Below are 57,528 nucleotides of genomic sequence, written 5' to 3' on the forward strand. Positions count from 1 at the left end.
TCAATGGGTGGGCTACTTTTGCTTTTCACGTAATAACACAATCAACGTTATACTCCATCATTCATGTCAGGCATCGTTAAGGTAATAAAAAAGGCTCCTAAAGCTAGAGCATGGGCCAGTTTCCGCCCTTACGAAAAAATCGACAAATTCAGGTTCTAACTGCAAGGCCTTTGGGCCTTTTTTCTTTTGCCATTGTTGACTTTTCAAAACCCTAAATAGTCAACAAAATAATTTGAGTGCTTTTTCAGGGCATATTGATCCAGACTACTAGATGCATAATGTGGTACTTTAAGTGAACGAAAAGCAAATCTTTTTATCACACAGTGCTCATCAGTATATACCGTATTGCTCTATAACTTTGTAGTTTCAGTTATAAGAATCGGGCATGGAAAAAAGCACCTTCTCAGATGCTTTACTAAAATATTCTTCAATTTACTTATTTTCAATGACTTGCAAAATACACTTCTTCAACGGTTGTAAATCTTTGTTAACAGCAATTATTGTAGCTTCTAATAAAGTTTCTTTCTCAATTAAAGACCAGTTGATTATGTAATTACAGTTCATAGCTAATTCTCGAATAAACTCTCGAATGCTTCGACCGTTACCTTCTCTAAATGGATGTATCATATTTTTAGTTCAGACATATAATAAGCTACCTTCTGAGAAAATTCCTCCGGATTCAAACTTACTAAATATCTGTCCTTTGCTAGGTTGCTAAATGTAGAATTTAAGTTTTCCTCAATAAACTGGCTTTTACAGAAAAATGTAGAACCCTTCTCAATATTCTCAGTCCTTAATTTGCCAGCAAAAGGATAGATGTCTTGAAAGATATACCCATGTATTCTTTTTAAGTGGGTGCTTCCAAATCTACCTTTCACCATCTGTTCTTTTTCAAGCTGGTATTGCCGAAGCATTGTCATATCAGCTTCATATTCAGCTAAGGCATTTGCATCCTTAATGTTTTCTTTATTAATCAATACATCAAAATCTTTATAGTAATAGACAGACCGGCTAATTTCTGTAGAATCGTACTTTGAAAAGCCACTGCCACTTTTCATTTTAGCGTCCAAATTTAGAAGCGTGCCTAGCCTTTATGCCTGCGACAGCTTCCCTACTGCTAATCTTATCTTCGAGGTACCGTTTTCCGATTGCCTGCGCATGTGTACTTGCCTTTAATCCTTCAAAAGCCATCGATGCCCTTACACCAGAAATCACCCGATTATTCGTTGCCGCTCTTGGAGTTTTCCTTGCCAATACAATCACCTCTTGATACTATTATATTCATTTTTAAGCTCAAAGACAATTTAGTCGGAATACTTTCTATAGATATTCAGACCAATCTTTATCGACTGCCCCATAGCCTATAGCTACTTAATTCCCTTGACGATTTTTGTTACGGCGTTCAAAATCTTCATCAATCTCCTCTTTCCAACTATCAGCAATTGGTCTGTTGGCCCGGATTTCGCTGACTACTACCACCCTAGTACTATCTTCTCATGTCTGAGTTTTTATCTTTTTAAGTAAGATTAGATTGTTTCTCACAGAATTTGTTCTACCAGTTGTTGCCCAAACCCTTCAATAAAATATTTATCCCTCTCACTTACACGGCAAATATATATGCAAACATTGGATATTATGGTATTGTATGTGTAAAATATTAATTAAGGAGGTTAGATAGCTTGAAACTTTACTCTAACAGGCCATATTTTAAGACAATAATACTTACTTGGGTGTTTTTACTCTCTATGACTGGGGTAGCATTCGCCCAAAGCAGTGAAAAGCTTGACTATGTTGCGTTAGGTGATTCTCTTGTTGCAGGGTATGCACCAAATGGCACAATAGATAAAAGTTATACAGATTTTATTGCCGTGAAATTAGATGGCGAAGGAGTTTTAGGAGACTACCGGAACTTTGGAGTACCCGGCTACACCACGGATAAGGTTTTCGCTGATATTAATCCTGATAATCCAGTTAACGCAAATAGAATAGTAGCTATTTCCAATGCAGAAATAATCACATTAGACGTAGGAGCAAATGACTTACTTGGTATGATACGAGACCCATTATTCGATCCGACTCAAGCACCAGCTGCTATCAAAAATGTTGCAGGAAATATCTTTAAAATCACTTCTACACTTAAAGGTCTAAATCCTAATGCTAAGATTTATTTAATGGGTTATTATAATGCATTCCCCTATTTACCCGAAGAACAACAAGCGCAGCTTATTCCTCTGATAAAAGGGTTTAACCAAACTGTTAAAGGCGTAGCTGATTTAAAAGATTCGACGGGTTCAACAATAGCTACCTATGTTGATACTTATACAACTATGGATAAACATTTAGCAAAATATCTCCCTGAAGATAATATCCATCCAGATATCTCGGGATACAGGGCAATCGCTAAGGATTTTTGGGATATTATTAAAGTTGATTTCCTAAGAGGAGTTAATTAATAAGAGATTTGATAGGATCTTAAACAATCTTAAAACATACAAAATCAGATAGCATCAGATAGCGCTTTAGGGTCGTATCAACCCCGGAAGTGCTATCTTTTTGCCTAAAATGTTTCCGCTGATTGATGGCCTTCTCCACCAAGATGTTTTCTCGGTTATTGCACTTTCAAGTAAAACCTCAGCTTTCAGATCCGTTTCTTGTTCTTGCTTTTTATTGACCGATTTTGTTTTACTAATTAATTCTTCGGAGGTGTTCATCTGCTGTTGTAGTTCAGTTTTCTGCTCGCCCTGTTGCTAATCGATCTTTCATCACTGGTATCTACCGTGTTGAGAATGCTAATAATCCTCATGAGGTTTTATCTTCTTCAAATTGTAATTTGATTTGACTGTATTTTCTTCGTTGTTATTTAGCGTCTTTCACCGCACTGAGTAATTATAGGTATCACAGTAGCTACTACTAGAATTACTAATATCATAATTGCCATACCGTTAGAAGCAGCGAAGCCGCTTGGCTCACTTCCTTTTATAACACCCAATACTTGAAGTATTATACCGATAAGTCCTATTATAGAGCCGCCAGCAACTAGTCCAGAAGATAAGCTTATTCCATTAGATACTTTAACTTCTTTTTCCTTTTCAGATGTGGAAGTTCTTTCTACGATGGAACGAATTAAGGCACCTACTAAAATTATAGAAGTTGTAGAAATTGGTAAGTAGAATCCTATAGCAACTGTCATTATAGGAAGGTTTAGAAAGAATAAAACGATTCCCATAACAGCACCAAAAATAATCATGACCCAAGGTAATTTTCCTGAGATTATACCAGCAGTTAATGTTGCCATTAAGTTAGCTTGAGGCAGGGCAAATGGAACGTTATCACCAGTCATTGCAAGTTGATTGGAAAGTAATAATATAGTACCAGTTACTACTACAACACCAACTATACCGGCTATTGCGAAGTGTTTTTGCATTTCGTTTTTGTCTCCGCCTATTATGAAAGCAACTTTTTGTGATTGGCAGTAACCACCAGCTGTTGCTATAGCGGTAACTATAAATGTACCAAATAGAAGTAAAGATCTATTGCTTTCAGGATTTGTCCATCTCATTACAACGAATAAAAATGTTACAAGAACTAAAGAAGCTATAGTCATACCAGATACAGGAAGGTTCGAAGTTCCTATAGTACCAGTTAAACGGCCAGAAACTATAACAAATAGTAATGATAAGAATAATGATAAAACAGAAGCAGTTATTGCCATTAATATGTTACCACCAGATACCAAGAAACCTGCAATAAGACCTACTATTATACCACAAAGTAGTATTAAGTTTGTGACAGATGAACTATCACCATTATTTGACGACTTAGAGTTGAGAGTTTCTTTAATAGAAAATATTATAGTAGGTATTAGCTTTATAGCACCAATTAAACCACCGGAAAGCATCATGCCTGCGCCAATATATTTTACATAACTACCAGCTATATCACCAACTTTCATAGCGTTTATAGCAACACCAGGATTATTCCATATGGTTACACCACTTTTTGCAAGATCAGAGAAGTAACCTATTAGAGGCAAAATACCGAAGTTAGATAAAATAGAACCAGCAAACATAGTTAAAGAAACTTCTATACCAACTATGAATCCTATGCCTAATAATAATGGATTAACTTCAACTTGAAATCTCCACTTGTAAAAAGATTCGTTTACGTAGCTTATAACGTTGTTAGCCACATTTAAAAATGAACCCGTTATAATAATTATTACACCACTTATTCCGAACCCTATTCCCATGTACTTAAGAGATTCTCCAGCGGCTTCTGAAGCCACAAGTGTTTCAGATATAGCCATTGACTCAGGGTACATTAATTCACCGTGTTCTTCAACGATTAAGTAATTATAAACAAGGGAAGCTATTGCTATACCGAATAAGACGCCACCTACACCAACAACAAAACCTTCTAAAAAAGAAGCTTTTGAACCTATTAAAAGAATTGCTGGTAAAACGAATATCATACCACTGGCAATTGATTCTCCGCCACTTGACATACCTTGAATTAGGTTTTTCCCAAGAATACCTTTTTGTTTAGCAAATGCAGCTATAAGTGCAGAGCCTATTATAGAACCTGGTATACCAGCTGCAACTGTAAGACCCGATTTCATACCTGAATAGGCAGTAGAAGCTGCAAACAAAGCAGCCAAAACAATACCTATTGCTAATACTGCGGCGTTTCCACCAGATTTAGAGCCGCCGGAAATGAAAGGTACATAGTCTTTTCCAGCTACGCCACCATATGCATCTTTAGATAATTTTTTATCCATAATATACCTCACAATATATTCTTATTTATAGTATTGTCGCTTAATTTCAAAAATATATATTTTTATGATAAATATAGTTGGGTAATTTTCCTTCTTGAGTATAATACCTTGTTTTTTGTCACAAGAGCTTCCCCTTTCAACAAAAGTGAGAACAAACTCAGCGGATGCTGATTATGTGTCTCGTCGTAAAATTGATGCAAAATCTCTATGATATGCCAAACTCAAAGCGTACCGTTAGTCGATTCAAACCAGTCGGCAAAACACAACACCCTCTGGCGGTAAGCGCGGAGGATGTTTCGCTTTTGTTTTGCATGAGCAGAGTCTTTTTTTAGTACCTGTAAGTATCGTCCGAATTATCCCTTGTCCGGGTTAAAGATTTAACGCAAGCAAGAACCTGGGTTTCAAGTAGTCAATCGAAATTAACACTACTCTTTAACTAAGCCTTTATACTAAAACTAAACATACTACTTTATTTTCAACTAAGGCCTGTAAACGGGTGGTCTAATTAGATAATTCTTGATTTTGCCATATTCGAGGTACTTATCATATATCTTCATCTCTTCATCCATAAACGACATAAACAAGTCCCTGAGTTTCGGCGAAGTGCTGTGAATAAAGGCCATAGTATGAACTGGTAGAAAGGCCTGAATGCCTCTTAGTATCCGTCTGTAAATGTGCCTATCCGATATTAGCTCGAAATCCACCGTTTCTTGAGTTTGTTTTGGCGGCCTAAGAGGTAAAGGAATGCCATAGTTCAAAAGCTCTTTTTCTAATAACTTGGTATGCTTAGTAAGAGTCTTGTTGCCAGAATCAAGGACTAACTTTAAATCATTATCTTTAACGAAGCTATTTAAAAGACTGGTAACAAATATGACGTTATATCTTTGCATCAAATGATTCCAGAGATGGTAAACCTCGCTTACGTTTATGGTTATTTGTTTTTCGCTGAGAGACTTGTTCATTTCAGAGATTTCTCCAATGTACTTTAATATCTCCATGATATCACCTCAAATTATATTTTTTTATGGTCGATAGACAGGTGGTTGATTTAAAAAGCCTTTTAATTTACCGTATTCAACCAGCATTTCCTGTAATTCCATAGTCAATAGTAAATGATTTTTTAAGCCTTTTCTGACGTCAGGGGTGGTACTTTGCATAAAACCGATGCCAAGAATAGGAAAAAATGCAGCAATAACTTCATAGAACATTTGAAAAATGTCTCTGTCGCTAATAGCCTCTATATGAACTATCGAACTTACGTCTGCAGGCGGCCTCATAGGAAAAGGCAAATCATACTCACGCATTAATGCTTCCATATCATCAATTCCTTCAAGTAGCCCTTCTTTGACCTTATTTTTTATAATTGCTAAATCATTATCTTTAATCATATGTTCAAAAATCTGGACGGTTTCTAAGGCATCCAATTTGGTGACTAAAACATCCCAAATATAAAAAACTTCTACTACATTAATAATTCTTTGTTTTTCTCTGATTGACTTCCCAGTATCAGTTAGCTTCTGCAATTTATCCATTATATCTACCATATTTTTTCTCCTTTGCGTTTATACTTTTATACTTCCTCCTCTACTTTTCTTTATACGCATAAACGGATTTATTAAGTTAATCATTTTAAATATATTAGTACGTTACCTAAGCTCCTACTTTAGATTTCTATTGGAACAACTCTGCTCTTCTTCGCCAGGCTCATCTTTAAGTGTCTGAGTAACTTGTAAATACTGTCTTTTCCGTAACCTAGTAAGTCTTAAAGTCCTTGTCCAGATTGACGGCGAAAGAGCGAACTTAGGACATAAAAAATGCCCTACTTTTCATAATGTAGGGCATGGTAGATTTCTATACTCAGGAAGAGTATAAAGATGATTGAGCAGTATATATATCATAGATATTCTTAAGCTTTGGAGGCCTATACAGATATGAGCAAAGATGTTACCAAATAGTAAGAATTCTGCTGATTCTAGGTAGTTTGAACAAAATTTCTAACAATTTGTTCATGATCAACTACTTGTCCAATAGATGAGGATTTTCCTTTCTCATAACCAATTAAATATACCTTTGGACGCCCTGCTCGCGTAAAAAGGCCCAGCTCATTTTTGTAAACTGGGCCAAACTGGGCTTATATTTTGCCCTCTAAAGAAAGTGTTTTAGAGTTCTAATTCCTGAGTTAGCGACTTTAAGGCTTTTTTCATTATTTGTTTTTCTAAATATTTCGTTCCTACTGCAATTCCGCCGATTACTCCTAAGAAAGTGATGATCACACCTGTGGAATTCGCATTCCCACCTTTTCCATCTTCATGGCCAGGACTTCTCCCGTCTTTGCCTGTTGGAATATTCTTATCGAACTGACCAGTAAGTCCGTCTGGTTGAATTTGTTCTGAGTTCGCACTAAGATTCGTTGTTATTAGGGCTATATTCGAACTAAATTGTGTTGAAAGAACTTGAACCCCCCCCAACAATAGTATCAACGTTAAAGCAATTTTGGCTACCACACTAACCGTACTAGATGATTTAACTTTGAATACCTTTTTCATAAGACCCGCTATCCATTGCCAATGAAGCCCAACGTGAACGCCCACAAGTGCAAGACTTAAATAAGAAACACTGCTATGCAGCCCACGGAATGCTCGTCCATTTACGCCACCAAAGCCTGGGAATAACACTTTTGAGATCATCAATCCGCTCATAATTGTAAACGCCATTGAGAATAAAAGTAAAATATTAAGGAAGTAACCGAAACGAGTTTTACCCGGCAAACTGTGGTCAAATAACCTCTGCGTTACTTTGATAACCCATTGCGAGTTAAGTAGGATATGCACTATGAATAGAGCGCCTATCCCCAAACCTGCGATTTCATGAAAGGCTAACCCTCCAAAAACTCTTACATTATAAAGCAATGTGAAGAGTAAAACGATAAAGATATCAAATGTCAGTTTTATAAAATTTTTGTTTTTCAATTAAATATCCTCCATATCATAATGATGTTTTCATTATGATTATATAGGCATTTCCTGAGTTTGAACTGAGTGCTCCCTGAAAGTTTGCTTAACGTTTAAAGTTACTGGCGTAATCCTAAAGAGCACTCTAAAATACTTCTGAGAAAGTCAATGCAAGAATGAACACCTACACCATCCCCAATGACCATAATATGCAATTATCGACTATAAAATAGGCCTGAAGAAGGACCTATTCATTGTTAACTAATTCATCAATCGAAATGCATAGCCCGGTAGCCAATTGTACGAGTTCGTTTATACGAGGTATTCTTAATCCAGTTTCTATATCGATAAGACGTTTGAGCTTGATTCCTACATTAGAGGCCAGCTCTTCCCTTGTTAAATTACGCTTATCTCTGTAGTGAGCTATTCGTCTGCAGACAGTCTCATTAATTATGATCAAGGGAAAAACCCGCTTTCTTTCACACAATTCTGATAATTTAAGTCCTTGAACCTAATTTACTTGTTTAGACTCGATCTGTCAACGACAAAAAACACCCCCACCGTTTTCGATGAGGGCGAGTAGGATGAACATACATTATATGCTATGACCCGGGATACAATCATTATGCTTACATTTTCCACGAACAGGTTTAACTTGAAAACCCAAGGAATGAAGGAAACCTTAATAGTCCTGCCTTTGTTAAGGTTCGGTATTTAACCTTGCACTTAAGCGAATCATCTGGCAAATAGACATAGTCGTTTGTTTATTTACCCCTTACCATTTTCGCAAACTCATATACGGCCTTCCACGTATCAATCGGTACCCCCAGTTCAACCACTCCTGCTGGTTTTTCGTCTGGAAACCTAAGTAACCAAACTAATTCAGATTTTCTAAATTCAACGATCGAAACCGTCATGTATTTATTTGAATCTTTCTTTTTAAAGACAATCCCCTCAAGGTCTTGTTGATCACCAAACAGACAAAACCTACCAGCTTACAGACTCACTGCTTGGATATAATTGAATAAGAATGGTAGATGAGACTTCTTGGGGAAATATAGCCACTAACTTCAAGGAGATCCACCACCATATAGGCAATAAAAAAGGAGAGTAGATATAAGTAGATAAGCTCTCCTTTTACATTTCATCGCTAACGCAGTGGACTCTTTCTATTCCTCAATCCTCATCTTCATGCGTCGTTTCATTAGCATCTCTTGGTACTTGTCTAAAACAACATCCAACTCTCGACTTGCAGCTACGATTTCCGGATCTGTATAAGATCTTCCCTCTTTTTTCTTAATCATGTTCAAGCGCAATTCTTCGATGCGCTTTATTAGTTCTTCGAGTTCAGACACATTATCCCTCCGTTTATTTTTTTAGGGGATAGTGTGCCCAAAAAAGTAAGCCCCGGCAAAACCGAGGACTTACTGCTAATATTTGTATGATTGAGAGACACTTCGAGAGAACTAAAAAAGTAGTGTGTTTAAATATCCCCCTTTCGATACATTATATTAAAATTCTTGATTACTTCCCTCAAGCTACATTTATTAAATCATTTTAGTGCTACACTATCCCCAGTAACCATAATATACCATATTCCGATTGTAAAATAGGCCTGACGAAGGCCCGATTGATTGTTAACTAATTCATCGATCGATACACCAAGCCCGGCAGCCAGTACCTCGCCTCCCGCCTCACGCACCTGATAGTCTATTCGTTGCAACTAATTTACTGGTTTGGGCTTGATCTGTCAATGACAAAAAAGAGCTCCCGCCGTCACCAATGGGAGCCAAGTGAATAGGACAACTGCTCATTCAGAGAATATTAAAAGGAGAGCTTAGCGGCTCTCCTTTTACATTACCTCCATCTACCTTTAACTCACTAGTAGTATTCGTTCAAATGTTACGACGAATCTCACCATTTCCATTAATATCCATATATTATACCAAGCTTTCATTAATCAGAACTTAATAACTATTAGGAGGTGAGCTGGTGTATTCGAGAACAGATCTTAACCATGTACACGGTTTTTGTTTTATAACATCCGTCGATGTGCAACACACTCACACTATGGCTGGAACGACTAGTTGCGGAATACCTTACGGTGCTAATCATGTTCACCGTTATAAGGGGGTCACCTCATGTGACAGAGGGCATGTCCATTGCTATTTTGGGATGACAGGCCCTGCACTTTATCTAGCAGATGGTTCTCATGTGCATTGTCACAGTGGCATAACTTCACTGACGCATAACCATATTCACCATTATTGTGGTTTAGGTTATCCGTCTTATTAATCACATCTAAAAAGGGGAGCAACTAAACTCTCCTTTTTAGAGTCTTCCACCGAGACCACTTACAGGCCCCGATTTCATACTTAATCTCAAACGACCGCAGCTCTCCCTTGATCTCGCTCTGGCATCGGAAGATCAACATACGATTGCCAGCCAGCTTTCTCCGCGGTGACTGAGACTAGACTACCTGCTCGATCTTAAGTTCTTGGTCGTTGAGTTTGAGGCGGATGGGATGGGTGTGCCGTCTAGTTCGAAGTGGGCTATAACGGACATCCTGAGTTAACTGGTCAATATTACATAATTGTTGGGCAGCGTGGACTCCTGCTAGGGCAACTTTAATTACTACATCGACAATAGCTTCCACCGGGGCCGGAAGGCACTTACCGAAAGTGTCATTGGCGGTTGGATTTATTCCACCATTGTATTTTGGACAAAATTAAAAGCAGGTTGTTCCTGCTTTGACCCTAACTGAGATATCCGCTTATTCAAATTGGCAAGCTCTTGGCAATTTGCAAAATCTGCAAATTGCTTTGTTATGACATCAATTTCGGTAGCACCTTTTAGGATAGTTTCCCTGAAGTATAAGCCTTTGCAACTTCATTTACTGTATCCAGAGCCTTATCTCCAGACATGTAAACTTCATTAGTCCAACCAAGTTTCGGTCCACCAACATTGAACACCTTAGTAGCTTTTTTTGCATCAGGGTGAACATTCGCACTTCCATTACGGCAGAACATAGCACATCCCCCATGCAGATCCGCAATACTCATTGCAACCGAATAATCTTTAGCCGTGAAATAAACCACTGCATAATCAAACACTTCACTATCCCCTTTCACTTCCCATAGTCCGGCATTATCATTAACGTAGTCTCGGTCAACCGCGACCCCGGCTAGTTTTACATCATTGCTATACTGGTAAATGTGATTTGGTGCCTTCTTTCCTCCGGACCACGCATAGGTCTGAAAGTATCTATCGGCCTTTATGTTTTGCATAACGATGTAGGATCCATAAACACCCATGAGATATTTGCCGCCTAGCCCATCACGAACACCTTGGAAATAATCCGTTATAGCTGCCATGTCCCCCGTTTGAACATCATAGTCTACGGTAAAGTAGATGGCCAACCCATCGGGGGCCCCGAGGTATTGAGCCTCAACGATGGCAGCTGCCGCGTCAGATACCCCTTTGGTATAAGTAAAGTAGGCTTTCTTCGTAGGCGCCAGTTCCCATATGAGGAATAAGGACATGCCTGCGTTCTGAATAGCCTTTACCTCATCAAGAGTTAACCCCTTCCATGAGTTTCTACCAAGATAACGACCTACGGATAATATCCCGGCTTTTTTAAGTGCTTGTGCGCTCGATGCGGTTAACTTAGCTGCGCAATCAATCCCTTCCATTCTTGTCCTCCTCTTTTTCCTGCAGTTAGTTAATATCTTACTCAATCCTGGCGGCAACGGTACCCCGAGAATCCCCAAGTTTTCAGATATGGGCCACCCTTCGCAGACTGCATAAAAAGAAACAGCCATCGTGCGGAAGATCGGCTCGTTGTTTCCCACTAAGCCGTCCAACATGACAGAATGGACACGAACGCAAGAATAGCTCCTTTCGGGATGCCACCCAAAACATGGTCTCACTGATTACCTTTTTGTTTTTGATAGCACCCAATAACCCAAATACGCAATCTAAGATCATGCAATACACGAGCGCCTGTAATCCCCCTATCCCACCCAAGCAAGCGCTTACAACCGTCCCCAATGTGATATGACGGACCTTAGGGGCGAACAATTATTTGCCGGTCCACATATCGGTCACATACTTAGCAAAATAGCTATACGGTAGATAAAAATACCCCTTATCTCCCCATCCTTCACCCCATGAATTTCGACAAGCAACGTAACCTGTAGTTTTCCCGGAGTCTATATAACCGACAGCTAATACAGCATGGCCCCCTAGAAGTTTCTCTCCACGCTTTGGCAAGGGAATAATTCCGGTCTGAGCCACTTGCTCGGATTCAAAGCTCTCGTACACACTAATGCCCAGCACTACCGGATAGCCTTCAGCCAAAGCGGCTTTCAAAGTGGTTAAGCTTAACACCCTATGATATTCGGAAATTTTAAACGGGACAGCGTCCATTGTGGCTTGTGGTGGAGGAGTTAAGGTAAACTTCGTAATGTCGTAAGGCCAATCTACTTCAGGGGCGCATCCCATTTGCTGCAGGACTTTCATGCCATCTCGGATCATTGCCCCGGAGTCTTCATTCACAGTGCCCTCTAGGTTGCGTTCTTCCCAATACAACCATAGGCGGCTTAACAGTGTGAGGCTACCGGCTTGTTTCTCCCAATATTCACGTAAACCGCTGGCAATAGCGTTGGCAGTGCAGCTTCCTAGCTCTCCCTGGTCAACGATCGGGGAGCAACCGAATCTGAGGTCCACACTCTTCGGAAGGACTGTTTTGGTTGTAAATCGCGTGGATCTGAAAACTTTATCGCGTAAGTCCTCGGTGTCTGGTTTTAGTTTGTATACTCTTTTTGTCATGTTGCTTACCTCCAAATTCTTCTGAGAACCTTTAACTCAGTTCAGTTTATGCTCCAGATTGGACAAGTGTTCGCCAGATGTCCATTTCAGCCTTCCTCTTGGGCTACAAAACGGTTAATAATGGTTTTTATTTGCAGTATACTAATGACATAAGGGTTTTCTATTTTACCAGCAAGGAGAGAAAAGATATGAACATCTATAATTACAAGGCGAATCAAAACAAGTTTAAGCGTGTAGCAGAAAGCATGAGGAATATCATTTTTAAACATAACGATGTGAGCCAAGCGATAGATCATTTTAACGAGGACGTTAACAAAGCCGTCCGTAGTATTATTCTAGAACTAGAAAATGAAAAGAATTAGCGCTAACTTTAAAAACCGAACTTCCAATCGGTACAATAAAAGCACAAGCAGACAATCCCCTAATGAGTGGGTTGGATGCTTGTGCTTATTTAATCCCTCGCGACTGTTCCAGACACCCTCTTTAAAGTGCCCATTAGTCAATCTCTTCTTAAATATATGGCTGCATAATTGTAGGCAAGCATTAGTGCCAAGCAGATCAGATAGAGAGTAATATACTTCATGCTAACTAAACGTCCTTTCTTTGCTAATTATGGCACACATTTCAGTAGGGCTTTGCTCTATATTTCAACCGCAAATTACAGAGTTAAGTACTGTATTGATCTTAAACCCTATTTGTTACTTTTCAATGACCTTTGTATGTAGAATATGTTAAACCTTATAATGGTATCTGCTATAAAACACCAGAAAATCCTCCCACCATTTAAGGCAAGAGAACAATACAAAAGCAAGCAAGCATTAGTAACTAATAAGCTCATCACACAAAAGGAGATGAGCTAAATGAACGAACTTATAGGCTCTAAGAGTAGCTTTGTCGCTGAAACAAGTATTATGATCATTTATAACGGCGGAGCCAAAAATCCCACTTGCATCGCAAACGGGATAGCTTTAATGACACAGACTTGGATAATTCATCCTCATCATTTCTGAGATCGGAATTTAGTTCAATTCCGTCTATGAGCCATATCTCATATTAACGACCAAGTAAACAATCAATCCCAAATAGTCTCAAAACAATCAATATTGTTGAAAAGCAGGGAATTCAGAATTATTAGCGAACTTTCTATTTATTGAAAGAAGTAGGAAATGAATGTCGCAAAATGCGGTTAAGAAAAAGAAATGTAAATCCTTCGGCAGCGAGATGTAAAACTTGCTAAGATTCCATTACATATTCACCTAAAAAGGAGAGAAGCTTATGAGCGGAAGATATTATGTAATTGATAACCGAAACCAAAAATCAAATGGGAATTTCAAGGCTGCCGCTAGAGAAACTGCTACTATCTTCTATTTAAGGACATCGAACGACTATTCTGCTGCAAAAGAAGAGCAAGAAGATCCAAAAAGAGCGATTATTTCGATGAGTATAATCATCGCATTCTTATTCTTCTATACTATTATTGTTATGGTTTCAAACTATATTAAATAAAACTTTGGGAATAGCAAGGCAGGTCCCATCCTCAATAAAGATTTTATGTGGTCGAAACGGCGGAAGGATTACACTACCGCGACGATAAAGTAACCGAATCCAAAAAAACAGAATTAAATAATTGCTCAGAGTTGGTCCTTACGGTGTACGCAGTCGGGTTTGATGATTTGTACATCTTGCACGATGGACATCACGTGCGCGAAGCTGCAATAAAGCTTGGCATACCTGTTATCTACAAGTGCATTGATCACCCAGAAGGTCTAACCGGTGAAGATCTATTAGAACAAAGTTGGAAAGACGGTGATTGGTATTACATCGCTACTGGCGATTTCGTTTGGCGATAAGGTAAGTTCCTCAATCATTATGGAATAACTAAAGGACAAACGCCTTGTGACTACACAGTCGAAAGGGGTGTAGTGTGCTTAAGAAAATCTTCAACTCAGCCATAACCTGGTTAGTTATATCATTTCTTCTTATAATTGTATGTACAAAAATATTTATGATAGCTACGGAGCCAAAAGATATTCATTATCATTACGATGGGATAAAGTACAGTATTGAGGACACTTCGTTATTTGAGAAGACTGAAATTTATATCGATGGAAAATTTAAAAGTAGCTTATTAGGTAAACCAAATGAATTCCTTGGGAAAATAAAAATTAGAGACAAGGAATTCGATTATTCTGCCTATCCAATAAAATTCAGTAATGAGAATTTAGCTCCTCTAGAACATCAGATCATTACGGAATGATCTACATCGATAATAGGTTTCAACGATTAACTGTTGACATTCATAAAAGAGTTGGTAATGGGAGTTACATTTCAAGTGGTTGGATGATATCAGCCTCATGTAACAATATCACTGAGGCAGTAAAAATAAATACTGAGCTAATCCCTGATACAATCAGAAAATTATATAGTTCTACTTGACCAACGTTAGGCTTCGGCTTCAAGAAAGAATTTTAAAAAACCGTCTATTGTAACTTGAGTTCCTCTCTCACTTAGCTTTTTTAAGGTAGTTATCTAAGGCCTTCTGAGTCAGCTGTGCAGTTTTGTAATCCCCCACACCATTCTGGATTCTCACAGCCAGTTCCAAGAAATCAGCACATGTTTGAAAGTATCCACCGAGTTTAGCATAGATTCCCACGATAGTTACGATATCTGGTAATTTTTTTGCTAACTCCTCAAAGTCAACAAAGTCTTCAGCGTTATCCACTTGGAGTTTTAGCTGTGTGAGCATTGCACCAGTCTGTTCTTCCAATTCTTTAACAGCATCTCCACTCGTCCCAAGGACAACATGAGCAACACCCTTCATATAGGTGATGACTTTTTCTCTATCCTCGACTTTGAACTTTTTACCAAAATATTGAGTCATTTTTTTCTTGACGTTTTTAGTCGTTCCTTGATCTTTGAGCAAGGCCAAAAACATCTTTACTGTATATGGACTGCCTTCCAGTTCAAACAGGACAGTATCCATGTTGATGCAGTTGTCAAGTAATAACTGTTTCACTTAATTCCCTCCTTGATAACTTAGTTGTGGTCACCGGTCCACACTCCAAATACTCCTGAGTCCCTCATAACCTAGCTCTCATTAAGTAAACCCTAGGCCAAACCTAGAGTTCTCAGCAATCAATCGTTATTCTATGACATTATATATTCAACATTTATCGGCATTACCCTGCAAATAATGAGGAACTTACAATGGTTAAATAGGACCCTAAAAAGATGCCCGTTAATCGGACATCCACTAGATAACATACTAGGAATATTCCCCCGAGATAAGCAGAAAGGCTCCCACCGCGTCCGTTGAGAGCCAAGTTAAGGAGATATTCACTACAGAGGTATCTTACCCCAAGTCTGGTTAATAATACGTGAAGTAGCGCAGGCTTGTGTATACATAATAAAAAAATGCTCCCACCGTTTCCGATGAGAGCGAGTAGGATGAACATACATTATATATTATGCTTAAGTCCACACCATTTATGAAAATGAATAGAAAAGAGAAATACGCCCATCTTATAGATGGAGTGTCAAAAAAACCCCCTCACTAGGAGGGGGAGCGGAGGAGGACCAAGAATGAGAAAACTTTATGTTAACCGTTAGATTAACGGGTAATCGTCTGATTATATCTACTTAGACTTTTGTTAGTCTGCGCACTCATCAACATCTGGCAAAGTCCTAAATATAGTGGGAATCATACCGATGACCACTAATATAATAATCAATTTCATTTTATGTGCAACTCCTTTCTTGCATATTTTCCCAAGCTTGTTCTTTGTATTTATTATAAATCATAATTGCTTCTTTTGCATGAACTTTGTGTGAAGAATATGTGAAGACTTATATTGGAAACCTGCCAAATAAAGGAGTTAGACCCTGCATTGCACTTAGGTCTAACTCCTTTCTAGGTCGTCATCTTGACATGTATCTGATCTCTAAAAAAAGAAAAAGAGTCCCCTGGCGCAACTGCCAAAGACTTTTCCCTCTACTCTGCTCACTCTTATAAAAGTTAGTAAGATCATTAGCTTATAACTTTCACGATTATAAGGATCTTTTTATTAGTGAAAATTTAATCATTCTCCTCATGATTCTATGGTTAGGTGATAGATCTTGATCGGTGGTAACTTCACCATTTGGCCCTACAGACCATTCTTTGTCTTTAATTAGATAAAAACCAGGAAACATCATTTCCTCTGGTGTAAGTGCTACTGCACCGGGGATCGGCTTATTTGGTGAGTATACAATACCTAATTCTTCATGCCACGTCCATCCAAGCTCGTCTCCAGACAGATATTCCCACAGTTTAACATGCTGCCAAGCTCCTGGAGCTGATGGTGGGTTTCCTTGAACCATAGGATCAAAGCTCTTGCTCCATTTTCTTTCGATAAATACGGTATCTTTTTGTTTCCAGCTAAAAGTGGTTGGTGGCGTACCCTCTAGAAAGGCTTCCCAATTATCTAATGTTCCTTTAAATGTACGTGCATGTGCGTCATATCCGTATTGATCAGTTTGGGCAAAAGCAGTACTCGGGAAAACAACCACCATAGATAAGATCAAAACAATGAAAAGAAATTTACTTTTGATTTTCACTTGTTACCCTCCTTTCTATATTTATAAAATATGGCAATTCCTGCGTACAATCAATCATTATGCTGGATTACCACGGGAACGGCTTGAGATGGGGCAATGTATGCGCAGGATGCATATTTCGATTTACCAGCACCCAAATCGAGTAACCTCGATTCAAGGCCGCAAAGACGTAAGTGCCTAATGATCTTTAATTATAGGCTTCAATCGTCTCACTCAAAAACTTGAGTTGACCGTTACTTACGGTCCACACTGATTTGGCATTGGCAACCCTCTGGGTTCAGTAGTCCATAGCCGTCAATCAGTACGAAGGGATCCAATTGTAGCCATATACCCAGTGTTTTTATCACTAACCTTCAGCATAAACCCGGGAAGTTATTTGTCCATCTTTATAACTCATAAGGCTGAACTGACTCACTCCTCCACAATTCATCCCTCATTTCTTTACTCTGATCTTAGGTATTAGTAAAATCCGTTGTTCAAAAGGTAGTTTGACCACTTTACTCGCGTAGACCTTGAATTTTTACAGGAATTTTGTTTGTTATGTAGAAGTGTAATATATATTGTGCTTTGGATAAATACTTTTGAGTATCTATATAAATAACTAAGGAGGCCCTAATGGAACAAGAAAAATTCGCTCACAACAACGGTTTTGAATCCTACACCTCGATGGTAACAGCAAGCATAGTAATTTTCCGAAACAATGGCTGTGAATGGCTTATCACACCCACCAATCTTGGATATCTGGCCTGGATAGATAAATTCTTAGATAAGCCTTTGGGCTATTTTGATACAGTACGAGAAGCTAGAGATGAAATTTGGGATTCCCATCCTTCCTAAAAGACACACCCAAGCACAATTTCTTCTATACCTTTCCCTTTGGTATCAAACTTACCCAACCCCATTTTCCACATTTAGGACACTTGACATATTTCCTGCCCATTATAGGAATAGACAAAATGGCTTTTAAAATTGGTAGATCAAATTTCCCTTCACACTTTCCGCATTGATATTCAAAATATCTCGTTAACCAATTTTGAATCATAAAGGAAACAACTAAAAGTAAAATTGCTAGAACGTATCTTATCATAAACCCATCTTCTTTCTATAGTTTATCTTCTTCGTTGTATTCTACAGCAACCATTTTCCTATGCTTTAAACCCTTACTCATCTTCGTACCCATATTACCTAGCATTCAACGCGTTTTCCAACTATTCCTCCCATAAAATAATATTTCATGCAGAAACATTATTCACCGAACGCTTTTTTAGTAAAAGTGTTCGGTGAATAATGTTCATCTTCAAAAAGATTACCATGAAAATGTCAGAATTCATCAAGATGAACAAATAGTTCATTGCCTAGGAAAAGTAAGAGTGACTCTATTTTATAAAATTTAAAGAAGTAGGACACTAAAACAATCCCCTCTCAATGAGAGGGGATTGTTAATAGTGCTTGCGAAGCGTAAGCATGCCATGAAGAGGCTCTCTGAGCAATTCACATTCTGCTTACACGAATTACTCCTCTTCTGATCGGAACGATAATCCCAATTCTTTAAGTTTGTATTCCACCTCTTCAAACGACTTGCGCCCAAGGTTACGCACTTTGATCATGTCTTCTTCTGTCTTTTGGGTCAAATCTTCAACTCTGTTGATTCCCGCCCGTTTCAAGCAATTATATGAACGAACAGACAGGTTAAGGTCCTCAATCAACATGTTCAAAACTTTATCCTTGGATTTCTCCTCATTTTCCACCATAGTTTCAACATTTTCAGGTTCGTCAGTGAATCCCATGAAAAGACTTAGGTGATCATTCAGGATTCTGGCTGCCGTACTGATTGCTTCCTCAGGCAAGATACTGCCATTAGACCATGCTTCAAGAGTTAATTTGTCATAGTCGATAACTTGACCAACCCGTGTAGCTTCTACCAAGTAATTCACCTTATAAATCGGAGTATAAATGGAGTCAATGGGAATAACTCCGCTGACATCCTCTGGCGTCTTATTTTTGTCCGCTGAAATATAACCCTTGCCGCGTTTTACCGTTATATCCATAAATAAGCTTCCATCTTTATCCAAGGTGGCTATTTTCATGTCTGGGTTCAAAATCTCAATATCTGGATCAGTTATGATGTCTGCGGCCTTAACTTCCCCTTCCCCCTGAGCTTCTAGGCGCATAACCCGAGTTTCATCCGTATAGCCTTTTAGGGCAAGAGACTTTAAATTAAGAATTATGTCAGTAATGTCTTCTAGTACACCTGGAATCTTTGTGGACTGAGTGAGTACCCCTTCGATTTTGACCGATGTCACAGCTGATCCAGGTAGAGAAGATAACAAGATGCGCCTTAGAGAATTCCCCAAGGTAATCCCATATCCCCTTTCAAGTGGCTCAACAACGAATTTTGCATAGCAATTGTCTTCAGAACGTTCAACACACTCGATTCTTGGCTTCTCGATTTCTAACAGCAGAATGCACCTTCTTTTCCCTATTTCTAATTACTTAAAAAAATTATATTTTATAAGAGACTGAATTACGGCAATCCGCGAGAGAAGCGTATTAACCCCTTCCCAGATTAGCACAATCCCTTCTTCTTAAAATTATATCCTAAAACTTAAATTCTTAAAAGATAACCTGACCAAGCTATCATTTTTCCCACGCCAAACGCCTCAAAAGACAGGTTAATTCACTGTTTATTAATTTCTTAGCGACAACTTCTCCACGACCTTCGCTTTATCCTGCTCACCATCTCTAAAGTCCTATTGAGTTTAATCCCAGGGTTGATATCTACCAACATAGAAGACCAGTGATTTCCTTGGTATATTTTACAATACTTCTACGAATACTGAGTAAAATCCTTTAAACATAGCCTTATAGAACTTATAACCTAAAAAATTATGGATCACTCTTGAGAACAACGGGTTCACTTGAGAGATGCAAACTAGCAATTCACGCATCTTAAAGTAATCTTATTATCAAAGTAGCATCTTCACCAAACATATTAATTTGTATCTTCGGAAATACTGATTAGGAAAATATTAAGGAGGCGGTCTTTTTGAGTAATAAAGATGAAGCTAAAAAAAGTGTTTCAGCCAGTGAATTAGAACAAATTAAAGATAAATTCCCCGAGATGGTCAAGAAATTTGACGATGTCAAAAAACAGGCTTATGAACCTCAAATCCAAGGACTAGGGCAAAATCATGGACAGCAGGCTCATCAACAAGGACAAGGACAAACGAGTTAATTAGTTCCATACCATAATCATACCTAAAGGAGAGCTTATCGGCTCTCCTTTTTCTTGTAAACGCTAAGAAAAGCCCACACCGTTTCCGATGAGAGCCAATAAGGAGGTTAAAGAGGAGAATAAAAATTCATGTCGAGGGATGTTATGCCTCAAATTCAATAATCATGCTAATGTTTTCTTAGCATTTGGCCCCTTGCTCTGTGCGTTCCGATTAATCACTGTTGGGTGAGCCAAATGGGTTTTTTTTGTGTGTTCCTCTAATTCATTATCATCTCTACTTAAGACATCAGACAACAATCTGTGATCATGAAGTAGGTTGATTAAGATGCGCTCATCTTTTGTCTGGGTAGTTCGGGCATTGGTGAGAATACTTAGAGGCCGATAAATTGGTAAATCCTCAATTTTTAAGATTTTAAATGTTTTCTGCTCGCATTCTCGACTGACCGTTAAAGAGGAGATAATTGTTATGCCAAGTCCTGCCGAAACCAGTTGTTTAATCGCCTGAGTACTTCCCAATTCCATCGTTATATTCAATTCATTCGGATCTAGCCCTCTCTCTTTAAGGGCCATCTCCATTACCTTGCGAGTGCCAGAACCATCCTCACGTGTTACCAGTCGCTCATGGGGAAGTTCAGCTAAGTTAATGCTATCTCTTGACGCCCAGTGGTGAAAATGGGGAATTGCAACTACCAACTCGTCTTTCCAGAAACTCTCTACATTAAGGTCTTTGTGCGAGGTAACTGGCCCTTCGATTAGACCAATATGTATTTTTTTCTCTAATACATCCTGAGAAATTGATTCAGTATTAGCGATCTTTACTTTAAAGTCCACGTTTGGATGAGTCTTGTGCAGATAAGCAAGGATGTTGGGAAGAACATATTCTCCAATCGTTAAAGTTGCACCGAGATAGATCAGTCCTCTTTGGTTTTTGGTAAGGGCACCAATCTGTTCTTTGGCATTCGAAAGAAGGTCTAAGACACTTCGAACATGGGTATAAAAAACTTGTCCTTCTTTAGTCAACGTAACCCCCTTATTAGAGCGATCGAAAAAACGAGCACCATACTCGTTCTCCAGATTCTGAATCTGTAAGCTAATACTGGGCTGGCTCATGTGAAGCTTCTTAGCCGATAAAGTAATATTTTTGGTTTCTACAACATCTTTAAACACGAGAAAGTGTTGTTCCATGATGCATCTCCCCTCCTAGATCCTCTATATCAAAAATAGCACTCTCCAATTCGCACGTATGCTTCGCCTTCCTAAATAGTTATAAACAATCCAAGAAAATTTTAAAAAAGTTAGCGCATAAAAACGTGTCCCCAGTAAAAACAAAATATTGTTTGAATAGTCTAATAATATTATATTTTTGGATTATTTTCTATATTCTATTGCTGCAATATTTTACATTTCATGTAAAATATATTTAAGTATTAAAATTACTCTTAATCAAAATGATTTCAGGTTCGCAATATTGTCAAATATTTTAGGTTCCCGTTTAAATTTTAGCTATTCAGAATCCACAGAATTATCTTGCAATTACTATGCCAACTCGTTGTAATTTAGATTCTAGATCTTCTCTCTTCTCCTGTGCCGGATGTTGTAGGCCTTTTTAACCTTATAAATCCCCTAAGAATGATAATTCTTTAAATGTACACGTTTATTTACACTTTTAGCCTGCAGAACTCGCAACCCACTTTAGCCCTGACTTCGCAATTATGTCAACGAATGGATACATGTGCTAATTAGTTTGCAGCTTAACAACTCCCTATCATGAATGAATTAAGCCACAACAACACTAAATCACAGCCCTATTCCATCCTCATAGGCTTTTCGATTCATACTTTTCTTCTACATAAGTATTTACTTCTTTTAGACATAGAAAAGCTCCCCTCCTAGTAAACAGATTTTTATCATTTAACCTGTCTACCTTTAGGGGAGCATATCATTTCCGGTGAGAGCTCAAGATCTGTTTAACCCAAGGCTTGAATGATATCCTGAAATACCTTATCAATGGGTTGATCTCCATTAATCCGCTTAACTAATCCTTTTTCTTCATAGAAAGCAATCAAAGGTTCTGTTTGCTTATTATAAACGCTTAAACGATTCTCGGCTGTTTCGATCGTGTCATCGGAACGCTGATAAAGCTCTCCACCACATTGGCAAACTCCTTCTTTTGCAGGCTTGTTAAAGACCATGTGATAGGATGCTCCACATGTTCGACATATCCGTCGCCCAGTTAAGCGAGGTATTAACACCTCATGCGCGACTTCGATGTTGATAACACCATCGAGCTTGATGCCAAGACGATCTAAAATCTCCGCTAAAGCACTACCTTGCGCTAGTGTACGTGGGAATCCATCAAGAAGAAAGCCAGCCGCACAATCCGGTTGAGCTAAGCGCTCCTCAACAATCCCAATGGTCACTTCATCAGGAACCAAACCTCCAGCGTCCATAAACGACTTAGCCTTTAGGCCCATTGCCGTTCCCTCTTTTATAGCTGCTCTAAACATATCACCCGTAGAAATGTGCGGAATTTTAAAACGTTCGACAAGTGGATTAGCCTGTGTTCCTTTTCCTGCTCCAGGGCCACCCATTAATATTATTCTCATATCGTTTCCTCCTTCATTTTCCTTAATCCTCGCTGCCTTCAGCCGGATTACGCTAGTTGATAGTTTATTTCTAGCTTTGATCGCAGTCCTGCTGACACTAGTTTTTGAACTCACTGCACTCAAGAACATCTATTTAGCTGGAACATCACTTCTAAATTGTAGTTCCTACTTCATATCCTCCCTTCTGTCTATTTTCTTCGACAAGAGGAAGGATATTCCTGCATCTATTCCAATCTCACACGCTTGTTTTGCTGTACCATGTGATTAATTGATCAAGCCCCCTGAACTCAACGCCACCTTGCACTGCTCTAATTATTTTGCAAAAAAAATCCCTCACAAGGAGGGGAGTGAAGGAAAAAAGAATGAAAAAAAGCTATATATTAACCGCTGAAGTAGCGGGTAATCATTTGTTGTGTTTATAATAACCTAGTCCTGTTACCGTTTTGTGACCTATATATGTAGAATATGTGAAGGGTTTATAAATGAAATTCGCCCAAATCAGGCGTAAAAATATTAAGCCACAGCGCAGTTATCTGTATTCACTTAAAACGAGTCATGAGTTTGATCAAGCACCACTCCATTATGTGCAATAGTAATAAGCTACTAATAGTGCCCTTGGCGTTGCTGAGGGTTTCATGTGACTGTGAGGCGCACAAAAAACCCCCTCGCTAGGAGGGGGAATGAAGGAGGATGATTGAAGAAAAAAAGTAAGATTTATGTTAACCGCTAAATTAACGGGTAATTGTCTATGATAACTGATTATGCCGATTATTCACTGTAAAACCACATTCTTGATAAGGATGGCAGAATACCGATCAACAATAGAGGAATAATTAATTTAACCCTTATGCCCATCCCTTTGTAAAAATTTTTTCACAAAAAACATTTACTAGCAAGTTTTATTCTACTTTTTATATCATAAACCATATTTGTTACCCTTCCATGAACTTTATGTAAAGAATATGTTAAACCTTATAATGGGAAAGAGCTTAAGTAAATAGTTACAAAATCCCTACTGCGCCCGGGTTGTAAGGTTCTTGCTCCAGTCGTATGAATTAGCCTTATTCACATGATATACATATAGATTCTCATATCTCTCAGCTGCGACCAAATCATTTCGATCAAGAGCTTGAAGTAACTTACCTAGCGCCTCCTGTGATTTATGGTAATTCCAATATATTCTTATCAAAACCGCCAACTTATTCAAGGTTGTTCTCCTTCCTTCCACTTAAATACTTTAATAACCGAACAAAAGAGGTTTCAGCTGCGTCGCAGGAACAATCAGCAACAATGTGTATCGGTGGGCCAGTCCGCAGATGCCATATATTGCATAGATTTATTTGGAGGATATTTGTGTATTGTGTCGAATTTCTACTTACAAGAGTAAATTATGCACAATAAAGCTGAATCTAGGTTCACCTAGAGCGGGGGACTTTTTTTTGTGGGGTGAATCACACGTATCAACGCGTAGGGCTTACACCTTATCGCCCGAACCCGTCAACTAACCTCGTAAGCTAAGAAAGGTGAAAACAAAATGCCAATTTCTCCAGGACTATGGAGGTTATCTGGAGTAACTCTTGCCGGAATTTTCTTGGCAGGTAGTATCTTAGTGCAATCAACTTCTCAATCCTCAGTTGTCCAGCCTGTGATGAAACAAGTGGTATTAGCGTCCGACATTTCGTTTACTAACATTACTCCGTTCCTGCATCAACAAACTGTTCAGACTGTAACAAACTCTTCAGTCAATAGCTCTCAACCAATACATATCCAGGTGGTGGTAGCGAGAAAAACTCAGTCTGCGAAAAAACAAGTCTCGCGCGGAAACAGTGAATCTTCAACCATTGTGGAGCATGCTCTTAGTTTGTTAGGAACAACCTACGTTTTTGGCGGAACAACTAAAAAGGGATTCGATTGTTCAGGATTTACCCAGTATATCTATGGCGCGTCTGGTATATCCCTTCCTCGTACATCCTATAAACAATTTACATCCGGAGTTAGTGTCAGCAAGAATGAGCTTCAGTTAGGCGATTTAGTATTTTTCTCCACATATACTAAAGGAGCCTCTCATGTGGGCATTTACATCGGTGGAGGACGTTTTGTTCATGCTGATAACCCCCGTCTTGGCGTCACGATAACAGACCTTAGCAATAGCTATTATGCTGCCCGTTATCTTGGAGCCCGCCGGTATAATTAGCGGTCAAAACCCCGAAAGAAAGAGCAACAGCGTTCCACTAAATCATGTTGAATACATTGTAAAAGCAATAGTAACATGTAATCACTCATAATAAGAATGTTTATCTCAACAAAGGAATATAATAATGCTGTAGTCCATTCCTATTGGATCAGGAATGGACTACTATTTTTTTCCAAAGTTATAGCACAAAGTTTTGGGAGAAAGAGTCTAACATTAGCTACAAGGTACTAGAATCATGTTGGATGTCGTAAAAACACTAAGAATGTCGAGTGGCAGGAAATACTGCTCAAAGTATGGAAAACTAATGTTATCTAAATATAAGAAGAGCTAAATGGAGGATAGGAAAAAGTCGGGCCTAAACGTATTTATTGTGTAATAGAGAGGTTTTAATATGGTTTATATCCTTTGGTTATTTGTGATGGCCTTAGCAGGAACAGCCTTGGCTAAAAAAATGAAGTTTCCCTATCCAATTGCACTGGTTCTGCTAGGAACCAGTGTTGGGACTTTTTCCATATTTAATGAACTCAAACTTCATTTCATGGATGAGGATGTATTTCGCAATATTGTCATAGACATCTTCTTGCCAGCTCTCATCGGCGAAGCATCCCTCAAGCTTTCGTTTCGAAAAATAAGAGCAAACTCTCGCGCTATTTTGTCCTTAGCTATAGGTGGAACTTTAATTTCGTACCTTACCACTGGGTTATTAATCGCTTATCTCCTGCACTGGCCTTTACAAGTAGCTTTGGTGTTCGGTGCATTGATGTCGGCGACTGATCCTGTTAGTATCGTCTCAATTTTTAAAAGCCTCGGGGTAAACAAAGATCTTGAGATTACTATGGAAGGTGAGAGCCTTGCTAATGACGGCGTTGCCATTGTTTTATTTAAGCTAACTGTCTTTTCGTATGCCATGATCACTTCTTCTGGATGGATGGGAATCGGGTTTGGGATATTTGAGTTTCTCAAAGTATCTTTAGGTGGAGCATTAGTTGGAAGTGTTTTTGGGTTTATCGCTTCGAGAGTAGTAAGTCACTTTGATGACTATCCTCTGGAAAATAGTTTTTCAATTGCATTATTCTATGGTACATACTTTTTATCTGAATCACTTCATTTTTCAGGAGTGATTGCTATTGTTGCAGCAGGATTAGTATTGGGTAATTACGGAAGAAGCATTGGAATGAGTGAAAAGACCCAACAGAGCATAGAAGTTTTTTGGGATACAATAGCGTTTATAGGGAACTCCCTGATTTTTTATTTAGTAGGGCTGGAGATTCAACAGATCAGTATTAGTCAATATTGGGGCTATATTATAATTGCTATCGGGGTAGCGATTATATCCCGGAGTATCGCAGTATATCTCTCGACCATGGGAACTACGTTGCCGACTAGTTGGAAACATATCCTTAACTGGGGAGGGCTAAAGGGATCTCTATCCATTGCCCTTGCCATGAGTCTACCATCAAACTTCCCGCAACGAGAGGCTATTGTAGGCTTGATCTTCGGAGTAGTGTTTTTCTCTCTTGTTGGACAAGGACTTACAATTGGGCCACTTATCAAACGCATGCCGAATGTTGGTATTCAAAAGGTCAAGTAATAGCGTATAATTAAAACAAGGTAGCCATGTCGACTACCTTGTTACTCGCCTATTTATTTTCGAATGTTGTACAGGCTGTGCCATCGCTTGTATTGGCAATACCATCACCCATTGCATTCACTTCTAAAGCTTCTGCATGGCAAGACTGGTTTTTGTTATAAGAACAGTTCTCGACACCACATTTAACCTTCATACTTGGTGATTCCATACTTTTCGCCCCCTTTCACTATGTATTATGTCCCTTACTAAATACATATATCACGAACCGGCGGCTTCCAATTGTTGGGTCCAGGTTTTATTCTACCGTAAAACGCACTTCAACTTCATTCTTGGCTTCAATTATAAAGGACACATTTTCCTCAATCGGTTTATAATTGACGGCGATAATATCGTTCAAATTAATCCAAAACACTTTCATATCAGCGCCCCATAAAGAAACCTTATCATCTGCTACATCAATATATTCTATAACTCCAAAATCCATAGAGCATTCTACAACACAATTAACTTCTATGCATTTCAAGTTTTTGCCCATGAATTTCTCGTTGAGAAATTTCACAAATTCGATTTTCGCTGTTAAGGTTAACATTAATATTCTCTCCTGTCATTCTAATTCTAAGATGTTTTATTATAACATACATGACGACACTGTGATTATACATGATGTCGTGTATAATTGTATCAAGTGAAAATTTGATAGGAACTAAAATGCATAAGTAAGCTAGAGGCTAGCCGAAGCCCTGGTACCGACAATGAAGGAGGAATCCCTAATGCAGTGTACTCTCGAACAACAAGAACGAGTAAACCAAATGAAAGCCAAGGCTCAAGCAAACATGAAGCAAATTATGGACTTTGTGCTCAGTTATCCTAAAGTATGGTTTTTCATAGTCACAGACGATAACCTTCGTGTATCAATTGAAAATGTTTCTGTTAAGCCCAATGGTCTTAGGGCAGTTATTTTTACAGATACCTTTAATGCTGAACTTAAGCTACACAAATTAGAATTGAATCAAGAGGAACTTGATTCAGATACGCACAGTTTAAGCTTCATTGATGCATATACAAAAAAATCCATTGGTTCATTAACTGGATTCTTAAAATGAGAATAAAATGATTTTATTCTCCTCTTGCAGGGTTTTCAAATTCTCTCTCGAATCTCTATTTTTAGAGGTGATATAATTTGAATAATCAATATCTTGTAATTCCGATTTCGGATGAAAAGCGTCAACGCCTTAACTATGTGTGTAATATATTAGATATTACAATCGAAAAATTCTTTGACACCGCACTGCTTGAAGCACAAATGGAAATAATCAGCATGGAAGCATTTAAGCCTGGCGGCGCTTTTTGGAACGGTGGAGAACAAACGTTTAAGCAAGACGTCGATTAAGAAATTCATAGTTCAAGATGATCATTTCTGTGAATCTTGGACTTTTTCTTTCCTTGTACGTTATGGTTTTGACAGTTCTTTGTACCCTTAAAGGCTTAAGCAATGGCAAGGTTAGACCATTTTTAACTTTATCTCTTCTCAAAAGCCATTTCTAAAAAAGCCTTATTCGAGTTTTCCACATGTCTTTTAGCTGCGACATCAGCTCCGGAGCTATCATGGTTTCGTAGCGCCTCAATGATCGTTTTATGCTCCTCCCAAGCTTCTTCAGGCCGACCAGGCTTGGAATAAGCAACTTGAGTGAATTTAGTAATATATTCCCTCAGAGTATCAAGAAAATCATATAAACGTGGGCTTTCAGCAGCTCTATAGATTATCTCATGAAACTTATCGTTTAATTGGTTAGACTTTTTAAAGTTTCCTTTTCTATGTTCATCGAAAATCTGCATAGCTAGCAAATCTAAACGTTCTAACTCTCGGGGTTTAATCTTTGTGGCTGCAATATTGCAAATGAGTGCTTCCAACGATGTCCTAATGAGCAGTATCTCGACGATATCTGCCTTAGTAAAGCCGGAGACAACGACCCCTTTACGTGGGATATGAGTTACCAATCTCTCCAATTCGAGCTTACGAATCGCTTCGCGTACTGGAGTCCTGCTAACCCCTAGTTGTTCTGCAATATTGCGTTCCACGAGTCTCTGCCCCGGTTCCAGTTTTTTGTCCAGAATAGCATTTCTCAGTATCGAAAATACTGAATCTCGAATATGACCCATGTCATCAAACTTAATAGGTGAAAACTGATGTGTCACTTTCTTGCTCCTTTTAAAACTCTTATTGATATTAATCTCATCGCAATTATAATTCTTCAATGAGTTAAAGGCAAGAAAATATGGTATACCGTATTCCAAGAAATTGATAAGACCTCTAGGAATTATAAACCATAGCAGCTTTTTATGTGTAGTTGAAAACCCTTTAAGCAAATAATGGCTACACGGCGCACTGAACAAAAGAAGGCACTCATTCTGATCAATGAGCACCTTCCAATTATATTGAAGTTCACACTGTATAGAGATTCTCAAACCGATTACTACAAGGGTTTAAACATATTTTTGTTAGCTCCGCATAATGGACATCTCCAAGTATCCGGCAACTCTTCAAAGGGGACATCTTTAGGTATTTTACTCTTCTTACAACCTTTATCAGAATTATAGATGTACCCACAATTCACCATTTGGCATTGCCACATCTTATGTTCTTCGCTCATCTCTATGCACCTCCTATTTAATTTTATCATTAATTAATAAAAACTTCAAATTGAAAATGAGTGAGATTAAAAAGAGAGCTCGTCATCGAGCTCTCTTTCCCCTACTTATTAGCAACCTCCACCACAACTTGAGCAGCAGCCATCGCCGCAACTTCCGCCATTATCGGCCTTTGGTGTACGTATTTCGAAACCACCACCATTTTCTGACTCAACATAGTCAATGACAGCGCCTTCTAAATAATTTGTTAGTTTTTTATCAATAATCACCGAAACACCATGTTCTTGATCAAGAATATCTTCATCTGTTTTTGACTCATCCAAAGTCATACCGAAATTTGGTCCACCGCAGCCAACCCCTGCGAGATAGAGACGAAGCAATGCATCTTCTTTATTTTGAGCTTTAAGCACTTCTTTGATTTTTTGGGCTGCAAATTCTGTAATTTTGATCATTCTACTAATCACTCCTTTTCTTTGGGTATTGTTTAAGTTTAGTACACTTTTTTCCTTTTAGCAAGGCTATTAGCTGTTGCCTAGGAAATGATTAGGGTGCACAACTCGAGACAGTCTCTATTCGACGCTTATCTGTCAAATAGCACCTCACTATATAATGAGCCTTGCGAATTTGCCAATGCCTGATAGACCGCTGACACAACGATGTTGCTTTCCTTCAAAAGGGCATTTGACGCAATATAGTCGACTACTCGGAGCGCGATGCCGCACCCGGCTTTGATGCTGGACGGCAATGGCATCACCCCTACGGAATGTCCTCCCTGCAACAGTGCCTTTTCGGCAAAAATGGCCTCATGTGTGTTGGCGAAAGTAAGAATATAAGACACAAAAAGCCTCCTAAATATTGATAAGCCGCTTCGCACCAGCCATAGCTGTAACGATGCCATACATGTTAGCGATCTCACCGACTCCAAGCTTCTCCGTAATTTCGTAATAATTAGTGCAGGTGCCACAGGTCAGGATAACTGTTCCAGCTGCTTCCAGAGCACGCAGATCTTCTAAGCTGTTAGAATCACTACTGGTAAGTTGTGACCCCGAATTGAAGAACAAAACATGCGTGGGCGGCGGCACAAGCTCCTGCAGGGCATAGATAAAACCTTTGATCAGAATATGTCCAAGCTCCGGGCTGCCTTCCCCCATAGTATCCCGGCCGATAGCAACGACCAACCCTGAACTATCCTCTGGCGTTTGACTTACTACAGCGCAGCCTCCGCCTGCAACGATTGTTACTTCGATAACACCGTTTTCTTTTTGCATATATTCACTTTGATAACCCAGACCCGTTGCCATCTTTTGCAGATTTTGCCGTGAAATATCGCTGTCGACTAAGACAACGATAACCCCGCCTTCTTCCCCTAAGGCCTCGAGAGCCTTTTTGGCACGGATAACAGGTATGGGACAAGCAAGTCCAAGCGCATCAACTTGAGTCATATCCATTCCTCCTTATCGTAATAAAATCGGTAAGTCTTGCGCTAAAAGCACTTCGCCAACTATTGCAGCCTGCGGTTCGACTTCCTGAATGGTAGTTAGCAGCTCTTGAGCATAAGCTTTGGGCACGCTAAGAAACAACCCACCGGATGTCTGTGGATCCAACATCAGTTCTTGCAAAGCAAAAGGAGTATCGCCAAACTCTACAAAGCCCTGCATATAATTGCGGTTGCGTTGTGCAGCTGCAGTCAAGAGATAATCCCCGGCATACGCATAAGCTTGCGAAATATACGGCAACTCGGAAGGATATAGGAGCAACGATGTAGTGTCTCCAGCCATTTCCCTGGCATGTGCCAAGAGCCCAAATCCTGTGATGTCAGTACAGGCACTGATAGGAAAGCTGTGCATTTTCTCCGCTGCGTATTTGTTAAGTCTCTGCATGGAAGACAGTGCCGCCTGCACTGCCTGTTCATCGGCCATTTCTCCACGCAACGCCGCCATAACAATGCCCACGCCAAGCGGTTTAGTGAGGATCAGTTGATCCCCCGGTACCGGTGTATTGTTACGCCAAATCCGTTTGGGATCGAGGCGTCCAGTGACAGCCAACCCGTATTTCGTCTCTTTGTCATAGATGGAATGTCCACCACAAAGTACTGCCCCCGCCTCTTGTATCTTTTCCGCGCCACCTGATAATATTTCGCCCAAGGCTTCCAATTCCATGTGCTCCGGATAACAAACAAGATTCAAGGCGAAAAGCGGTGTACCACCCATAGCGTAGACATCGCTCAAGGCATTGGCAGCTGCGATGCGACCAAACAAGCGGGAATCATTCACCATCGGCGAAAAGAAATCGACAGTAGAAACAATGGCAGTATCTGCATCAATTTGATAGACAGCAGCATCATCGGAGGCATCGAAGCCAACCAATAGCTTGGGATCGCTGAAAGCAGGTAGGACGGACAACACCTTGGATAATTCGCCTGGGCCAATCTTAGCTCCGCAGCCGCCCGACGTACAGTTTGACAATAAGCTTATCATACGAATCACTTCCTTAACCGAGGTATTTACATTATACTAAGTATTAAATATTACCACTGCCTACAGATTGGAGAAAAAAATTAAAATGATTTATTTGGATAACGCCGCTACAACCCTAAAAAAACCGCTTTGCGTCAAAGAAGCTGTTTTACAGGCCATGGATACGTTTGGCAACGCTTCACGTGGTGCGCATGCACCGGCCCTTGACGCCCTTCGAATGATGATGGAAGCGCGGATAGCATTGGCCTCGCTTTTCGGACTTAGTGGTGACCCTATGCGCGTTGTATTTACACCTAATGCCACTGCAGCTCTAAACATCGCCATTACCGGTATCAAGGGACATATCGTCACGACCGCTGCCGAGCACAACTCTGTACTGCGACCTATATATCGGCGGGAGAATTATACTATTGTTCCTTGTGACAATTTGGGATGCATTTCGATAGAGGCAATTTCCTCTGCCATCCGACCAGATACTGGTGCTGTGGTACTCGCCCATGCTTCCAATGTCACAGGCAACGTATTAGATATTCAGTCAATCGGTGAGTTATGTGTAGCGCGTGGTGTGCACTTTATTGTCGATGCCGCCCAAAGTGCTGGACTTTTGCCTATCAATATGAAAAACATCTCCGCGCTTTGTTTTACAGGCCATAAATCTCTCTTTGGGCCGCAAGGGACCGGCGGGCTTTGTTTAGGAGCTGATTATAGGCCCCTACCTATGTATGTGGGGGGAAGTGGCCATCATTCCTTTGACCACAAACATCCTCAGGAATTGCCTGATGCGTTGGAAGCTGGTACGCAAAATGCACACGGGATTGCCGGGCTGTTGGCCGGCGTCCAATATATACAATCCACTGGACTGTCAGCAATCCACAACCAGGCAGACACGTTAGGGCGCCTGTTTGCGCATTCGCTTGCCGATACTCCTGGCGTTACGCTATACGGTGATCTGGCTGCGCCGCTCCGTACCCCCATAGTCTCTCTCAATATTGAAGGATATGACTCCGCTCAAGCAGCCAGTCTACTTTTTGAGAAGTACGACATTGCCGTGCGCGCAGGGGCCCATTGTGCACCGTTAATGCATGATTCGCTCAGCTTATCCGGCTCTGTCCGATTTTCCTTCTCGCATCTAAACACACGAGAAGAGACGCAATTTGCTGTTGAAGCCGTGCGCGCTTTAGCTAGTGGTAATGGAGTGTAAAACAATTAGTATCTTACCATTTCTTATATAGTGTTTCAATTAACCAAAACACTATATATCCTCATTCGTTTCGGATTATGTATTTATTATAGAATAAAGTATAGTCTTTTTAAAACTGGTAAGCTAGTCATTTTCAATGTTTTTCAGAATAAATTGTATATAATAGCAGTTGCTAATTGAAAGCAAGTGCTATTATCAGTTTTTAGGCTAGTAATGCCGCGCCAAGAGCAGCTGTCATTTCAGGCTCTGGCGGAATCACGACTTTCTCTTTCAACTCCTGTTCGAGAAAACGGACAAGGAGACTGTAATGTGCGCCTCCTCCAGTAAATATCAAACACTCTGGATGTCCAACGGATTCAACAAAATTAGCAAGTCGTTTTGCTGTACTATTGAAGAGACCTGCAATCACCTCAGGTTTAGGAGTTCCTTTAGCAAGCATGGTGATGACTTCAGATTCGGCAAAAACTGTACACATGGAATTAATAGGGATTGGCTTAGCTACTGCGGCTAAATCCAGCTCCTCGGAGGTTAGATCTAATCCCTTGAGGATAACATCTAAAAAACGCCCGGTTCCGGCAGCGCACTTATCATTCATAATAAACTGTACAACTTTTCCAGCTGGATTTTTTTTAATTACCTTAGCATCTTGTCCCCCTAAGTCTAGAATATACATTTGCTCTGGAAAATACGCGTGACACCCCCGGCCTTGACAGGAGATTTCTGTAATCACTCGCCCCTCAGGAAAGTTTACTCGACCATAGCCAGTAACTACAAGTTTTTCCGGTTTTTCTCCATGTTTTTCTACATAAGAATTTATAAGAGTTATCCCTGCTTGGACAGAGTCAAAACGAGAAGGTATGACTTGACTGTATACTCGCTCTCCGTTTTCAAGTACAACTAACTTGGTATTAACCGAGCCTAGATCTAACCCAGCCTGCTTCATGCACGAATCATCTCTAATAGAGCCTCAATGCGAGTTAAGAGTTGCCCTTGATCTTCTGCGGAAAAATCACTTTCTAAGCGCAAAAAGGGAATTGATTTCTTCTCCATTTCTTTACTCACAAAATAGCTTTCTACACCATAAGGCTGACAGAACTGCAAGGAGAAATCAATCACGGCATCGGCTTTTAAATTCTCAGCCATGAACGTGATATCTTCCATGCGCCCTTGGTTAGGAGTAAAGCAAGCACAATTCACCTTTAATGGACGTTTAGCGATATTGGTGAGCATATCCGAGACATTATCCGCAGGCTCTGTGACATCCTTATAATAGCGTTCTCCTGTGCAAGTTTCTTCCCCGACAACAACTGCCCCAGCTTGTTCGATTAAGGCATGAAGCTTCCATGCCGGAAGGGGTTGAGGGGTTCCGGTTACAAGAATTCTTGGTGCATCCACGGGGGCGACTCCGATCCCCTCTTTGACCCTCAGGTCAAGTTCGTCACACAGAGCATTTACTTGAGCAGCGAAGCGTACAGGATCATCAAAGAAGGAGAGTTGATTGATCAACAGCACATCTAAGCCATGAATAGGAGCTGGCTTATATTTTCTCAAGTTGGCTAATCTTTGTAGCGCTTGGCGCTTATTGTTAATCGTATGAATTCCTTGAGCTAGATTTTCGGCGGTTAAATTCACTTTAGTTTCGCGTTCGATGAAGGAAGCGAATTCACGCACTTCTTCTTCCCAAAGACGGGCGTCTTTGGCGTCTTTCTTTTGCGGGAGTTCCATTACATACGTTGGGATATGTTCATTGAGAATTTCCCACGCTTTCTTTTTCCCGTCGCAAGTTGTCTCTCCGATAACCCAATCGGAAACTTGAAAATATGGGCAAATCCGGTCGAGTTTAAAACCCATAGTGGACTTAATCAACGGACAGAGGTTGCGCGGCAAGACCTTTTCCCCTGAAGAAACTGTATACTGAGCCCCAGCACACAATCCAATGCTAGCACTCCCTGTCGCTACAACAATTTCTTCAGGAACATAGACGCAAAAGGTCGAAAACACTTTAGCGCCAGCTTCTTTCTTAGCATAGAGTTCGTGAACTCGGATTCCATGCACATCCCCAACGACTGCATCAAAATACCCCATTGCTTTAGGACGATTAGGTCTATCTAAAAACAAACTCGTAAAAATCGCTGGTACAGGGGCCAGGAAATCGTCATGTTTCCCTAAATCCATACCCAAAGCAGTCCATAGTTCTCTGTTATCCATTTCTTTATCCCCCTCGTTCTAATATAATTTTGTCGATACTGTTGGTATTTGTTTATTCATTCAACTAATATAATAGGCCAACCACAGAAATAATTCCCTCCATTATAACTATTTTATAATTTAATTTTATCACCAAAATGATATATATTAAAGGTTAACTTTATAGCCCATCCACTTTCCTTTGAGTATTCCACCTCAGATCATAAGCAAAAAAAAAGCCCTTACCATTTCTGGTGAGGACAAGAGAGAGTTAAGCGTAATCCGGAAGGATTGCTACATAATACTCATTGCAATATCCGTGCCAACTTTCAAATTGTCTCGATACTTATCTGTAATTCTACCTTGCTTAGAATTTAAGCTGCTTTAAACGATTAAATATTCAAAAAATACTCTCATCCTTAAGTCAAATAAATTGCATGAAAGCCTATTTTCGATTTATTTCGATACATTTTGCCCGGTAAGGTGTTCTATATTTGAACACTTTGCCTTATTATAATACACTTACCTCTTAGATTTAACAATCTTGTGTAAAGTCTTAACTGGCTAGGATAATGACTTTCTAAGTTTTAAGGCTACCTCATGTGTTAGAGCATAAACCTTTTCCGCTACCTCAATAGTACAGCTGCCCACTCCACAGCTTGGAGTAATTATCGACTGGCATAACAAAACTTTTCTGTCAATACCGTTCTGAACAAAAAAAGCAACATGTTGTTCAAAGAGTGTGGTCAAATCATCCGCTGTTAGCTCTAGAACTTTCGGGTTGGTTGGGATTAATCCCCAGGCTAATACTCCGCCTCTTTCCATAAAAGCCTTAAGTTCTTCTATATAAACAATCATGCTTGTAAAATACTCATAGGCATCAAAGTTAACGATATCTGTTTTTGACTGAAGAATCATTGACCAATCCGTACTGGCGCACACATGAATTCCCGCTCTTCCCTGAGCTAAATGAATTGAGTCAACAATTTCGTTCAGTTCATTAGTTATTTCTTCCTTCTTCAGAGTGATGAAGGTCGACTGACCATAGCCATATAATCCCGGCTCATCGATAAAAATGATCACAGGTTTGTTATACTGACTTAAAGTTTTGGTTTGCCAAAAGGCTTGCAACGCAAGAGATTTAACAACAATTTCTCGCAATTCTGAACTGTAATAAGAAGACCTTCTGTCTTGATCCGTTAACTGAAGCCCCAGGGTGACTGGTCCTGTTACTTGCCCTTTAATGAATTTAGCCTCATTAAAATCACCATTTGTTAGCTTTGCCAGAAAAGCATAAAATCCTTGCGCTGATTCTTCAGGAAATGAAAACAAATCAAAGTCGTTCGAATTACCTTCGATTATATCTAAATATTGATTGTAAAAATTAGTCACTTTGTCTAACCAATTTGCCTGAGAAGTATCAAAGAACAGTTTCCCGTCTTTCTCCACTACCAAACCCAGCTTGAACAGTGGAAAGGAATATTGATTTAACATGTCTTCGGAAGAAGCCTGGTTGGGCAATTGAGGCCAATGGGGTATTTCCTTTAAGGTTTGAATCAATTCTAAGGCATCCTTCGTCTTTAAATGCGGCAAACTGCCAATGCCTATGGCTAATAATGATAAATCAGTTTTCAAATTGCATGCTCCTTAGTTTTTATTGGGTACTTTTTAACGTCACAACCAATAAAATATTCTACATTATTACTTCTCCCTCTACATAACGCTTAGGCAACTTGGAAGGGAGAAAACTATTTGTAAAAAAACAGAAGGGGTTGAGAACTTTGGATAGAGATGATTTCGCTATTAAAAATGGATTTATTAGCTATGAGGAAATGCTTTCTAACAGCATTACAATTGTATACGACCATGGGATTTCCTATTTTGCGACAACCATTGACAGTAATGGCTGGTTGGCTTGGTTAGACAAACGCCCCGAGCAAGTTATAGGTATTTTTGAAACCTTAGAAAAAGCCCATGAACGATTATTTTATGTTTTCGCAGAGAAAGAATTCGAACAGATGAAGATAAGGGATCCTGATCATTTGTGTTAAGACTTAGGCGGGCACTATTCTTTCTTCACATTCTATTGCTTTAGCTAATGTAGCGATAGCGACTCGCATTTGCTCTTCAGTCGGTTCAGCAGTGACAATGTATTTCTGGATGAATGCAGCGATCTGAAACGCTCGCTTTAAATATTGACGACGTGAACTCCAGTTAAAGATTTCATAACCAATGGATATGGATACTATCAACACAAACAATGGCATCTGATACGTCACCACAGTTAGCAAGATCAAGATGGGTAATAAAATTACGACTAAATTAGTTCCACATCGTTCACTAACTCGGCTAGCTCCCTTTACCGCACTCAGTGAAAGATCAGCTCCACTTGTATAAATGTTAAATGCTTTATGCTCTGCTCCATGAAACTGCCAAAGTCGTTTCAGGAGAAATACTAACGTAATAAGAACAATGCCATAGATAGCGAGCACAGGCCAAACCGACTCAGTAGCTGACATTTCAGTAGGAGGAAATATCCAATCCCACGGCGTAATAAGCAAAAGGATCATAGCTAGAAACAACTTTAAATTGAGCTTTGCCAATCGCGAAACTCCGCGTAAAAAAGGAATTTTGTCCATTAGATTAAATATTCTTATCCCGGGCAACCGACTTACATTAATTGATATTTTTCCTTGTGATAACTTCCCTCGAACTACATGCGTGTTAGTGGCAAATGTAATCCCATTAATATGGGCCCGCCCTCCTATGACCGCCAAACGTCTCACCAACCTTCGAATTAGTCTTTCAGTGGTTAAGCCGAAACCTTAGTTTTTGATGTCACTACCTGTTTAGGCGACTCTTAGTTACATGTACATAATTTAAATCTGCACGTCATAATTCATAGTAGGGATTGTTAGGAGGTGTAGAATGCCAAAACGAACTAATTACCAAAACATGAAATTTAATCCTCTATATATTGTGGTGGGAGCTCTCTTGTTAATAGCTATTTTCAGAACCCATGGCGATAGTGCTGCAACGACAGCGCCCATTACAACGAATTGGAATCTACAAGATTTAGACATAACTAAAAATGGGAATGCCCTACGCGCCTTGCTTTTCCTAGAAACTAATAAAACACCTACATCCACCAGCCCTTCACCGAGCATGGTGCTCAATAAACCTACTGATTTCTACGGTCAGTGCCTTCAATTTACCGGTACAATCAAATCTGTACGATCATATTCTCCTCAAAGCAGTCTCGCGACAATAATTATTGGTAATTCTACTGAAATGATTATGCTGACAAACGATGCTAGCACTATGCTTGATTGTTTCCTTATTGGTAGCAATTTGACTCTGACACCTGGGTCCGCTGTAACAGTTTACGGATATTCTCCCGGAATACGATATGCCCAAGATGCGCAAGGAAGAGTTACCCCCCAACTTGCTCTAATAGGCCATTTCAGAACAGTATCGTCCTCAACTCCCGATGTCTCTCCCAATACAACTTTCCCTGTCTCTCCAAGCTTAATTTCCCCTATCTCTCCCACGCCTTCATGAACCGGAATCCTACTCTGCTTAGCTTCTGTTTACCTTATTAACTTATGCAGTATCTTAAATATGTTTAAAAATCGGTTGTTGAACTGGAACTCTGCTTTGGTTAAACTCTACCAAAGTCTAGCTTAACGTATCTGAAATCTAATGAAAAAAGTCGTCCCCGAAGAAGATGATTCCACATCTATCTTTGCATTATGTCTTTCAGCAATATTATAGCACGTTGCAAGACCCAAACCAGTGCCTCTTTCCTTAGTCGTTAGGAACGGTGTCCCTAATCTCTCGATGATATCTTTACTAATTCCTGTACCTTGGTCTTGTACTGCAAGCACTATATTGTTAGCCTCCATATAAGTCATTATTTTCAACACACCCCTCGAAGGCATCGCTTCAAATCCGTTTCTTGTTAGATTGAGGATTAGTTGCCTAATTTCTCTTTCATTCATTGTCAAATCAGTGACTTGCTCAGTTTCTAAGACAACTTTTTTATCTTGATTCGTAGCATCTGCAAGGATTAATGGGTACAGTGAATGAACTAAATTATTAAGTTTAACTACAGTGTATAATTCCGTTTTTGTTTTTGCTATAGACAAAAACTCGCTTATTATACCGTTTGCCCTATCTAACTCACTAATCATCAAATCATAATAATCAGTGTTTTCCTGTAATGTATCTCTGCTTTTCAAGATCTGTAAAAAACCTCTTACTGTTGTCAGTGGATTACGTACTTCATGAGCAATACTAGCCGCCAATTCTCCGACAAGGTTTAAACGATCTAAACGTGCCATTTCCTCTTCAGCTAACTTCCTTTTTGTAATATCAAGCAGCTGCATTAAAAATAGTTGAGTGCCGTCAGAGTCTTGAAAAGGATGCTGAAACACTTCAAATATGGTATCCTTTATGACACATTGCCATTGCTTTGGAATTTTGATCCCAGAAGTCGCCGGTGTATGACAATTGCTACAAGGTTCATCTTTATTTAACAGTATATGATAACACTTTCTATTATCCGGTTCACCGTGAATTTCTTTAAAATTATGGTTAGCAAAAACCACTTTGCCTTCGCTTGTCCGTACATATACTAACCCTGGCAGACCATTTAATAAGGCATATAGTCGTTTCCGTTCATCTTCTAAAAACTTATTTTCAATTGACATCTTCAATGCTCCCAACTTTCTCAATGTTTTATACATTTCAACAAATTACCTCAAAATTCCTCTTTTATAGATTATACTTCTATTATTTTTGGCAGGCAATTCCATCCGATGCTCGCTTAAATTGCTAACTGATTTTTTACTTGAGAAGCCTTAAAAAAGAAGAAGGACCTGGCTGTTACCTGGTCTTTCTTCTTAAGATTTTATTTTAAATGTTTGCATTGATAAACAATAGCTCTTATAATACTCAATGTTGACAGGTTTTTTCTCCTTTTATGTCGAAGTTAGCAGGTGCTCGAACTAACCGTTCAACGGAAAGGGGGTGAATATTATGAGTGACATTCCAGATTCCGATTTAGATGTCTTGGCTAAAGACATGGAAAAGAAGGCCGCCGAGAAATCTATGAGTATGGTAAGTTTTAACGATCTGTTTACATCGTCTTTTATGACTACTCACACAAAATTTTCTAATTTTAAAGAGTTGCTTGATGCTGGAAAATACAATGTAAATAGTCTAGCGGACTTTATGGCTATCCTAGACGCTAAATTTGATGTTTTTATAAATAAAACGACCAAATTTCAAACCTGGGAGAAAATGCAATCTGCCGCCGTCGATGAATATCTTAAGAAACAACCAAATTAATAATTTCTTAATTATCACAAAATCCATCTTATAAAAGCCATCACCTTATTCAATTTAGGGTGATGGCTTTTACTTTAGTTCGCTAATTCAAACGCTGATTTTTGCGCATTGAAAATGAAAACTTCTCCAGTTTCAATTCTGTAATACATACCCATAATATCGAGTTCTCGTTTGTTATACTTTTCCTCGACATATGGGTAGGTTAACAAGTGTTTTATTTGTTCGACAATATTTATATGCTCTGTTAGCCATTCCCTCATTTCCAAGTCTTTACCATCGATCTCTTCCATTACCCGTTTCTTAACATTTCCGGATACTTCTAACCATTTTTTGGTGGCAGGCATTTCGTTGAGGACCGCATCCGGTAAATAGATTGACGAACACCCCCCACAGTTGGAGTGACCACAAATAATAATATTTTTTACTTTTAGAACCTTAATCGCATATTCAATTGCTGCTGTAGTAGCTGAAGTAGTGGCTACATATTCATGGGCTTCCTTATATTTAGGAACGATGTTAGCGATATTCCTAACAACGAACAATTCCCCTGGTAATGATTTCGTTATCAATTCCGGTACTACGCGTGAATCGGAACAGGCAATGAACAATGTATGAGGTTCTTGACGTCTTTTCAATCTACAAAATAGATTTTTGTGTTCTTCGTAATCTTGGGTCCGAAATTTGATTAGCCCTGCTACTAAATTCTGCATAAGGCATCTCCTCTCTTATAACATAAGTTTCGCACCCCCCAATTCATAACTACGAGGATGCTCAGATGACCAAAGCCATCAATACACTTGAGTTTGAGCCAGGAGTCGACTGCTGATTATCTTTTCTCCATTTGAAGATTAGCATTATGACTAGTATTAGTCAATATGGTTATTACAAGTCGATATGGACACAATTGATAAATTTAATTGTGTCCATATCGACTTTCTCTATTCTTTTATAAGCTTACAAATTGGATCATCTCAAAATCAGAATCACGTTCGCCCAAGTCTGAACTTAACTTGACCTAACAATTTGTAACTCCCTTTACTCATATCTTAACCGTAAATGCGATAGATTCATTATCATATTATTTCATGGTATAAAGAAACTTGGCGAAGTATTGAAAAGCCAGCGACTAGGCCGAATGGCTTGTCGCTGGCTTCTCTATCTTATTGAGAAAAAACAGCAATGATATTCTACTGTTTTCAATTTTTTCGATTTAAAATGGATACCATTTCTCTCCCCGCTTTGAGAATGGCCTCTAGCTTATACCCTTTATTTTTCTGAGTGATCCCTATGAAGTCAAACTTTTCTGCTTTAACATGGGTAAAGAGTCTCTCCATAGACGTAAGACAAGATGTTAGGCCATTACCGCTACCGCCTGCCGCAGCCACGGCTAAGACAGGTTTTCCTTCAAATAATGTCTTGTCTTTTTTCAAGGCTTCACATCGTCGTAAACGGTCTGAAAAAGTTTTGGCCGATTCACTCATTTCTCCAAAGTAAACGGGAGTTATCATGATGAACGCATCCATATCCGCCATAGATGCATGTAAATCTTGGAAATCATCTTGTACTTGACACTTGTGTTCGTTGCGGCAAGGTCCCCAACCGTTACCACAAGCCTGACAGTGAACGATCTTTTGCCGATTGAGGTTAACCATAACGACATGTGCACCGGCCTCTTCAACTCCTGTTTTAGCGGCGTTACCACAGGCAGCTGTCAACCCATCTATATTAGGGCTGCTTGTAAAAATCATTACGTTCATTTTTCTCAATCCTTATCCTCTCAATTTAACACTTCTATTATTGTAACAGGAAAATAATGTCCATGGAAGTGAATTTTTTGAAAAGTGTATCTTAGAATAGCCACCATCGTGATGGGTTCTAAAAGTACATACTATATATATAATATGTACCTGCGATTCCAGCTGGGATCGCACACGCAATCATAAATGCAACTATTGTCGGTTTGATTAAGTCTTTCCATACACTATCGTTAGGCATTTACCCTCACCTCAACTCTAACTTTACCACTATATATTCTATACAAATACCATTTATATCCTAAAATCAATATATTTATGTATTATTCTTCTCAAAACCATGACTTTCATATTGTTCCTTCTTTTTTCAGTGCATTCAGGGTGTTTGGACAGGGTTACAAAATGATAGAGCCACCCTTATTTGAGTGACTCTCGACGATTATGGACTAATGTGCTAATCTTCTTTAGTCCCTTCCATGATTCCTTTATTATGAAACACTTCATCAACTTCTAAGGTAAGCATGCCTCCTTTAGCATTTTCAAGCCTCTCTTTACCGTATTTTGGTGTTGTATCATCATTAACAACACTCACAACCCCAGCTGGCTCCCAAGGCTGTCGATTTAATTGTGAAGCATGTTCCTTGTCATTTTCGTTACCCATATTATCGCCTCCTCTTTGGCTTTAGTCTATCCGCTAATTTGAACTTTATCATATATTCGTTCAAACACTTTTAGATTTCCCTAAAGAATTATTCTTACTCAATTTTCGGTTACTTTTCAGGACACTTTAATGGTCTAGAAATCTTTTAAAATACTAGGTATCCAATCTTTGCCTTTATGACATAATATAAAAAGTTGTATTTATAAATTTTAGATAGAGGGCAGAGGCTGATGCTATGAGTATACAACAACTTTATAACCCTACCGACACGTCTATTCCCACATTTCAATTTCCTGAACTGTTATTTGTTGAAGACCAGTTGCAGGTCGTCCTTAATAAAGCAGATGGTCTCATTCAACAAACTTGTGTTAGTTTGTTGCAATCTGGTGGAAAAAGAATTCGGCCACTCCTCACTCTGTATAGTGGTATGTGTTTTGCTCCCTTAAATCCATTAATGATCCAAGCAGCTGTCGCCGCAGAACTTATTCACATGGCTTCCTTGATTCATGATGATGTTATCGATGAATCGGCTACCCGACGTGGAAAACCGACCGTAAACTCCCTTCATGGAGACCATGCAGCCATTCTGACAGGAGATTATCTCTTTGCTGAAGCCTTTAATATCCTCTCCACACAGCAACTGCTAGACAGCATGAAATACCTCGTTGAAGCAATTCAAGCCATGTGTGCCGGAGAAGTAAATCAAGCAAGTGAACAATTCTCGGTTTCAGTCAACACTGAACATTATTTTAGCCGAATTGCTCAAAAAACAGGAATTCTTCTAGCTGCCTGCTGTCAATCAGGAGCTATTCTGGCAGGTGCTCTTTCTGAAGATTTGGCTCTCATGCGTGAATACGGATTAAACATTGGCTATGCCTATCAAATCACTGATGACATTCTGGATATCAGTGGGAATACAGAATCTCTTGGAAAACCAGTGGGTGCCGATCTCGTTAATGGAAACATAACACTCCCCGTTCTTTATCTTTTAGATAATCCTATTTATGGAAATTGGCTCAGGGAAATCATGAAAACTCGTAAGATCTCCCAGCAAGGTATCCAAAGCGTTAAAGAAGCTCTAATTTGCTCAGGGAGTATTAAGCAGGCCTATGCAACAGCTACTCAATGTATCAGTAAAGCTAAAGCTAGCTTGGATACAGTCCCTGGGAGTCCTTATAAATCAGCTCTTATACACTTAGCTGATTCTATCTTGCAACGTACAAATTAGATACATATTAAGCAAAAAGATCAAACGAACGCCTTGCCATACGTTCGTTTGATCTTTTCATTTTTCCTTATTCATTTTATGCCTGGATTAAAGAGACTTCCTTTTTCTCAATTGACAACACATCCAATAGAGCAGATTTACCCCCAGCCCACTATCCCCCAACAGTTGCTTGGTGACAGAGCGAATATCTGTGTCCATACCCTTTTCATCGGACAGATACATAGCCAGAAGCCCCTGGACAACTGCCCGATGGAACTTAGGATAGTCCAGTCGCTCCGCTTGCTTTAAGGAATTTTCTTCAAACTGTTGCAGGCGCTGAAATGTCATTCCGATATCTTGATAATACGCAACAAAATTCAACTGACTCGTTTCTCTGTCTTCCCGTAAATCAATAAAATAATCTAATAAAATATGAAGGCCACATATCCAAGGAAAGTAGGCCCGGCTAATCTTCTGAACTTCCTTTGCCGTTAATTGAGGGTTAAAGGCAACCGCATATAGTGAGAAGATTCCTAAAGTCGACCCCGTCGCAGCACCAAATTCCCAAGTTGTTATATCTGGATATTCCTTTAAGTGGGGAGTAATCCAGTTTAACATTTTCTCTTCCCGTTCTTCCACTGCCAAGTGTTTGTACGTTTGTAAGTGGGAATAGAGTTTCGCAAACTTAATAGCATCTTCTTGAACTAATTTATACGATGGTAGCTTTCTAACGCTTTCTTGACAGGTTTTGACTAACCGTTCTAGATACCTGCCATCTTCCCGATAGGGGTAATACAAATAGTAATCAGAAGGAACTGCCTCAGGGTTCAAAGCTTCTTGCATAGCTAAATGCAACTGAGAAAAAGCCACTTCATCCTGAACCTCTAGGCTATCTACCAAATTATCAAGATAATCGCTCATAGTTTGATAAGCAACAATGAATTGAATTGCTTCAGTCTTATTCACACCCGGATACAGCGCAAAAATACTGCCGCCTTGACAATGAAACGTTTTGGTGCGAATACTCTCAGTGGCCTGCTGGCTCAGGCGAGCATCCGGTAACTTCGCAGCCATCCGTTGCCATCCAGTTAGCTCTTGTTTAACGATCGGAAAAACTTGGGCAATAAAATAGTAAATTAACCTTCCGCTATTCATAGGTAGGGCAACTGATGACTTCATATCCTTGATTCTCCCTCATTAAATAAAGCTAGTTTCCTTATTTAAATATAGTGTTGCCAAAAAAGGCTCTCATCCAACCTAAATTATACCATTAATATATAATTCCGGCACTCAGTTTCTTACTATATTTTACAGGTATAATTTATCTTCATGGAGACATTCTATACTTGTTGTTAAATTGTACTGAGAGGAGATTGATTATGAACACTTCGATGCCTGAATTAACATCCAAAAACTTGACCATTTTAAGCGATCAACTCGGAGCCGAAGCTTTATTAGTCCATAAGTTTGCTCAAGCCGCTCAATCTGTCCAAGATCAAGCGATCAGTTCTCAACTTTCTTCCATTTCTGCGTTGCATCGTAAACACTATGATACCTTACTCAATTATTTAAATTCCCATCAATAAGTAAAGAAAGGCGGGATAAAGTTGAATACTCAAAACACGATGACTGAACAAGAAATTCTTACCGACCTACTGACAAGTGAAAAACATCTTACTTCTACAGTCAATACATTTATCACTGAATCAACTTGTGCTAATTTAAGGCAAAACCTAAAAACTATCCTAACGGAAGAACATAGTATTCATGAAAACCTTTACAATATCATGAACCAAAAGGGATGGTATCCTACAAGCGATGCCGAGGCGCAAGAAGTTCAAAAAGTTAAAGGCAGATTTAAACCCTTACAAGGGTAATACAAAACTTGATACCTCTGGTATTTATAACAATCACACAGCAAAAAGATGGGGCCAAATGGCTCCATCTTTGTTTTCATGAAAGAAAAGTTATGAGGGTTCGGTGAAAATTACTCAGCTTTTTCTTTAACCTCTTCTTTTTTCACTTCGCCCTCACTTGCAGCTTTGAATTCTCTTATCCCTTTTCCGAGGGCTTTTCCTACATCCGGTAACTTACCTGGTCCGAAAATAACTAATGCAATAACAAGAAAAATACCCGCTTCCAAAGGGGAAACAAATCCAAATGTTGTCAGCATAATTTCCACCTCCATTATAATAACTACTCTAATTGAAAGGTTGAGTACACAACTCTAGTTAATATTAGCAAATTAAGCATATGCTTATCCTATCGTATTAAAGGACTTCACGCAATATGTTTTTTATGGAAAGTTAAAAAAGAAGTTTAAAAGTAAATTTAGTAAGTTTTTAACATAAAAACGAACCCAATAAGTCTTAAGCTTTAAGACTTATTGGTTGCCTTATTTTTTTCTTCATCTTCTTTTACTTTAAAAAGTTCTTCGTATCCAAGATACAATTTCCAAATTACATCCCATAGTTCTCCATTGGCTTCAGTCACTTTAAGTCCTAGTTCTCTAGCTTCTCGACGACCAATTGGATACCCATGTGAAAAGTAGCCCTCAGTTAGAGCCTGCGTAACGCTCAGGACTCGTTCAGTGTCATCTTTTAGCATGTAGCTCGATAATAACGTTTCTGCATATTGCCGAGAGGCCTTTATCGTTTTTTCATAATCCCCAATAAGCCACGGATCAAGCTTGTTCAACAACGGGGTTACCATGAATGATGCAACCTCCAGGTCAGAACAATTGATAACGGAACGCTGCAAGTAATCTAAGCAATGCCAAACTGCTTGAACGGGAATTAAAATATCTTTATAGACGGGATGCGTAACCAATGGATCAATAGGTCCGAGCTCGGAGATTGGCCCCATGACAACTTCATCTGCTCCAAGGACAAGCATTGAAGCCGCTGATTTGGCGACAAACGGAACAATTACGGCAAACTCATCGCAAAACTCCCGGATCAGCGTCACCACTTTATAAGGTGTATCTACCGCTCCACCATAACTGTGTAATATCAAATCAATCTTTTTGGTGTGACCCATTTCCTTCAGCTGTTTATAGAGGGGAATAATAATCGTGTCATCGAGAGGTGTATAGGAAAAATAGACTAATACTTTGGAATTCCGTAATTGTTCTAAACGCTCAATAAAGCCAATCCGTTCCTCTGCATTCAAACCGAGTCCCCTCCCAGCCCATCATATATACCATATTATTCCAGCGCGGCTTTTATGGTGAGTCTTGGGAAAACCCTATTTATCGTTTTGTTAATAAGCAGATATTATCTGCATTCAAGCAAATAAACCGAACAATTAAGGACTGGAGCACATTACGAAGGTTTTTTAGGAATATCTACTTTGACACCGGATTGGTCATGGCAACTCTGACAATACGCTTCTCCGCCAAGCCCTTTCTTTTCGTGACAAGTATAACATTGTTTCCATGGTTGCTGGTTGTTTAAGACGGCATATCCATGGCCTTTCGGTCCATGGATCCAAGTATCTTTTGACACCGAGGTGTGTGGGTTAGACGGATCACGATTTTGAGAGACGACGATTACCGCGACTAAGGCAGCCAATAAGCTGAACGTAATGAGGGTTCTTATTACACGTTTGCGTTCCAATCAGCAAACCACCCCTTTGAAAGGTTTTTCGCTATAGGGTCTTTAGCACTTTTCGGGTCTGTTCTAGTGTAAGATCGATGTCTGCGTCGGTATGAGCAGTTGATAAAAAGACGGCTTCAAATTGACTAGGAGCTAAGTAAATGCCTTGTTCCAACATCCCTTGGAAGAACTTGGCGAATCGCTCGACATCCGATGTGCAAGCGCTGGAATAATCCTTGACTGGAATGTCTGTAAAAAAGGCGGAGAACATGGCCCCGACGGCATTAACCCAAATAGGAAATCCTGCCTCTTTGGCGAGCTGCTTTAATCCTTCAGCTAGTCGATTGGTTTTATTTGCTAAAGCCTCATAGGTTCCAGGTTGCTGTAATAATTTTAAAGTAGCTAAACCAGCGTTCATCGCCAATGGATTACCTGAAAGGGTTCCCGCTTGATATATAGGACCACTCGGTGAAATTTTTTCCATGAATCGACGTTTTCCTCCGTAAGCACCTACCGGTAGCCCTCCGCCGATTACTTTACCCAGGCAAGTCAAATCTGGGTCAATTCCATAAAAGCCTTGTGCCCCTCCATAACTGACTCTGAAACCGGTCATCACTTCGTCAAAGATCAGTAAGGCACCATATTCTTCAGTTAAGCGACGAACCCCTTGTAAGAACCCTTCTTGCGGCAAGACGACACCCATGTTCCCGGCAACTGGTTCAAGAATAACACAAGCGATTTCTTCTCCTTCGCGTTGGAAGATCTCCTTTAACTCCTCAAGGTCATTGAACCGAGCCGAAATTGTAGATGACGCAGTTTGTTCGGTAACCCCTGGAGACGTGGGGACACCCAAAGTTAGAGCACCACTCCCTGCCTTGATAAGAAGTTGATCTGAATGCCCATGGTAACAGCCCTCAAACTTAACAATTTTCGTCCTGCTTGTAACACCGCGTGCTAAACGCAAAGCACTCATTGTGGCTTCAGTTCCAGAGTTGACCATACGTACCATTTCCATGGAAGGGTAGGCCTTGAGGACTTCTTCGGCTAATACGGTTTCAACTTCTGTTGGAGCACCGTAACTCGTCCCTCGCTCAGCTACTCGTTTGATTACAGCAACTACTTCCGGATGAGCATGCCCGACAATCAGTGGGCCCCAGGAACCTACAAAATCCAGGTAACGATTGCCATCAATATCCCAGATGTAGGCTCCTGCACCCCGGTCTATGAATACGGGGTCACGCCCTACGGATTTAAAGGCCCTCACCGGCGAATTAACACCGCCAGGAATGACCTTTTGGGCCCTGACAAAGGCCTCATGGCTTTTTTCGTCCACAAAAGACAAGTGAATACCCCCTTGTTCTAGTTTGTCTCATCCTCTAGAAAATATTGCATACTGCTCTTTTTTAATTCAGCGGTACTAAAAAGCATGGAATAGGTTGTTATCCCAGTTGCCAGAGAAATTTTCTCCATGACCTCTCCACAATCCTCAGCGGTACGGCCATGAATCATAGTAAAGAGGTTGTAAGGCCAATCGGGAAGAGTAGGTCGTTGGTAACAGTGACTAACTTCCTTAAATCGGGCCATAATTTCTCCTACTTCAGCTGCCCGTTCAGGATCGACCTGCCAAACCCCCATGGCATTAGCCACAAAGCCTGCTTTCTGATGTCGTAAAACTGCACCAAAACGGCGAGTTACTTCCGCATTTAGGAGATGATTAGCACAAGAAATCACTTTTTCAACTGGCCACTGGAGATTCTCGGCCAGTATGGTGAAAGGCGTTGGGGAATCCGGCAGATTCCCCTGGAGCACACGAATCAAGGCAATGTCTTCGTTTGTTAAATCATAAGAAGAGACGTTCTCCTTTTGTGCGCCCCGTAGATTGCCCTCTCCGAGGGTATCTATTCCTTCTTCAGAAAGAGATTCCTCATCAGATAGATCGAAATCGAAATTAACATTTATTTTAAAGAGTCGAGTTGCTGGCAGACTAAAGACGTCAGCCACTCCTATGACTTCACGAATGTGTTGAAGGATACTCTCGACAACAGTCTGTGAACGAGCAATAAGGGTAAACCAGACATTATATTCGTGGTTTCGAATATAATTGTGAGTCACTCCTGGGATACCCTCGAGCAGTTTGGCTAAGATGGAAATCTTTTCTTCGGGAACTTTGCCTGCACATAGAGTACTATAATATCCTAAACGTCGGGAATCAAAGACACCGCCCAGACGGCGAATGATTCCCTCTTGCCGAAGACGTTGAATCCGTCTGAAGGCATCGTCCTCCGTTGTTCCTACAGTTTGGCCCAGAATTTGATAAGGATGAACAGCAATCGGAAAACGATCTTGGATGGCATTCAGCAAGGCTCGATCAATTGAATCCATTCTAAACCCCCTTCCTTCCGTGGTATAAGCACCACGGCTCCTCCGCCATGTAATCCCCTTCATTGTAGTAGGCCGCACGCGCACGACAACCACCACAGGCGCGCTTATATTCGCAGGAACCGCAACCATCCTTATAATCGAGTGTTCGCAGGGTATTAAAAACTTCATGATTACGCCAAATTTCATCGAACGGTGTCTTCCGAACATCCCCGAGCGGTATATTCAAATAAGCACAGGGTTGGACTTGCCCTTTCGGTCCGATGATGCAGTAGTGGGTTCCCGCTAAACAACCGCGACTATAGCGCATATTGATACCCATTTGTTTAGCAATACGCATAAACTGAGGGGCACAAGTTGGCTTGAGTTCAATATCGACAGTTTGTTGTTTTTTCATAATTCGAGTCAAGATATCCTCATAAGCTTCTGCTTTAAGGGTCTCTTCCTCAATCGAAACCGCCCGACCCGTTGGAACGAGGAAAAAGAAATGATGAGCAACCGCACCCATCTCAACCGCAAAATCCGTAATGGCTTCCACTTCATCCGCATTCCAATCCATGATCGTCGTGTGAATTTGGAAGGGAAGCCCGACTTCACGACAAATTTTCATTCCCCGTACGGCCCCATCCCAGGCGCCGGGAAATTTGCGGAATTCATCGTGCTTTTCCTTGTCAAGAGAATCTAAGGAAATACCCATTCCCATGGTGCCAGCTTCTTTAAGTTGCTGAGCTAATTCTAGCGTGAGTAAAGTGCCATTGGTTCCAAAAACAGGCCGTAAACCTAGAGAAGTTGCATGCGCCACCAATTCTACGATATCCGTCCTCATCAAGGGCTCTCCCCCGCTGAAGATCATGATCTTAAAACCTGCTTTGGCAATTTGCTCTAGTAAAGTTTTTGCTTCGGTTGTACTAAGTTCGTCTTCGGCTTTACACCCGGCTTCACGGTAGCAATGGTCACAAAACATATTACAGGCGTTTGTCGTATTCCAGGAAACTATCATACTTGTTCCCCCTCTCTCAGCCAGTGCGCTACATCCAAGGCATGATAGGTGATCAGCAGGTCTGCGCCCGCACGTTTCATACTCACTAGGGCTTCCATGACAATACGCTGCTCATCAATCCACCCATTTGCTGCAGCTGCTTTTACCATCGAATATTCACCACTAACGTTATACGCAACAACGGGCACTCCGAATTTTTCTTTCGTGCGATAGATAATATCTCCATAAGCCAGGGCAGGCTTCACGATAATTAAGTCGGCTCCTTCTTCAATGTCCAGCGTCGTTTCCCGCATGGCTTCGTTCCCATTCGCCGGGTCCATCTGATACGTTCTACGATCGCCAAACTGAGGTGTCGACCCCGCTGCTTCACGGAACGGGCCGTAAAATCCGGAGGCAACTTTGGCAGAATAGGCCATAATTGGGATATGAGAGAAGCCTTCTTCATCTAATGCTTCCCTGATCGCCGCAACTCTCCCATCCATCATGTCTGACGGTGCGACCATATCCGCACCGGCACGCGCATGAGAAACAGCGGTCTGGGCAAGTAAGTCAAGCGTTGGATCGTTCAGGATTTGCCCATTCTCAATCAAACCACAATGCCCGTGGTCGGTATATTCACACAGACAGACATCGGTGATGATATAAAGTTGCGGGAATTGTTTTTTAGCCAGACGCACGGCTTCTTGCACAATCCCGTGCTCATGATAAGCACCTGTCCCAACGCTATCTTTGCTCTCCGGAATTCCGAATAACAAAACCGCAGGAATCCCAAGTTCCACGACCTCTTGAAGCTGCAAGACAAATTCATCCAGAGAAAAGTTGTAAACGCCAGGCATAGAAGAAATCTCGATCTTCTTTTTTTCTCCTGGCATAACAAACATTGGGTAAATTAACTCCTCAACTCTGACATGGTTTTCCCGGACCATGCTCCGAATAATTTCATTGGCTCGTAAACGGCGCGGGCGCCTTTTAAGTTCCATTATATCAACCTCCAAAACTATAGAATGTAGGAACAAATTCATTCCTATTTCAAGCCTATCTCTTCATCGGTTAAATAACAGGCCGGGTCTGATTCCCAGAAATCCCCGGTGACTGCTTCCGCACGCGTCCGGAAATTTCCGTTACACATATCCAGATATTTACAGGCGGCGCAACGTCCTTTGAGCAAGGCCTTGCGGTCTTTGAGTCCTGCCAGGGTTGGATGTGACAGATCAGTCCAGATCTCGGCTATTTTTCGTTCGCGGACATTTCCAAATGAGATATGCTGAGTGAATTGGTCAGGATGCACGTCTCCCATTGGGTCTACTTCTCCAAAGGCAATACCAGAACGGTTTCCGCCGTTTAAACCAATGAGACCCTTGATTCTTTCAGCTCTAGCGGGATCTTCTTTTAACGCCTGCAAGTACATATACACGCCATCGCAATGATTATCGACTGTCAAGATTTCCTTTTTCAAGCCTCGTTCTTCAAAGTCCCGAGTTCGGCGAATAATCGTATCCATCGCCTGACGGGACTCTTCCGGCGTCACATCCTCGGCAATCATTTGGTTGCCACGACCCGAATAGACCAAGTGGTAGAAGCAAACACGATCGATATTTTCCGCTTCAATAAAATCAAAGATTTTATCTAATTCTTTGATATTGTGATGATTAATTGTAAAACGAAGTCCAACTCTTTGATCTACAGCTACACAATTTTGAATTCCATGCATCGCCGCCTGAAAGGCTCCCTCTTTACCCCGAAATTTGTCATTGACATCTTCAAGACCATCGAGTGAGATTCCAACATAGGACACTCCAATTTCTTTAAGACGCTTGGCCACGTCAGGGGTAATCAATGTGCCATTCGTGGAAAGTGTAACCCGTAACCCTTTGGAGATTGCGTATTCTGCTAATTCGAAAAAATCGGGACGGATTAACGGTTCCCCACCGGAGAAAAGTAGCACAGGAGATTTAAAATCAGCTAAATCATCAATGAAGTGCTTTGCTTCTTCGGTGGTCATTTCTCCTTGATATTTTTGAGAATCTGACTCCATATAACAGTGGGCACATTTCAAGTTGCACGTCTTAGTCGAATTCCATACGACAACAGGCCCAGAATCAACGGTTGTTCCATTTCGAGCACCATGAGACCCTTTGTTATAACGTAAGGAATCTCCAAAATAATCTGTATCGAATAAAAGCTTGGTTACACTGATCATGTTTTATTTCCCTCCAGTAATGTTTCTACCAATCCACTAATAGTATACTGCGCTGCTTCTTTGTAAATCGTGAAACCAAGTTCTTGAGCTGTGGTACTCGTGATCGGTCCAATAGAATAGAGCGAAACATTGTCTACTAAAGAAACATCTCCATCGATTAAGGTGAAAAAATTACGCACTGTTGAAGAACTTGTGAAGGTGACGGAATGGAACTCTTTATTTCGGAGCATGCTTTTCAATTCGTCACGGTTTGCTCCACCAATGACCGTCTTATAGACCGGCACATCCCAGACATCCACACCCATGGCTTCAAGAGCTTTTGGTAAGACATCTCTTGCTTCTTCAGCCCTTGCCAGTAATGCTTTCTGACCAGATGATATACGACTCGACAAACCTTCAACGATTTTCTCCGCCCGAAATTCTTCTGGTACATAGGCAACGCGTAGTCCTCTTTGCTCGATGGCCACTTTCGTAGCAGGGCCAATGGCAACAATCTCAAGGCCAACCAGATCTCGAACATCTCGTTCTCGCCGCTTTAATTCCGCAAAAAAGGCTTCGACCCCGTTGACACTGGTAAAGATCAGCCATTGGAATTCTTTAAGATTGTCTAAGGCTTTATGCAAATAAGAGTTGTCCGAGGGAGGGGCAATCTCAATCATCGGAAATTCCCAAGCTTCCCCTCCCAAAGCTTCAATAGCCTGAGACAATTCACTCGCTTGATGACGTGCGCGGGTTACAACGATACGTTGTCCGAACAGAGGTTTCTTTTCAAACCACTGTAGTTTTTCCCTCATTGTGACAACTTCACCGACAATAATAATGGAAGGGTTCGTAAAGCCCTGTTCTTTTACCTCTGTGGCAATAGTGTCCAGCTGCCCTACGAGCGTACGTTGCTCTGGACGAGTTCCCCATTGGATGATTCCAACTGGGGTTGTGGGCTTTTTGCCATTTTCCATTAGTTTCCGAGCGATTATCGGAAGATTCTCCATTCCCATCAGAAAAACAAGCGTCCCGTGCGATTGCGCCAGGTGATCCCAGTGAATGGTTGTTTCATTTTTGGTCGGATCTTCATGGCCAGTGATGACAGCAAACGAAGTTGTAAAATCTCGATGCGTCACTGGAATACCTGCATAGGCAGGAACAGCGATGGCGGAGGTAATACCTGGTACGACCTCAAATTGAATGCCTGCCTTGAGCAACTCTTCTGCTTCTTCGCCACCTCGACCAAATACAAAAGGGTCTCCTCCTTTTAGGCGAGTCACAATTTTTCCTTCTAGACCTTTATCCACGAGGACTTGATTTATTTCCTCTTGTCTAAGGGTGTGACGGTCCGGTGATTTTCCCACATAGATCAGTTCGCAATCCGGACGGGCTAATTTTAGAAGACGCCGCGAGGCTAAGCGGTCATAAACCAATACATCTGCTTTGGCAATACATTCCGACCCTTTGATGGTTATTAACTTTGGATCTCCTGGACCAGCACCTACTAAATATACATATCCCTTAGTCAAACTGAACACTCCTATCCAATCATCTCACCATGCTTAATTATCTATACTAAAGTGAAAAGTCCCCTATCGTATTTCTGCTAATATATCGTTGGCCCCTAAGGCAATCAGACGACTTGCAACATCTTGGCCCACTTCATCAGGATCGACACCTTTGGCTTCAGCTTTGATCAAGCGCTCCCCGTCTAAGCTTGCCACCATCCCTCGCAGAATAATCTGGCCTTCCATAACTTGTGCTAAAGCTCCAATGGGGACTTGACAGCCACCCTCAAGTTTGCGCATTAATGCACGCTCAGCACATACCGCTTGTTCTGTATCACTATGATTCAAGCGCGATAACAACTCATGGATTTCCGAACGATTTTCACCAATTTCTATAGCAATTGACCCTTGGCCAACTGCTGAAAGCATCATGTCTTCAGACAGGATTTGAGTGATTCGTTCTTCCCAACCCAGCCGTTTCACACCAGCTGCGGCAAGAACAATTCCATCCATGTCGGACTCAAGCAATTTTTTCCAACGCGTTTGAAGATTTCCGCGCAGATCCATAAAGGTAAGATCCGGTCGATAGTGTTTTAATTGCGATTTCCTGCGCAGGCTACTTGTACCGATGATCGACCCTGAAGGCAATTCCTCAAGACGGATTCCACTTTTACTTAAATAAACGTCCCTTGGTTCCTCCCGTTCACAGTAAGCACTTATCATTAACCCTGTTGGTAATAAGGTTGGCATATCTTTAAGGCTATGAACAGCCATGTCAAGTTCATTATTTATAAGTCCGTGTTCCAGTTCCTTAGTAAATAAACCTTTGTCCCCAATTCTAGAAAGGGGAACATCTAAAATCTTATCCCCTTTGGTTTTCATAGGGACAAGTTCAAATTTAAGCTGCGGATAAAACATAGTTAGTTGACTTTGTACCCACTCGGCTTGCCACATTGCTAATTGGCTGTCCCGAGTTCCAATACGGATATTATTCTTCATTCTGCCCTCCTATGATGGTGCACTTGCCCCGAAGTTTCATTGACTTTCGAAGTATGTCGTTTAGCCTCTTCTCCAACATCCAAATCAAAGAGGTTTTGCAAAATTTCAGTGTAGAGATGGCCTTGGCTTGTATTCGCATACTCTTTGAGGTTCGTAATGGGTAAATGCAAGAGATGGTTAACGATGGAATTAGCCATTGAGGAAACGATTTTTTCTTGATTCGGTGTTAACCCGCTTAAACGCTCGAGTGCACGATCAAGCAGCGCATCTTTAATCGTTTTTCCTTTTTCTTGTAAAGCTAAAATTGTTGGGACAACCGATAAGGAATTATGCCATTTGAGGAAAAGGAGCATTTCTTCTTCAACTATCTTTTCTGCGTTCACTGCTGCTATTTCACGTTCTTGATGATGGCGATCAACTACCCCCCGCAAATCATCAATGTCAAATAAAGTAATAGCAGGAATCTCTCCCACCTCAGGATGAATATCGCGCGGTACTGCAATATCAATTAGCAGCATGGGACATCCCTTTCGCTTGTTCATGATCTCCTGCATGCGGTCCGGCAGGAGGACAAAATGTGTCGAAGCCGTTGCAGAAATTACTATATCCACTTTCTCAAGGTATTGATCCATATCATCAAAACGCACAGCTTGTCCTGAACACTCTTCTGCCAAGATTACAGCTTTTTCATAAGACCGGTTAGACACCAAGACAGTAGTGGCTCCTGCGGCAACTAGGTGTTTGGCGGTTAGGCTGCTCATTTCTCCGGCTCCCATGATTAAAATTCCTTTGCCTCGGAGTTCTCCAAAGTGTTGTTTAGCAAGTTCTACCGCCGTATAACTGATAGAAACAGGGTGCTGGTCAATTAAAGTATCCGTGCGTACGCGTTTACCTACCGCTAAGGCCGTCTGGAAAAGCACATTCATCGTTTTATTTGTGACCTCAGCTTCGTTCGCTTGTTGATAAGCATTGCTGACCTGTCCTAGAATTTGAGTTTCACCCCGTACCATCGAATCCAAGCCAGATACAACACGAAACAAGTGACGCACGGCATCATATAAAGTGTGGACATGCAGATACTGCTCAAGCAGATTTTCCTCGATTCTATGGTGATTAGCTAGAAAATTCTTAATCGATCGAATCCCTACTTCTACATCCGTCGTTGCAGCATAAACCTCAGTTCGGTTACAGGTACTAAGAATCACAACTCCTTCGAGTCCCGGATAACTTTTAAGTTCTCTTAAAATATGGGGCATTTGGGAGGGATGAAAACTCATTTTTTCCCGAATTTCGACTGGCGCACTTCGATGATTTAATCCAATAGCGACAGGAAACACTTCTCAACCACTCCTTCTGCCTCAGTTAATTGCTGGTTCTTGATGAGTTTTCTCACTTCGCCGTCCGTGGCCCTACTCCAAAAGATACTTCTTTTTTCAGGCGACAAGCTAAACTTGGCTTTATTTCGCCAAGTTTTCAGTAGAGTAAGATATTCGGCCATTTCTTGGCCATATTGAGCTTGCAGCTCTGCGCGGACCTGCCTTGCTACAATGGGACTGCTTCCTCCAGTGGATACGGCAATCTTCAAATCGCCTTGTT

At 40.4% G+C, this 57,528-nt stretch carries 67 protein-coding genes, 2 pseudogenes and 1 riboswitch (1 of these 70 only partly in view); of the genes and pseudogenes, 20 read left to right on the forward strand and 49 right to left on the reverse strand.

The window, feature by feature from the left end; all coding sequences use genetic code 11:
- Window positions 1–623: 623 nt before the first annotated feature.
- Window positions 624–1,070: a Fic/DOC family protein gene (locus tag DSBG_RS21635; protein WP_176716180.1), complete on the reverse strand. Its 447-nt coding sequence runs from the start codon at window positions 1,068–1,070 to the stop codon at window positions 624–626.
- Entirely contained in the window at window positions 1,060–1,254 is a 195-nt protein-coding gene (locus tag DSBG_RS05710) for an antitoxin VbhA family protein (protein ID WP_068963231.1), read from the reverse strand. The genes DSBG_RS21635 and DSBG_RS05710 overlap by 11 nt, the downstream gene beginning before the upstream one ends.
- A gap of 425 nt (window positions 1,255–1,679) precedes the next feature.
- Between DSBG_RS05710 and DSBG_RS05715 the strand changes: the two genes are divergently transcribed.
- Window positions 1,680–2,453 carry an SGNH/GDSL hydrolase family protein gene (locus DSBG_RS05715; RefSeq protein WP_068963232.1) on the forward strand — a complete coding sequence of 258 codons (774 nt, stop codon included), beginning with the start codon at window positions 1,680–1,682 and terminating at the stop codon, window positions 2,451–2,453.
- Between the two features lie 66 nt (window positions 2,454–2,519).
- On the opposite strand, the gene DSBG_RS22320 is transcribed toward DSBG_RS05715, so the two are convergent.
- The 9 genes from DSBG_RS22320 to DSBG_RS22905 all read right to left on the reverse strand — a co-directional run bounded on the left by DSBG_RS22320 (window position 2,520) and on the right by DSBG_RS22905 (window position 9,451).
- On the reverse strand, window positions 2,520–2,711 hold the full coding sequence (locus DSBG_RS22320) for a hypothetical protein (RefSeq protein ID WP_141694244.1): 192 nt from the start codon (window positions 2,709–2,711) through the stop codon (window positions 2,520–2,522).
- A gap of 149 nt (window positions 2,712–2,860) precedes the next feature.
- Window positions 2,861–4,777 (reverse strand): OPT/YSL family transporter, encoded by a 1,917-nt coding sequence (locus tag DSBG_RS05720; protein WP_068963233.1) that lies wholly within the window; start codon window positions 4,775–4,777, stop codon window positions 2,861–2,863.
- A 479-nt stretch (window positions 4,778–5,256) separates the two neighbouring features.
- Entirely contained in the window at window positions 5,257–5,775 is a 519-nt protein-coding gene (locus DSBG_RS05725; protein WP_068963234.1) for a DUF3231 family protein, read from the reverse strand.
- A gap of 24 nt (window positions 5,776–5,799) precedes the next feature.
- The gene (locus DSBG_RS05730) at window positions 5,800–6,321 is read right to left on the reverse strand and encodes a DUF3231 family protein (RefSeq protein ID WP_068963235.1); all 522 of its coding nucleotides are present in this window, start codon (window positions 6,319–6,321) and stop codon (window positions 5,800–5,802) included.
- Between the two features lie 615 nt (window positions 6,322–6,936).
- A complete protein-coding gene (locus DSBG_RS05735; protein ID WP_068963236.1) occupies window positions 6,937–7,746 on the reverse strand; it encodes a DUF4405 domain-containing protein in 810 nt (269 codons plus the stop codon).
- A gap of 229 nt (window positions 7,747–7,975) precedes the next feature.
- Complete coding sequence (locus DSBG_RS21640; RefSeq protein ID WP_083236741.1) at window positions 7,976–8,188, reverse strand: helix-turn-helix domain-containing protein; 213 nt, start codon at window positions 8,186–8,188, stop codon at window positions 7,976–7,978.
- 304 nt (window positions 8,189–8,492) lie between these two features.
- Window positions 8,493–8,645, reverse strand: coding sequence for a hypothetical protein (locus DSBG_RS22900; protein ID WP_176716181.1), 153 nt, complete (start codon window positions 8,643–8,645; stop codon window positions 8,493–8,495).
- A 252-nt stretch (window positions 8,646–8,897) separates the two neighbouring features.
- Entirely contained in the window at window positions 8,898–9,083 is a 186-nt protein-coding gene (locus DSBG_RS05740; RefSeq protein WP_068963237.1) for an aspartyl-phosphate phosphatase Spo0E family protein, read from the reverse strand.
- Between the two features lie 197 nt (window positions 9,084–9,280).
- The gene (locus DSBG_RS22905) at window positions 9,281–9,451 is read right to left on the reverse strand and encodes a hypothetical protein (protein ID WP_176716182.1); all 171 of its coding nucleotides are present in this window, start codon (window positions 9,449–9,451) and stop codon (window positions 9,281–9,283) included.
- Window positions 9,452–9,720: 269 nt separating this feature from the next.
- On the opposite strand from DSBG_RS22905, the gene DSBG_RS21645 reads away from it, so the two are divergent.
- On the forward strand, window positions 9,721–10,023 hold the full coding sequence (locus DSBG_RS21645; RefSeq protein ID WP_141694245.1) for a YmaF family protein: 303 nt from the start codon (window positions 9,721–9,723) through the stop codon (window positions 10,021–10,023).
- Between the two features lie 175 nt (window positions 10,024–10,198).
- Here the strand turns inward: DSBG_RS21645 and DSBG_RS23585 are convergent, their stop codons facing one another.
- From DSBG_RS23585 to DSBG_RS05750, 4 genes and pseudogenes are all read right to left on the reverse strand, one after another.
- Window positions 10,199–10,384, reverse strand: coding sequence for a hypothetical protein (locus DSBG_RS23585; RefSeq protein ID WP_242877422.1), 186 nt, complete (start codon window positions 10,382–10,384; stop codon window positions 10,199–10,201).
- 196 nt (window positions 10,385–10,580) lie between these two features.
- A complete protein-coding gene (locus DSBG_RS05745) occupies window positions 10,581–11,420 on the reverse strand; it encodes a DUF1906 domain-containing protein (RefSeq protein ID WP_068963238.1) in 840 nt (279 codons plus the stop codon).
- An 84-nt stretch (window positions 11,421–11,504) separates the two neighbouring features.
- Window positions 11,505–11,594: pseudogene (locus DSBG_RS24180) on the reverse strand (hypothetical protein); the annotation flags it as partial.
- Between the two features lie 214 nt (window positions 11,595–11,808).
- Window positions 11,809–12,558 (reverse strand): C1 family peptidase, encoded by a 750-nt coding sequence (locus DSBG_RS05750; RefSeq protein WP_068963239.1) that lies wholly within the window; start codon window positions 12,556–12,558, stop codon window positions 11,809–11,811.
- A gap of 188 nt (window positions 12,559–12,746) precedes the next feature.
- On the opposite strand from DSBG_RS05750, the gene DSBG_RS22910 reads away from it, so the two are divergent.
- The 5 genes from DSBG_RS22910 to DSBG_RS05765 all read left to right on the forward strand — a co-directional run bounded on the left by DSBG_RS22910 (window position 12,747) and on the right by DSBG_RS05765 (window position 14,815).
- Window positions 12,747–12,920, forward strand: a complete 174-nt coding sequence (locus DSBG_RS22910; RefSeq protein ID WP_176716183.1) for a hypothetical protein — start codon at window positions 12,747–12,749, stop codon at window positions 12,918–12,920.
- Between the two features lie 498 nt (window positions 12,921–13,418).
- Window positions 13,419–13,568 (forward strand): hypothetical protein, encoded by a 150-nt coding sequence (locus DSBG_RS22915; protein WP_176716184.1) that lies wholly within the window; start codon window positions 13,419–13,421, stop codon window positions 13,566–13,568.
- 265 nt (window positions 13,569–13,833) lie between these two features.
- A complete protein-coding gene (locus DSBG_RS05755) occupies window positions 13,834–14,064 on the forward strand; it encodes a hypothetical protein (RefSeq protein WP_068963240.1) in 231 nt (76 codons plus the stop codon).
- Window positions 14,065–14,207: 143 nt separating this feature from the next.
- Window positions 14,208–14,408: a hypothetical protein gene (locus DSBG_RS05760; protein WP_009612732.1), complete on the forward strand. Its 201-nt coding sequence runs from the start codon at window positions 14,208–14,210 to the stop codon at window positions 14,406–14,408.
- Between the two features lie 74 nt (window positions 14,409–14,482).
- Window positions 14,483–14,815 (forward strand): hypothetical protein, encoded by a 333-nt coding sequence (locus DSBG_RS05765; RefSeq protein ID WP_068963242.1) that lies wholly within the window; start codon window positions 14,483–14,485, stop codon window positions 14,813–14,815.
- A 246-nt stretch (window positions 14,816–15,061) separates the two neighbouring features.
- Here DSBG_RS05765 and DSBG_RS05770 read toward each other — a convergent pair whose 3' ends face one another.
- Window positions 15,062–15,574, reverse strand: a complete 513-nt coding sequence (locus DSBG_RS05770) for a hypothetical protein (protein WP_068963243.1) — start codon at window positions 15,572–15,574, stop codon at window positions 15,062–15,064.
- 1,031 nt (window positions 15,575–16,605) lie between these two features.
- Window positions 16,606–17,154, reverse strand: coding sequence for a hypothetical protein (locus DSBG_RS05775; RefSeq protein ID WP_068963244.1), 549 nt, complete (start codon window positions 17,152–17,154; stop codon window positions 16,606–16,608).
- Between the two features lie 615 nt (window positions 17,155–17,769).
- Here DSBG_RS05775 and DSBG_RS05780 point away from each other — a divergent pair.
- Window positions 17,770–17,991 (forward strand): hypothetical protein, encoded by a 222-nt coding sequence (locus DSBG_RS05780; protein ID WP_068963245.1) that lies wholly within the window; start codon window positions 17,770–17,772, stop codon window positions 17,989–17,991.
- Between the two features lie 674 nt (window positions 17,992–18,665).
- On the opposite strand, the gene DSBG_RS05790 is transcribed toward DSBG_RS05780, so the two are convergent.
- Entirely contained in the window at window positions 18,666–19,613 is a 948-nt protein-coding gene (locus DSBG_RS05790) for a DNA-directed RNA polymerase subunit alpha (RefSeq protein ID WP_068963247.1), read from the reverse strand.
- A gap of 587 nt (window positions 19,614–20,200) precedes the next feature.
- Between DSBG_RS05790 and DSBG_RS05795 the strand changes: the two genes are divergently transcribed.
- Window positions 20,201–20,389: a hypothetical protein gene (locus DSBG_RS05795; protein WP_009612743.1), complete on the forward strand. Its 189-nt coding sequence runs from the start codon at window positions 20,201–20,203 to the stop codon at window positions 20,387–20,389.
- Window positions 20,390–20,551: 162 nt separating this feature from the next.
- Here the strand turns inward: DSBG_RS05795 and DSBG_RS05800 are convergent, their stop codons facing one another.
- Window positions 20,552–21,574: a LysR family transcriptional regulator gene (locus DSBG_RS05800; protein ID WP_068963248.1), complete on the reverse strand. Its 1,023-nt coding sequence runs from the start codon at window positions 21,572–21,574 to the stop codon at window positions 20,552–20,554.
- A 782-nt stretch (window positions 21,575–22,356) separates the two neighbouring features.
- Entirely contained in the window at window positions 22,357–22,995 is a 639-nt protein-coding gene (locus DSBG_RS05805) for an adenylate kinase (protein WP_068963249.1), read from the reverse strand.
- 1,391 nt (window positions 22,996–24,386) lie between these two features.
- A riboswitch (cyclic di-AMP (ydaO/yuaA leader) is annotated at window positions 24,387–24,526 on the forward strand.
- A 249-nt stretch (window positions 24,527–24,775) separates the two neighbouring features.
- Here DSBG_RS05805 and DSBG_RS24185 point away from each other — a divergent pair.
- Window positions 24,776–25,189: pseudogene (locus tag DSBG_RS24185) on the forward strand (C40 family peptidase); the annotation flags it as partial.
- A 391-nt stretch (window positions 25,190–25,580) separates the two neighbouring features.
- Window positions 25,581–26,780, forward strand: a complete 1,200-nt coding sequence (locus DSBG_RS05820) for a cation:proton antiporter (protein WP_068963252.1) — start codon at window positions 25,581–25,583, stop codon at window positions 26,778–26,780.
- Between the two features lie 49 nt (window positions 26,781–26,829).
- On the opposite strand, the gene DSBG_RS05825 is transcribed toward DSBG_RS05820, so the two are convergent.
- Together DSBG_RS05825 and DSBG_RS05830 are read right to left on the reverse strand one after the other, a co-directional pair.
- On the reverse strand, window positions 26,830–26,988 hold the full coding sequence (locus DSBG_RS05825) for a DUF1540 domain-containing protein (protein WP_068963253.1): 159 nt from the start codon (window positions 26,986–26,988) through the stop codon (window positions 26,830–26,832).
- Between the two features lie 87 nt (window positions 26,989–27,075).
- The gene (locus DSBG_RS05830; protein ID WP_068963254.1) at window positions 27,076–27,369 is read right to left on the reverse strand and encodes a hypothetical protein; all 294 of its coding nucleotides are present in this window, start codon (window positions 27,367–27,369) and stop codon (window positions 27,076–27,078) included.
- A 181-nt stretch (window positions 27,370–27,550) separates the two neighbouring features.
- Between DSBG_RS05830 and DSBG_RS05835 the strand changes: the two genes are divergently transcribed.
- Together DSBG_RS05835 and DSBG_RS05840 are read left to right on the forward strand one after the other, a co-directional pair.
- Window positions 27,551–27,883: a hypothetical protein gene (locus DSBG_RS05835; protein ID WP_068963255.1), complete on the forward strand. Its 333-nt coding sequence runs from the start codon at window positions 27,551–27,553 to the stop codon at window positions 27,881–27,883.
- A 77-nt stretch (window positions 27,884–27,960) separates the two neighbouring features.
- Window positions 27,961–28,170 carry a hypothetical protein gene (locus DSBG_RS05840; protein ID WP_068963256.1) on the forward strand — a complete coding sequence of 70 codons (210 nt, stop codon included), beginning with the start codon at window positions 27,961–27,963 and terminating at the stop codon, window positions 28,168–28,170.
- Between the two features lie 128 nt (window positions 28,171–28,298).
- Here DSBG_RS05840 and DSBG_RS05845 read toward each other — a convergent pair whose 3' ends face one another.
- From DSBG_RS05845 to selD, 6 genes are all read right to left on the reverse strand, one after another.
- A complete protein-coding gene (locus tag DSBG_RS05845) occupies window positions 28,299–28,976 on the reverse strand; it encodes a GntR family transcriptional regulator (protein ID WP_068963318.1) in 678 nt (225 codons plus the stop codon).
- Between the two features lie 278 nt (window positions 28,977–29,254).
- Window positions 29,255–29,431 carry a rubredoxin gene (locus DSBG_RS05850; protein WP_068963257.1) on the reverse strand — a complete coding sequence of 59 codons (177 nt, stop codon included), beginning with the start codon at window positions 29,429–29,431 and terminating at the stop codon, window positions 29,255–29,257.
- A 108-nt stretch (window positions 29,432–29,539) separates the two neighbouring features.
- Entirely contained in the window at window positions 29,540–29,881 is a 342-nt protein-coding gene (locus DSBG_RS05855) for a HesB/IscA family protein (protein ID WP_068963258.1), read from the reverse strand.
- A gap of 128 nt (window positions 29,882–30,009) precedes the next feature.
- The gene (locus tag DSBG_RS05860; RefSeq protein WP_068963259.1) at window positions 30,010–30,267 is read right to left on the reverse strand and encodes a putative Se/S carrier protein; all 258 of its coding nucleotides are present in this window, start codon (window positions 30,265–30,267) and stop codon (window positions 30,010–30,012) included.
- Window positions 30,268–30,277: 10 nt separating this feature from the next.
- Window positions 30,278–30,871: a sulfurtransferase-like selenium metabolism protein YedF gene (gene yedF, locus DSBG_RS05865; RefSeq protein WP_068963260.1), complete on the reverse strand. Its 594-nt coding sequence runs from the start codon at window positions 30,869–30,871 to the stop codon at window positions 30,278–30,280.
- 12 nt (window positions 30,872–30,883) lie between these two features.
- On the reverse strand, window positions 30,884–31,906 hold the full coding sequence (selD, locus tag DSBG_RS05870; protein WP_068963261.1) for a selenide, water dikinase SelD: 1,023 nt from the start codon (window positions 31,904–31,906) through the stop codon (window positions 30,884–30,886).
- Between the two features lie 85 nt (window positions 31,907–31,991).
- Between selD and DSBG_RS05875 the strand changes: the two genes are divergently transcribed.
- A complete protein-coding gene (locus tag DSBG_RS05875; RefSeq protein ID WP_068963262.1) occupies window positions 31,992–33,107 on the forward strand; it encodes an aminotransferase class V-fold PLP-dependent enzyme in 1,116 nt (371 codons plus the stop codon).
- A gap of 202 nt (window positions 33,108–33,309) precedes the next feature.
- Here DSBG_RS05875 and DSBG_RS05880 read toward each other — a convergent pair whose 3' ends face one another.
- From DSBG_RS05880 to DSBG_RS05890, 3 genes are all read right to left on the reverse strand, one after another.
- On the reverse strand, window positions 33,310–34,050 hold the full coding sequence (locus DSBG_RS05880) for an acyl-CoA dehydratase activase (RefSeq protein WP_068963263.1): 741 nt from the start codon (window positions 34,048–34,050) through the stop codon (window positions 33,310–33,312).
- Window positions 34,047–35,315, reverse strand: a complete 1,269-nt coding sequence (locus DSBG_RS05885) for a double-cubane-cluster-containing anaerobic reductase (protein ID WP_068963264.1) — start codon at window positions 35,313–35,315, stop codon at window positions 34,047–34,049. Before DSBG_RS05885 ends, DSBG_RS05880 begins: the two co-directional genes overlap by 4 nt.
- 543 nt (window positions 35,316–35,858) lie before the next feature.
- A complete protein-coding gene (locus tag DSBG_RS05890; protein ID WP_068963265.1) occupies window positions 35,859–36,929 on the reverse strand; it encodes a uroporphyrinogen decarboxylase/cobalamine-independent methonine synthase family protein in 1,071 nt (356 codons plus the stop codon).
- 146 nt (window positions 36,930–37,075) lie between these two features.
- Between DSBG_RS05890 and DSBG_RS05895 the strand changes: the two genes are divergently transcribed.
- Entirely contained in the window at window positions 37,076–37,345 is a 270-nt protein-coding gene (locus DSBG_RS05895; RefSeq protein ID WP_068963266.1) for a hypothetical protein, read from the forward strand.
- A 3-nt stretch (window positions 37,346–37,348) separates the two neighbouring features.
- Here the strand turns inward: DSBG_RS05895 and DSBG_RS05900 are convergent, their stop codons facing one another.
- Entirely contained in the window at window positions 37,349–38,080 is a 732-nt protein-coding gene (locus DSBG_RS05900) for a DUF1385 domain-containing protein (protein ID WP_242877424.1), read from the reverse strand.
- Between the two features lie 142 nt (window positions 38,081–38,222).
- On the opposite strand from DSBG_RS05900, the gene DSBG_RS05905 reads away from it, so the two are divergent.
- Window positions 38,223–38,855, forward strand: coding sequence for a hypothetical protein (locus tag DSBG_RS05905; RefSeq protein ID WP_068963268.1), 633 nt, complete (start codon window positions 38,223–38,225; stop codon window positions 38,853–38,855).
- Between the two features lie 122 nt (window positions 38,856–38,977).
- On the opposite strand, the gene DSBG_RS05910 is transcribed toward DSBG_RS05905, so the two are convergent.
- Window positions 38,978–40,006 carry an ATP-binding protein gene (locus DSBG_RS05910; RefSeq protein ID WP_068963269.1) on the reverse strand — a complete coding sequence of 343 codons (1,029 nt, stop codon included), beginning with the start codon at window positions 40,004–40,006 and terminating at the stop codon, window positions 38,978–38,980.
- A gap of 328 nt (window positions 40,007–40,334) precedes the next feature.
- On the opposite strand from DSBG_RS05910, the gene DSBG_RS05915 reads away from it, so the two are divergent.
- Window positions 40,335–40,646, forward strand: coding sequence for a hypothetical protein (locus DSBG_RS05915; protein WP_009621222.1), 312 nt, complete (start codon window positions 40,335–40,337; stop codon window positions 40,644–40,646).
- A 74-nt stretch (window positions 40,647–40,720) separates the two neighbouring features.
- Here the strand turns inward: DSBG_RS05915 and DSBG_RS05920 are convergent, their stop codons facing one another.
- The 3 genes from DSBG_RS05920 to DSBG_RS05930 form a co-directional block, all read right to left on the reverse strand.
- Window positions 40,721–41,356, reverse strand: a complete 636-nt coding sequence (locus DSBG_RS05920; RefSeq protein WP_009621221.1) for a carbonic anhydrase — start codon at window positions 41,354–41,356, stop codon at window positions 40,721–40,723.
- Between the two features lie 486 nt (window positions 41,357–41,842).
- Window positions 41,843–42,403, reverse strand: coding sequence for a flavodoxin family protein (locus DSBG_RS05925; protein ID WP_068963319.1), 561 nt, complete (start codon window positions 42,401–42,403; stop codon window positions 41,843–41,845).
- Window positions 42,404–42,854: 451 nt separating this feature from the next.
- Window positions 42,855–43,061, reverse strand: coding sequence for a hypothetical protein (locus DSBG_RS05930; protein WP_068963270.1), 207 nt, complete (start codon window positions 43,059–43,061; stop codon window positions 42,855–42,857).
- A 235-nt stretch (window positions 43,062–43,296) separates the two neighbouring features.
- Between DSBG_RS05930 and DSBG_RS05935 the strand changes: the two genes are divergently transcribed.
- Window positions 43,297–44,289: a polyprenyl synthetase family protein gene (locus tag DSBG_RS05935; RefSeq protein WP_068963271.1), complete on the forward strand. Its 993-nt coding sequence runs from the start codon at window positions 43,297–43,299 to the stop codon at window positions 44,287–44,289.
- An 87-nt stretch (window positions 44,290–44,376) separates the two neighbouring features.
- On the opposite strand, the gene DSBG_RS05940 is transcribed toward DSBG_RS05935, so the two are convergent.
- A complete protein-coding gene (locus tag DSBG_RS05940) occupies window positions 44,377–45,447 on the reverse strand; it encodes a tetraprenyl-beta-curcumene synthase family protein (protein ID WP_068963272.1) in 1,071 nt (356 codons plus the stop codon).
- A 200-nt stretch (window positions 45,448–45,647) separates the two neighbouring features.
- Here DSBG_RS05940 and DSBG_RS05945 point away from each other — a divergent pair, with 200 nt between their 5' ends.
- Both DSBG_RS05945 and DSBG_RS05950 read left to right on the forward strand, forming a co-directional pair.
- A complete protein-coding gene (locus tag DSBG_RS05945; protein WP_009621215.1) occupies window positions 45,648–45,854 on the forward strand; it encodes a hypothetical protein in 207 nt (68 codons plus the stop codon).
- Window positions 45,855–45,893: 39 nt separating this feature from the next.
- Window positions 45,894–46,145, forward strand: coding sequence for a spore coat protein (locus tag DSBG_RS05950; RefSeq protein ID WP_040412568.1), 252 nt, complete (start codon window positions 45,894–45,896; stop codon window positions 46,143–46,145).
- Window positions 46,146–46,255: 110 nt separating this feature from the next.
- Here DSBG_RS05950 and tatA read toward each other — a convergent pair whose 3' ends face one another.
- From tatA to DSBG_RS06010, 12 genes are all read right to left on the reverse strand, one after another.
- A complete protein-coding gene (gene tatA / locus DSBG_RS05955) occupies window positions 46,256–46,441 on the reverse strand; it encodes a twin-arginine translocase TatA/TatE family subunit (RefSeq protein ID WP_068963273.1) in 186 nt (61 codons plus the stop codon).
- A gap of 203 nt (window positions 46,442–46,644) precedes the next feature.
- The gene (locus DSBG_RS05960) at window positions 46,645–47,439 is read right to left on the reverse strand and encodes an SDH family Clp fold serine proteinase (RefSeq protein WP_068963274.1); all 795 of its coding nucleotides are present in this window, start codon (window positions 47,437–47,439) and stop codon (window positions 46,645–46,647) included.
- Between the two features lie 152 nt (window positions 47,440–47,591).
- On the reverse strand, window positions 47,592–47,885 hold the full coding sequence (locus DSBG_RS05965; RefSeq protein ID WP_068963275.1) for a hypothetical protein: 294 nt from the start codon (window positions 47,883–47,885) through the stop codon (window positions 47,592–47,594).
- Window positions 47,886–47,916: 31 nt separating this feature from the next.
- Complete coding sequence (hemL, locus tag DSBG_RS05970) at window positions 47,917–49,206, reverse strand: glutamate-1-semialdehyde 2,1-aminomutase (RefSeq protein WP_068963276.1); 1,290 nt, start codon at window positions 49,204–49,206, stop codon at window positions 47,917–47,919.
- Between the two features lie 17 nt (window positions 49,207–49,223).
- A complete protein-coding gene (gene ahbB / locus DSBG_RS05975) occupies window positions 49,224–50,246 on the reverse strand; it encodes a siroheme decarboxylase subunit beta (RefSeq protein WP_068963277.1) in 1,023 nt (340 codons plus the stop codon).
- Window position 50,247: 1 nt separating this feature from the next.
- Window positions 50,248–51,243: a putative heme d1 biosynthesis radical SAM protein NirJ2 gene (nirJ2, locus tag DSBG_RS05980; protein WP_068963278.1), complete on the reverse strand. Its 996-nt coding sequence runs from the start codon at window positions 51,241–51,243 to the stop codon at window positions 50,248–50,250.
- A complete protein-coding gene (hemB, locus tag DSBG_RS05985; protein ID WP_068963279.1) occupies window positions 51,240–52,223 on the reverse strand; it encodes a porphobilinogen synthase in 984 nt (327 codons plus the stop codon). Before hemB ends, nirJ2 begins: the two co-directional genes overlap by 4 nt.
- Window positions 52,224–52,267: 44 nt before the next feature.
- Entirely contained in the window at window positions 52,268–53,443 is a 1,176-nt protein-coding gene (gene nirJ1 / locus DSBG_RS05990; protein WP_068963280.1) for a putative heme d1 biosynthesis radical SAM protein NirJ1, read from the reverse strand.
- Entirely contained in the window at window positions 53,440–54,954 is a 1,515-nt protein-coding gene (gene cobA, locus DSBG_RS05995) for a uroporphyrinogen-III C-methyltransferase (RefSeq protein ID WP_068963281.1), read from the reverse strand. The genes nirJ1 and cobA overlap by 4 nt, the downstream gene beginning before the upstream one ends.
- Before the next feature lie 63 nt (window positions 54,955–55,017).
- Complete coding sequence (hemC, locus tag DSBG_RS06000) at window positions 55,018–55,932, reverse strand: hydroxymethylbilane synthase (protein WP_068963282.1); 915 nt, start codon at window positions 55,930–55,932, stop codon at window positions 55,018–55,020.
- Window positions 55,929–57,269 (reverse strand): glutamyl-tRNA reductase, encoded by a 1,341-nt coding sequence (hemA, locus tag DSBG_RS06005; protein ID WP_068963283.1) that lies wholly within the window; start codon window positions 57,267–57,269, stop codon window positions 55,929–55,931. Before hemA ends, hemC begins: the two co-directional genes overlap by 4 nt.
- On the reverse strand, window positions 57,245–57,528 hold the 3' portion of the coding sequence (locus DSBG_RS06010) for a precorrin-2 dehydrogenase/sirohydrochlorin ferrochelatase family protein (protein ID WP_068963284.1). 355 nt of this gene lie beyond the right edge of the window; 284 of the gene's 639 nt are visible here — the last part of the coding sequence; the start codon falls outside the window, past its right edge; its stop codon occupies window positions 57,245–57,247. Before DSBG_RS06010 ends, hemA begins: the two co-directional genes overlap by 25 nt.

The organism is Desulfosporosinus cupriresistens (assembly GCF_001707885.1).
Classification (GTDB): domain Bacteria; phylum Bacillota; class Desulfitobacteriia; order Desulfitobacteriales; family Desulfitobacteriaceae; genus Desulfosporosinus.

Bases quoted from the DNA above. Each gene is read 5' to 3' on its own strand.
- nirJ1 (WP_068963280.1), bottom strand. From the start codon at position 53,443: ATGATCAGTGTAACCAAGCTTTTATTCGATACAGATTATTTTGGAGAT.
- hemC (WP_068963282.1), bottom strand. From the start codon at position 55,932: ATGAAGAATAATATCCGTATTGGAACTCGGGACAGCCAATTAGCAATG.
- DSBG_RS05800 (WP_068963248.1), bottom strand. From the start codon at position 21,574: ATGGAACAACACTTTCTCGTGTTTAAAGATGTTGTAGAAACCAAAAAT.
- ahbB (WP_068963277.1), bottom strand. From the start codon at position 50,246: ATGGATTCAATTGATCGAGCCTTGCTGAATGCCATCCAAGATCGTTTT.
- DSBG_RS05925 (WP_068963319.1), bottom strand. From the start codon at position 42,403: ATGAACGTAATGATTTTTACAAGCAGCCCTAATATAGATGGGTTGACA.
- DSBG_RS22910 (WP_176716183.1), top strand. From the start codon at position 12,747: ATGAACATCTATAATTACAAGGCGAATCAAAACAAGTTTAAGCGTGTA.
- DSBG_RS05780 (WP_068963245.1), top strand. From the start codon at position 17,770: ATGGAACAAGAAAAATTCGCTCACAACAACGGTTTTGAATCCTACACC.
- DSBG_RS05935 (WP_068963271.1), top strand. From the start codon at position 43,297: ATGAGTATACAACAACTTTATAACCCTACCGACACGTCTATTCCCACA.
- DSBG_RS05750 (WP_068963239.1), bottom strand. From the start codon at position 12,558: ATGACAAAAAGAGTATACAAACTAAAACCAGACACCGAGGACTTACGC.
- DSBG_RS05850 (WP_068963257.1), bottom strand. From the start codon at position 29,431: ATGAGCGAAGAACATAAGATGTGGCAATGCCAAATGGTGAATTGTGGG.
- selD (WP_068963261.1), bottom strand. From the start codon at position 31,906: ATGATAAGCTTATTGTCAAACTGTACGTCGGGCGGCTGCGGAGCTAAG.
- DSBG_RS22320 (WP_141694244.1), bottom strand. From the start codon at position 2,711: ATGAACACCTCCGAAGAATTAATTAGTAAAACAAAATCGGTCAATAAA.
- tatA (WP_068963273.1), bottom strand. From the start codon at position 46,441: ATGCTGACAACATTTGGATTTGTTTCCCCTTTGGAAGCGGGTATTTTT.
- DSBG_RS22915 (WP_176716184.1), top strand. From the start codon at position 13,419: ATGAACGAACTTATAGGCTCTAAGAGTAGCTTTGTCGCTGAAACAAGT.
- nirJ2 (WP_068963278.1), bottom strand. From the start codon at position 51,243: ATGATAGTTTCCTGGAATACGACAAACGCCTGTAATATGTTTTGTGAC.
- DSBG_RS05820 (WP_068963252.1), top strand. From the start codon at position 25,581: ATGGTTTATATCCTTTGGTTATTTGTGATGGCCTTAGCAGGAACAGCC.
- DSBG_RS05725 (WP_068963234.1), bottom strand. From the start codon at position 5,775: ATGGAGATATTAAAGTACATTGGAGAAATCTCTGAAATGAACAAGTCT.
- DSBG_RS05745 (WP_068963238.1), bottom strand. From the start codon at position 11,420: ATGGAAGGGATTGATTGCGCAGCTAAGTTAACCGCATCGAGCGCACAA.
- DSBG_RS05915 (WP_009621222.1), top strand. From the start codon at position 40,335: ATGAGTGACATTCCAGATTCCGATTTAGATGTCTTGGCTAAAGACATG.
- DSBG_RS05875 (WP_068963262.1), top strand. From the start codon at position 31,992: ATGATTTATTTGGATAACGCCGCTACAACCCTAAAAAAACCGCTTTGC.
- DSBG_RS05945 (WP_009621215.1), top strand. From the start codon at position 45,648: ATGAACACTTCGATGCCTGAATTAACATCCAAAAACTTGACCATTTTA.
- DSBG_RS05940 (WP_068963272.1), bottom strand. From the start codon at position 45,447: ATGAAGTCATCAGTTGCCCTACCTATGAATAGCGGAAGGTTAATTTAC.
- DSBG_RS05885 (WP_068963264.1), bottom strand. From the start codon at position 35,315: ATGGATAACAGAGAACTATGGACTGCTTTGGGTATGGATTTAGGGAAA.
- DSBG_RS05930 (WP_068963270.1), bottom strand. From the start codon at position 43,061: ATGGGTAACGAAAATGACAAGGAACATGCTTCACAATTAAATCGACAG.
- DSBG_RS05905 (WP_068963268.1), top strand. From the start codon at position 38,223: ATGCCAAAACGAACTAATTACCAAAACATGAAATTTAATCCTCTATAT.
- DSBG_RS05825 (WP_068963253.1), bottom strand. From the start codon at position 26,988: ATGGAATCACCAAGTATGAAGGTTAAATGTGGTGTCGAGAACTGTTCT.
- DSBG_RS05730 (WP_068963235.1), bottom strand. From the start codon at position 6,321: ATGGTAGATATAATGGATAAATTGCAGAAGCTAACTGATACTGGGAAG.
- DSBG_RS05880 (WP_068963263.1), bottom strand. From the start codon at position 34,050: ATGAAGCAGGCTGGGTTAGATCTAGGCTCGGTTAATACCAAGTTAGTT.
- DSBG_RS05805 (WP_068963249.1), bottom strand. From the start codon at position 22,995: ATGAGAATAATATTAATGGGTGGCCCTGGAGCAGGAAAAGGAACACAG.
- DSBG_RS05920 (WP_009621221.1), bottom strand. From the start codon at position 41,356: ATGCAGAATTTAGTAGCAGGGCTAATCAAATTTCGGACCCAAGATTAC.
- DSBG_RS05830 (WP_068963254.1), bottom strand. From the start codon at position 27,369: ATGTTAACCTTAACAGCGAAAATCGAATTTGTGAAATTTCTCAACGAG.
- yedF (WP_068963260.1), bottom strand. From the start codon at position 30,871: ATGACTCAAGTTGATGCGCTTGGACTTGCTTGTCCCATACCTGTTATC.
- DSBG_RS05755 (WP_068963240.1), top strand. From the start codon at position 13,834: ATGAGCGGAAGATATTATGTAATTGATAACCGAAACCAAAAATCAAAT.
- DSBG_RS22900 (WP_176716181.1), bottom strand. From the start codon at position 8,645: ATGACGGTTTCGATCGTTGAATTTAGAAAATCTGAATTAGTTTGGTTA.
- DSBG_RS05910 (WP_068963269.1), bottom strand. From the start codon at position 40,006: ATGTCAATTGAAAATAAGTTTTTAGAAGATGAACGGAAACGACTATAT.
- DSBG_RS05950 (WP_040412568.1), top strand. From the start codon at position 45,894: ATGACTGAACAAGAAATTCTTACCGACCTACTGACAAGTGAAAAACAT.
- DSBG_RS05835 (WP_068963255.1), top strand. From the start codon at position 27,551: ATGCAGTGTACTCTCGAACAACAAGAACGAGTAAACCAAATGAAAGCC.
- hemB (WP_068963279.1), bottom strand. From the start codon at position 52,223: ATGGAACTTAAAAGGCGCCCGCGCCGTTTACGAGCCAATGAAATTATT.
- DSBG_RS05855 (WP_068963258.1), bottom strand. From the start codon at position 29,881: ATGATCAAAATTACAGAATTTGCAGCCCAAAAAATCAAAGAAGTGCTT.
- DSBG_RS05720 (WP_068963233.1), bottom strand. From the start codon at position 4,777: ATGGATAAAAAATTATCTAAAGATGCATATGGTGGCGTAGCTGGAAAA.